Genomic DNA, 57,068 nt, shown 5'->3' with positions numbered 1-57,068 from the left:
TCAGGATCATCTGCTGGCCACCTTCCAACAAGGCGTTGAAGGTATGGAAAAACTCCTCCTGGGAGCGCTCCTTGCCAGCAAAGAATTGAATATCATCGATCAACAAGGCATCGACACTGCGATAAAAACGCTTGAAGTCATTGATGGCGTTGAGCTGAAGCGCCTTCACCATATCCGCCACGAAGCGCTCGGAGTGCAGATACACCACTCGGGCGTTTTCCCGCCTACCTGCCAAGGCATTGCCCACGGCATGCATCAAGTGGGTTTTACCCAGGCCTACACCCCCGTAGAGGAACAGCGGGTTATAGGCCCCACCCGGATTTTCGGATACCTGCCGAGAGGCCGCACGCGCCAACTGGTTCGATTTACCTTCCACGAATGTATCAAAGGTGAAGTTGGGATTCAGGCCGCTGCTGTGCTTCAGGCTACCTTCTACCTGTACCTGGCGCTCGTTGCCGCGTCGGCCAGCGCCCGGCTCTTCGCGCAACTGCTCGATCTCACGCTCATCGCCCACTTCACCGCGGGGCGGAGTATGGACGGCGGGAGCAGGTGCCTGGGCAGGCGATGCGGAGACGGGATTACCCAGCTCTCTAGGCTGTGGCGCAGCTGCCGAGGTGCGACGACTACCCACGGTAAGGCTGACCTTGGGAGGTTTGGAAGGGGCAAGCTCGCGCATCAGTTCACTGATTCGCTTGGCATATTTATCGCTCACCCAATCGCGCACGAAGCGGTTCGGCGCCAACAAGCGAAGCTCGTTGGACTCTCCTTCTTCTGCCTGCAGCGGACGTATCCAGGTATTGAACTGTTGCGAATTCAGTTCGTCCTGCAGGTAGTCCAGGCACTGTTGCCAAAGCGCGAGTGACACTCATCTCACCATCGATTGAAAACGGCCGACCATTGTAGCGCCCAACGAAACGGTTATCCACATGCACTCGGGGCTCTTTTTCCCCTGTGGACAAATGTCCATGAGGGCTTAGGAAAAGCAGCGGACGGCATGGGTACAAAACCGCATACTGCTTAGTTGTGCTGCGTTAATCACACATAAATCACAGCTTTTACGCCACTTTACAGCCAGTTACCCACAGATTTTTTATCATTTTAAGAGTTTGATAAAAATAGAGATAAATGAGTTATCCACAATTAGTATCCCCACTATTAATAACAACAGGTTTAAGTAAACCCATTAGTAATAGTAGTGTCATCGACGTTCGTCAGACTGACGGGGCATCGCGGGTCGCCATTGCCCTTTTCACGCTTTTCATGCAAGGAAAAATTGCACCGAGGCCAGGAAGTCTCTACAATTTCCGGTCTTGAATTGAAACTCCCCGGCTGGTTCCTCACTGGACCGGGTCATCTGGAATTCAATTTCCGTCCTAAACCACGTGGGAATAACGAGTTATGAAACGCACTTTTCAACCCAGCGTTCTCAAGCGCAAGCGCGCGCATGGCTTCCGTGCTCGTATGGCAACCAAGAACGGCCGTGCCGTCATCGCACGCCGCCGTGCCAAAGGCCGCAAGCGTCTGAGCGCCTGATCTCGGATTGCGTGTGTCGCCTCAAGGCTTTCCCCGGTGCTTGCGATTGCTGAACGCTGGGGATTTCAGTCACGTGTTCGAACAAGCCGACTTGAAAGTCCATGGCAAGGGCATGATGGCGCTAGCGCGCTTGAACAGCCTGGGACATCCCCGCATTGGTCTGATAGTCAGCAAGAAAAATGTGAAGCTTGCTGTGGATCGTAACCGCTTCAAGCGCCTGGTTAGAGAATCCGTTCGCCTTCGTCAGGATCGCTTGCCCGCTGTGGATATCGTGATCATGGCCAAGCGAGGCGTTCAGGAGATCGATAACGAGACGCTGACTCGCCAATTGCATGGCATGTGGAAACGGCTTCAGCGCGAGGCTCCGGCGGTATCGACATCTCCGCCATCACATGGCCTGACACGTGACACTTGACGACACACCTCGCCGCTCGACCTCGGCCTGCCGCTTGGCAGGCTTTCGTGTGTCATGGGCCGAGCAAATGACACTGCGCCATTAGCATGTTCACCACCCATCGGGCAGAACCCTCATGGACGTAAAACGACTTTTATTACTGATTCCACTGGCAGTGCTTGCCTACCTACTGGTTGTACAGTGGAATCAGGATTACGGGCAGACCAGCTACGACTCCACTCCCGAAATGACCCAGACAAGCAATGGGGCACCTGCGAGTGAAGGCGGCAGCGACGATCTTTCCGTTCCCAGTACTTCCGCACCTCAGGCCGCCATCGATGAAGGCATGAGCGACTCGCCAAGTTCGACCGCCAGTCGTGACTTCATCGCCGTCACTACCGATGTGCTGGACGTACGCATCGACCCCTTTGGTGGGGATATCGTGTATGCCGCTCTGCCACAGCACAAGCTGACGCTGGACTCTGAACGCAACTACGTGTTGCTGTCGGATAACGCCACGCGCAGCTACGTAGCACGCTCTGGCCTGCAGCTGGATGGCCAGTCAAGCCGCATCACGTTTACGCCTGAAAACACCGAATACCGCCTGGGCAACGACGAGCAAGAGCTCACCGTCGACCTGACGGCAGAGGTCAACGGCGTTGACGTGATCAAGCGTCTGACCTTCGAGCGCGGCAGCTATGCGGTCAATGTCAGCTATTACCTGGCCAACAACACTGATGAACCTGTCAGTGCCCGTTTCATTGGCCAACTGGCTCGCGATAACAGCCCGGACCCCTCCAGTGGCGTCGCCATGGGCATGAGCTCTTATCTGGGGGCTGCCTACTCGTCACCCGATACCCGCTACGAAAAAGTCGATTTCGATGATATCCAGCGCGGTCGGTTCGAGAACCGTGAGGCCCAGGGTGGCTGGGTAGCCATCATTCAGCACTATTTCGTCTCTGCCTGGGCACCTGCTCAGAATCAGCAGAACCTGTATTACGCGACCACCGACTCCAGCAACCGCAACGTTGCCGCCTTTGCAGGGCCGGTGACCAGCGTGGCCGCCGAAGGCGAAGCCACTCTGGGAGCTACCCTCTACATGGGGCCCAAGGTCCAGGAGTACCTGGAGCAGGTGGCACCAAATCTGCGTCTGACCGTGGACTATGGCTGGCTGTGGTTCATTGCCAACCCGCTGTTCTGGCTGCTCGACAAGATTCATGACGTAGTCGGCAACTGGGGCTGGTCCATCGTTCTGCTGACCGTGCTGGTCAAGCTCGCGCTATTCCCGCTTTCAGCCAAGGCCTACAAGTCCATGGCTCGGATGCGCAAGCTCGGGCCGGAGATGCAGCGTCTCAAAGAGCTTTATGGCGATGACCGCCAGAAAATGTCTCAAGAGATGATGAAGTTCTACCAGAAAGAGAAGATCAACCCGCTGGGTGGCTGCTTGCCGATCCTCATCCAGATGCCGGTCTTCATCGCGCTGTACTGGATGCTGCTGGAATCCGTTGAACTTCGCCATGCGCCGTTCATGCTGTGGATCCAGGATCTGTCGGTGAAAGATCCGTACTTCATTCTGCCCATCCTGATGGGTGTATCGATGTACGTTCAGCAGCTGCTCAACCCGACGCCTCCGGATCCCATGCAGGCCAAGATCATGAAGATGCTGCCCATTATCTTCACGTTCTTCTTCCTGTGGTTCCCGGCGGGTCTGGTCATCTACTGGGTGGTGAACAACATCATCTCGGTAGCCCAGCAGTACGTGATTACCCGCAATATCGAGAAAGACCCCAATGTGGGCAAAGGGATGCGCACCAAGTAGCCTCTCATCCCGTTCTTCACCAGACCCCCGCTAAAGCGGGGGTCTGGCGTTTCAGGCCTGCCCTTTTCTTCCGCTGCATACACGATACACTTTCTTTTTTGATCTCCAGGACGCGTTATGGCTGAACGACTCTATACCCAAGACACGATTACCGCCCTGGCCACCCCTCCGGGACGCGGCGGCGTTGGCATCATCCGCGTATCTGGCCCGGAAAGCCGCCATATCGCTCAGGCCATACTAGGGCAATGCCCTCCCCCGCGTCATGCCTATTACGGCCCCTTCAGTGGTGCTCAAGGCATTATCGATGAAGGGATTGCACTGCTGTTTGCCGGGCCTAACTCCTTTACCGGGGAGGACGTGCTGGAGCTGCAGGGACACGGCGGCCCCGTGATCATGGATATGCTGCTGGAGCGCTGCCTCGCCCTGGGGGCACGCCTGGCTCGGCCAGGCGAGTTCTCCGAACGCGCGTTCTTGAATGATAAGCTGGACCTGGCCCAGGCCGAGGCGATTGCCGATCTGATCGATGCCAGCTCACGCTCGGCTGCCGAAAATGCCCTGCGCTCGCTGCAAGGCGAGTTTTCACAGCGCGTTTCTGCACTGGTTCAGCAGTTGATCGAGCTGCGTGTCTATGTAGAGGCCGCCATCGACTTCCCCGAAGAAGAGATCGACTTTCTTGCCGATGGCCACGTGGCAACGCATCTTGAGCAGGTGCAGCAGGCACTGGTGCGTGTGCGCCAGGCCGCAGGCCAAGGCGCCTTGCTGCGTGAAGGCATGAGCGTGGTGATTGCAGGGCGCCCCAATGCGGGCAAGTCCAGCCTGCTCAATGCGCTGACCGAGCAGGATACGGCCATCGTCACGGACATTGCGGGCACTACCCGTGACGTGCTGCGCGAGCACATCCACCTAGACGGCATGCCACTGCATATTATCGATACGGCTGGCCTGCGCGATACGCCGGACGCGGTAGAAAAAATTGGCGTTGCCCGGGCCTGGGAAGAGATCGAGAAAGCCGACCGCGTACTGCTGCTGGTCGATGCCTCGCTTACTCAGGCAACGGACCCCATGACCATCTGGCCCGAATTCGTGGCCCGCCTGCCGGACCAGCAGCGATTGACCCTGGTACGCAACAAGATCGACAGCAGCGCCGAAGCGCCAGGGCTCGAAGCATCTGAGTTACCCACAGGCACTCCCATCGTCAGGCTCTCGGCCAAAACGGGGGCAGGTGTGGATAACTTGAAAGCCCATTTGAAAGAGGTGATGGGCTTTTCCGCCACTACCGAAGGTCGTTTCTCGGCACGCCGCCGCCATCTGGATGCCTTGGACCGTGCCATGGCCGCATTGGAAGCAGGGCGAGCTCAGCTGGAAGGCTACGGTGCAGGAGAGCTGCTGGCCGAAGATCTGCGCGATGCCCAGCAGGCACTGGGAGAGATTACCGGGGAGTTCAGCGCCGACGACCTGCTTGGAGAGATCTTTGGCAGCTTCTGTATCGGCAAGTAATTCGAGCAACATAATTAGGCCAGAGCGTCGACACCAACGCTGGGGCAGATACGCCGCCTAAGCCAAATCACGGTAGCCAAAAACACTTGACCACTACACACTGGAGACCAGTGTGATGAAGGTATTTAAAGTCTGATGCGGAGAGACAAGAATGATACATCCTCCTTTTATTAAGCGCATCGTCTTGCGCAACTACAAGAGCATCGGCTACAGCGATGTATGTTTGCGCCCGCTAACTTATCTGGTTGGGCACAATGGTGCAGGCAAAAGTAATTTCATGGATGCTCTGCATTTCGTACGCGACGCGCTGTTCAATTCGCTGGATAGTGCCTTGAATGAGCGCGGCGGCATCAACGAAGTGCGCCGACGTAGCGGTGGTCATCCCACACATTTCGCACTTCGTATCGAGTTTGTCATGCACGGTGGCCAAGCCGCTCACTATGGCTTCGTCATAGGAGCGTTGAAGAATGGCGGTTACGAGGTTCAAAGAGAAGAGTGTGTTATCGCAGGTATTGGCAAAGGCCCATTCTTCCGAATCGACAAAGGCAAATTACGTGACAGCAGCGAAGCGACCTTTCCGTCTGTCACTGCGGATAGGCTAGCATTGGTAGCCGCTTCAGGGCTAACGGCTTTCCGCCCGGTATTCGATGCCTTGACTGCGATGGGGTTCTATAACCTCAACCCCAAGCTGATGCGCGAATTACAGAAGCCGCAAGATGGCCGACTGTTGCGGCCGTCTGGGGAGAACATCGCCAGCGTGATCGGTCATTTGGAAAAAGTAGCACCTACCCAGATGGCGCTGATCCAGGAGTATTTGCACTCCGTGGCACCGATGGTGCATGGCGTGGAACGCAAGCCTATTGGGCCAATGGAAACATTGGAGTTTCGCCAGGATATGGCGGGCTCCAAGCACCCCTGGCGCTTCCTTGCTCAAAATATGTCCGATGGCACCTTGCGTGCCTTGGGTGTTCTGGCCGCGTTATTACAGGGTAATGTGGATTATTCACCAACTTTGATCGGCATTGAGGAACCTGAAACTGCACTTCATCCTGCAGCGAGCGCTGCGCTGCGTGAGGCGTTGGTGCGTGCGTCCAAAACTACGCAAATCCTGGTAACCAGCCACAGCCCGGACCTGCTGGATGACCGTAACATCGACGAAGATGCCGTGCTGGCCGTAGTATCAGAGGCAGGGGAAACCAAGGTTGCGCCGCTAGATGAAGGATCGCGCCAAATGATGCGGGATCACCTGTTCTCGGCAGGAGAACTGCTGCGCATGAACCAACTGGCACCTGATCGCATGAGCATAGATCAACAGAACAAGGCTGCCTCTGGTGACCTTTTCAGTGAGACAGAATCCTCATGATCCAAATAGCCAGCATTGTAGAAGGCCATGGCGAGGTGGCCGCACTACCTGTGCTACTGCGCCGCTTGAACGAGTGGCGCCCCGGACATTGCTATGCGCAGGCGCTACCGCCCATTCGCGTGCATCGAGACCGCTTCCTCAATCGAGAAGACGAGTTTCGCAAGCAACTGCTGTTAGCAGCCGCCAAGTGTGGTGAGCAGGGGTGGATTTTGGTGGTGCTGGACGCCGATGACGATTGTCCAGTCGAACTGGCGGCTGACATCTATCAGCGCGCAAGGCAGCATGTGCCGCACCGACGCTTGTCGGTAGTGTTGCCAAAGCGAGAATACGAAGCCTGGTTCATTGCCGCAGCACGATCGCTCGACGGGTGCAGGGGATTTCGTTGTCCAGATGAACTTCCAGCCGACGCAGAGACACCACGAGACGCAAAAGGCTGGTTACGCCAGAATATGGGAAGCCAAACCTATAGCGAAGTACTAGATCAGCCTGCTTTCACCGCTTACTTCGATCTGCAACAGGCACTTGATAACAGCCGATCATTCCGCAAGTTGTGCAAAGAGTGGCAAGCCAACGTCGTCGATATGAACGTGGATTGAAGCATGAAATTTCGTATCGCTGCCCCAGCTTAACTCGCCTAACCGGCTACCCGGCTCGAACTGACGACCAGTGGCACGCCAATATTGTCGAAAGTGACGAGCAAAGGAGCACATCCTTCCTACAATCGGATGTGCAACGCCGCTCGCAGTCATGTCCGATTTGGACAACTTGGCATGAGTCCCTTTGATACCTGTGGATCCCTACTCCGGGACCAACCAGGACGATCGGAAGCGGCTGTGAATACTTAGCTTTGGCGTTACCTGAGCCATGGCATTGATCAGACGCTCATCCAGCCCCCAGGGGGGGTTGATGACCAGCATGCCGCTTCCATACATGCCGCGGGCACCCGCTTCAGGGGCGCGCAGTAGCAATTCGCTTTGCCAGATCTTGCGAATTCCGCTGTCACGCAGGCCTGCCAGCAGCGTTTGATGATGTTCGGCAGGTAATAACGGATACCAGATCATCACCACGGCATGCCTGGCCTTCTCGAGCACGTAGGTCGTGCTCTCCACCACTTCGTGATACTCGACCTTGCGCTCGTAGCTGGGATCCATCAACACACACACCCTGGGGGTCGATGCCGGTACCTGGTGGCGCAGGCCTGCCAGCCCATCGCCGAAGATACGCGTCGCCCGTTTGGGCAGCGACTGGCTGGCGAGATGTTCGTGCTCACCGGGGTGCAATTCGAACAGGGTCAGCCGATCCTCCGAGCGCAGACGTTGTGCGACCCACCAAGGGGAACCCGGATAGCAGGAGAGCGTATTGGCATCTGGCTGAGCAGTGACCACGGCCTCGAGCCAGGCACTGAGAAGCGGATCGTCCAACTGCTGGCGATGTTGCCAAAGCGGTAAAACGCCCTCACGGTACTCCAGCAGCCGCTGTGTCTCTTCGGTAGCCAGTGGATAGAAGCCTCTGCCCGCATGGGTATCCACATATGTAATTGCTGATTTTTTACGTAACAGATGGTCAATGACGGCATAGAGCGTCAGATGCTTCTGAACATCGGCGAAGTTACCGGCATGGTAGGCGTGTTGGTATGACAGCATGAGGATGCCTATATAAACAGAACGCCCGCTATGGGAGCATAGCGGGCGTTCTAGAGCAATACAGGGTTTTTTTGCGGCTTATTGACCGTTGCCTGTCGGGGTCAGCGTGATTTCTACACGACGGTTTTGCGCCCGCCCCTGCTCGGAATCGTTGCTGGCAACGGGCCGGGTAGCACCGTAGCCCAAGGTGTTCAGGCGCATGGAGGAAACGCCATTCTGGCTCAGGTAACGCCCTACCGATTCGGCACGGCGCTCGGAAAGCCGCTGGTTATAATCCGCGTTACCTGTGCTATCGGTGTGGCCAGCAATATTGACGCGGGTATCCGTGTACTGGGTCAACACATTGGCCACTTCATTGAGTGCACTGCGTGCGTCGCTGGTCAGCTCAGCAGAGTCGAAACCGAAGGTGACGCTGCTGGGCATGTTCAGCACGATGTCATCGCCACGACGGTCGATCTCGATACGTGATCCCTGCAGGTTTTCACGCAGCTGCTGCTCCTGGCGGTCCATGTAGGCCCCCACCCCAGCACCGGCAGCGGCGCCAACGGCTGCGCCGATCAAGGCCCGATCACGACGGCTGGTACTTCCATCACCAGACAAGGCACCGGCAGCGGCACCAATGGCAGCCCCCACGCCCGTGCCTACGGCAGTGCTGGAGCGTTGTGTTTGGCCGCCATAAGGGTCGGTGGTGGCACAGCCCGCCACCAGAATAGCCGCCGCCAACGGGGTCAGTAGTCGGAACATACGCATCACTTACTCCTTTTTACGATTAGGTTCTGCCCTTGTGATCACTGTTCACTCATCGCTGATCAGTGCCAGCAATTCGTTCAAGAATAATAGACCTTGAGGAGAAGCACGCAGCTTTTCAGGCATTTCCACCAAAAGTCCTTTTTTGTGAGCACTTTGTAAACGGTCGAGTAACCGTTCCACAGGCTGCCCAGTATGCGCTTGCCACACCTGCAGGCTTACTCCTTCCGTCAACCGCAGCGCATTCATGGCAAATTCCAGCGGCAGCTCATCAACATCGATCAACTGCAGGCCTGCCACAAAACCACGTGGATCGTTGAGACGTCTTAAATAAGACTGAGGTTGGCGGGTTTTCCAACGGCGTTCGATTTGCCATTGGCCATTCCTATCGATATGCGTCAGCTTGCCATGGGCACCCGCTCCAATGCCCAGATAATCGCCAAAACGCCAATAATTCAGGTTGTGCTGGCTTTGTAAGCCGGGGCGCGCATAGGCTGATATTTCATAACGCTGTAGCCCTGCCTGTTCAAGGCGCTCATGCCCCGCCTCCTGAATGTCCCACAGCGCTTCCTCTTCCGGTAACGGAGGTGGGTGTGAAAAAAAAGCCGTATTGGGTTCCAGGGTCAGCTGGTACCAGGAGAGATGTTCCGGCGACAGTGCCAAGGCCTGGTCGATGTCTTCCATGGCCTGTTCGGGCGTTTGCTGGGGAAGCCCATGCATCAAGTCGATGTTGATATTCTCGAAGCCCGCCGACCGGGCCTGCCCCACGGCCGTCAATGCCTCTTGCCCGCTGTGGATACGCCCAAGCGCTTGCAGTTGAGCGGGCCTGAAACTTTGCACGCCCAGTGATAGCCGGTTGATACCCGCCTCACGGTAACCGACGAAACGCTGCTGCTCTGTCGTGCCTGGGTTGGCTTCCAGGGTGATCTCGATGGTTGGTGCAAACGCCAAACGCTGCTGAATACCCTGAAACAACCGCTGATAGAAGTCCGGCGAGAGCAGGCTAGGCGTCCCGCCGCCAATGAAGATCGTTTGCAGAGGGCGTTCGGCTGCCAGAGGAAGATCGTGCTCCAGATCAGCCAATAGCGCAGCCAGGTACGCCTCTTCAGGGAGCCCCTGGGCGCCTGGCTCGTGAGAGTTGAAATCGCAATAAGGGCACTTGCGGACACACCACGGGGTGTGGATGTAAAGCGACAGGGGCGGCAGTGCCTCAGCCATGCGCCACCTTCAGGATATCCACGAGATCGTGCAGCGCACGCCCGCGGTGGCTCAATCGGTTCTTGGACTCTGACGCCAGCTCAGCCACGCTCATGCCTTGATCCGGTAACCAGAACAGAGGATCGTAACCAAACCCACCATCCCCACGGGGATGCGCCAGAATTTCACCTTCCCAGCTGCGCTGTACGATGACGGGGACAGGGTCTTCGGCATGACGCAAATAGACCAGCACACACCAGTAGCGGCCACTACGCTGGCCTTCCGCACAGTCGGCAAGCGCCGCCAGCAGTTTCTGATTGTTGCGTTCGTCACTCTTGGGCTCACCGGCATAGCGCGCCGAATAGATACCCGGGGCTCCTTGCAGTGCATCTACTTCCAGTCCCGAATCGTCTGCCAAGGCAGGTAACCCGCTCACCCGGCTGGCTTCACGGGCTTTTAACAGCGCGTTCTCTACAAAGGTCAGCCCGGTTTCTTCCACGTCTTGCACGCCAAACTCTGCCTGTGCTCTTACATCGAGCCCAAGCGGGGCAAGCAACTGATTGAACTCTTTAAGTTTTCCTGCGTTTCCACTGGCCAGGACAAGCGTCGTACCCGTCGACATATCGAAACCTCCAAACAGGGAGCCTCAGTTTACGCTTATCGGAAACGCAGCTAAAGCACACGAAATGTAACTATCAGAATTTTAATCATCACAACGCAATGACCATAAAACTGGCTATTTTATATATAAAAATCAAATACTTATTCATAAATATCAAAACAGCATAAAAATATTCAAATTACTTTACTCACTGCTTTAGTAACAATTCTTTTCGAAAAGCATCTTATAGACAACAATCATAAGGTCACCTGCTGACGCTCTCCTTTGAATGAGGCTTTCCCCATGTCCCAGCAAAAGACCCAAGGCTTGGTGTACATCGTCAGCGTACCGCCCTTGCCTTGGGTCGAGGAGCGGGAACGGTTGCTGCCCTTGACGGTGCCTTCCAACGTATCGCCTTCGAAGGTAAATTCTGCTGGAACCGTGCCACGGGTTTCAGGGTGTTCGACGGTGTCGCCGTCCTGGGTAATGCGCCACTCGGCGGTGAATAGCGTGCCGTATAGACGTGAAGCGTGCCAAGCCGATGATCGTTTCATGTTAGCTACCTCGGTAACCACAAGAGCCGCTCGACGAGAGCGGCTCTTGTAGTGTAGCAGGCGCTTGGCTCGATAGTTACTTATCGTTACATAACGGCAAAGGCTTTTTCGGCCGCATCCAGCGTGAGCTGAATATCTTCGGGTGTATGGGCGCTGGACATGAAGCCCGCTTCGTAGGCAGACGGTGCAAGATAGACGCCATGGTCTAGCATCGCACCAAAGAAGCGGCGGAAAGCATCCGGGTTGCACGCCGTGGCCTGAGCGAAATTATCGACCCGCGATTGCGAGGTGAAGAAAACGCCGAACATTCCCCCCGCCGACTGGGTCAACATGGGTACCCGCGCGGCGTTGGCACGCTCCTGCAGGCCGTTACACAGGGTTTGCACACGCTGGGTAAGAGCATCATGGAAACCCGGCACCTGCAGCTTGGTGAGCAGCGCGACGCCTGCGGCCATGGCCAGCGGGTTACCCGACAAGGTGCCTGCCTGATACACCGGGCCAAGCGGCGAGATGTTCTGCATGATGTCACGCTTGCCGCCGAACGCCCCGACCGGCATGCCCCCGCCCACGACCTTGCCCAGGCAGGTGAGGTCAGGCGTGATGCCGTAATAGGCCTGGGCCCCGCCCAGGGCCACACGGAAGCCGGTCATCACCTCGTCGAAAATCAGCAAACTACCGTACTGGTCGCACACACGGCGCAGGGTTTCCAGGAAACCAGGCTGGGGTGGGATACAGTTCATGTTGCCCGCCACCGGCTCGACGATGATGCAGGCAATCTGCTCGCCGATCTCGGCAAAGCACGCTTCCACGCCTTCCGGGTCATTATAAGAGAGCGTGATGGTGTGCTCGGCAAGCGCGGCAGGCACACCGGGCGAGCTGGGCTCACCGTGGGTCAGCGCGCCAGAGCCCGCCTTGACCAGCAACGAATCAGAGTGGCCATGGTAGTTGCCTTCGAACTTGACGATCTTGTCTCTTCCCGTGGTGCCCCGCGCCAGCCGGATGGCCGACATGGTCGCCTCGGTACCGGAACTGGTCATGCGGACCATCTCCATGGACGGAATCATCTCGCAGATCAGGTCCGCCATGGTGGTCTCTACTGCCGTAGGCGTGCCAAAGGAGAGCCCATTATCCAGCCGGGCCCGTACGGCGGCGAGCACGTCCTGGTCGGCATGACCGGTAATCATCGGCCCCCAGGAACCGATATAGTCGATGTAACGATTGCCCTCGACGTCGAACAGGTAGGCCCCCTGGGCGCGCTCCATGAACACCGGGGGACGATGCAAGCCTTTGAAGGCGCGCACCGGCGAGTTCACGCCACCGGGAATATGGCGACTGGCCAGATCAAATAATTCTGCAGATGTGGTCATGGCATCCTCTATAGCAATAGCTGACGGACAATAAAAATCAAAAGCGTGCAGGGCGTGGTAGACGTTGAGGCAAACACTGCCCGCTGGGCGGCTGATAGCCGTGTGACAAACTCTCCCAGGTAAAGTGCTGTGCCTGTTCGCAAGCCGTAGGTAAGCGCTCACCTACCGCTAAACGAGCGGCCAGGGCGGAAGCCAGCGTACATCCGGACCCGTGAAACACTTCCGGCAGCCTGGGCCACTGCCACTGGCGAGTGGTATCGGGCGAATGCAGTGTGTTGACCACCTGCTGCCCGCTGCCGGGCAGAGGCTCATCCGTGGCGGTGACCAGTACCGCCTGGCACCCGCGCGATAACAACGAAACAGCGCGGGCCGTATCATCGAACGGTGCGTCGATCTCAGGCGTGAGCGCGATCAGTTCATGACGGTTGGGCGTCAGGATATCCACAAGGGGAAGCAGACGGTCACTATAAAGCTTCTGCAAACGGGGTGTGGATAACTCAGTGCCGCCGCCCGCTTTCAAGACGGGGTCTGCCACCACCGGTACACCCGGAAAACGCCGCACGATCTGCTCGGCCGCACGCAAGGTTGCTTCGTCCGCCAGCAAGCCTAGCTTGATGGCGGCAATCTGCATGTCAACCAGCGCTTCTGCCATTTGCCGCATGGCAGCTGCATCGGCAGGCAATACCGTGATGACATTATGGCAGTTCTGCACGGTCAGGGCGGTGGGAATGGTCACCGCCCAGCCGCCACACGCGGCGATGGCTTCGCTATCGGCGACCAATCCAGCGCCGCCGGTAGGATCATGGCCTGCCAATACCAGTACAACGGGAGGAAGTGGTTGGCGCATCAAAAGGGTTTCACTACCGCCAGAAGAATGATGGCGATCAGGGCCACGACAGGGGCCTCATTGAACCAGCGGAAGAACACGTGGCTCTTGGTGCAGCGATCCTGGGCCAACTGCTTCAAATAAATCAGACATACGTGGTGATAGGCCACCAGCAATACCACCAGCGTCAGCTTCACGTGCATCCAGCCCTGGGTGAACCAGGCAGGTACCAGATAAAGCAACCAGCCGCCAAACAGCAGCACGACGATCATGGAGGGCGTCATGATACCGCGATAAAGCTTGCGCTCCATGGTCTTGAAGTAGTCGATGGCCTGGACATCCCCCTTGTCGCGCGCCATCGCGTGGTACACGTATAGCCGTGGCAGATAGAACAGTGCAGCAAACCAGGTCACAACGGCCATCAGGTGAATGGCCTTTATCCACTCGTACATGGTCTCTCCTTAATAGGTGCGCTCATTGCGAAACAGTGGGGTCACGGGGGTCAGAATGACGTGTATCGGTATAGTGGTAATAGCGCTCGATGGCGCCGCGAGTAATGATACCTGAAATTCGCTGCTGCTTTGGCCGGTAGCCATGAATCACGTAGAGCGCATCCAGCGTATTGTCCTGCAGCTTGAGGAAGGCTTCCGACAGGGTGGCCTGCAAACCGATGGGGGCCATTTCAAGCCGCTGGCCGGGAATTTCCAGCAGGTCGATCAACTCCTCCTCTTGCGCGGCTCCCTCTTTCAAGGCTTCGTCATGCTCCAGCAACCAACGGGCCAGCTCTGCCGCTTTCAAGCCCAATACCGGCTTGTCGTCGCTGGATCGTTCGATCACCAGCCAGGTAGGGTTGGTCTCCAGCCGCTGGCGGGCCTGCTCGAGGGTGATCATGCGCTCGGTACGCACCAGAGAGCGCTCCATGACCGCCGGCACCGACACTCTGGAAAGTGCCTGCATCAACGGCTGCTGCAAGGGGTGCATGCCATACCGCACCGAACTGACGAAAAACCCTTCACAGCCCGTCAACTGTCGCGAGGTCAGGCAAGCCACCACCACCGCCAGCATGCCAGGCAACATCATGTGGGGGGTGTGGGTCAACTCCAGCAGTGCCATCAAGGCCGCCAGCGGAGCCTGCAGCAGAGCGCCCATCATGGCGGCCATCCCCAGCATGGCATAAATCCCGGGATCTGCCGCCTTGTCGGGCCATAGCCAGCCACCCAGCATGCCCGCCAGTGCGCCGGTGGCTGCACCCGATACCAGCACGGGGCCGATGATACCGATCGGCACCCCGCCCGCCACGGTCAGGGCCGTGATCAGCAGTTTGCCGATCATCAGCGCCAGCAATACGCTAACGGTCAGTTGGTTATTCAGCGCCGCGGCCAGGCTATCGTAGCCAATGCCCTGTATTTCAGGAAACCACCACGCCAGTGCTCCCGTGGCCACTCCAACGCTGCCCAGCCTCAGCCATAACGGCAGCCCTTGCAGGAAGGCATGGCGTGCCAGATGAATGAATACGCCAGCCATCAGGCCAATCACCAGTCCCGTCACCACTATCCAGGGCAAGTTCATCAGCGAGCCAAGCGCTACTTCAGGGATGCGGAAGGCTGGCTCGTTGCCATACGCCAGCTGGGCCACCAGCGCACCCATGGTAGACGCCAGAATCACCGGCATGAAGCTCATCAGGGTGTACTCCATCATGACCACTTCCATGGCAAAGATGACCCCCGCGATGGGCGTATTGAAAGAGGCAGAAATACCTGCCGCCGTTCCACAGGCCACCAGCACACGCAGGCTGTTGTGAGGCAGTCGCAGCCGCATCCCCAGGCCACTGGAAGCCGCCGCCCCCAGATGAATCGCCGGTCCTTCACGGCCAGCAGAGAGACCGCCCAACACCGATACCACCCCGACCCACCACTGGTTGAGCCAGTTACGCAGTGGAAAACGCCCCTGATGATAGGTCAGGCGCTCGATGACATGGCCGACGCCCAGCTTGCGTGCGGTGGCCTTCTGCCGATACAGCAGCACGCCGATGACGCTCACGGCCAGCAGGGGCAGCAGCGCTCTGACCCACGGGGGCAGCGCTTCGAAGCCCTCCGGGTTACCGTCCGGCATGTACAGCGCGGCTCCCGCCTCCAGCAGCAGCCTGAACCCCACCATGACGGCCCCGGTCATGACACCGGATACCAGCCCCAGCACACACAGTTGCGGCAAGGCATCCACATTGGCCAGCTGGCGACGAAAACCCTCTAAGGTTAAATCTGACCGCGAAAAACCTGCCACAACGCTCGTCCTTGGGTGGGTAGAGTGGGCCTATGACACGCAGTACTCTTCTGCGCCTGCTCTCTTGTGTATCATAGCTGGAGACACATCAACAGCCTCGCAAAACTTGCCAGGCTGCTAATTACCGCTGCCAGGACTGTGCAGAAGGCGCAAGGAGTGATCTGTGATAAACGTTGGCATTGTAGGCGGCACTGGCTACACCGGTGTTGAACTTCTGAGGCTGCTGGCCCAGCACCCCGAGGTAAATGTTCAAGCGATAACGTCGCGCTCGGAAGCAGGCGTCAAGGTCTGTGACATGTACCCCAACCTGCGAGGCCACTACGATACCCTGACCTTCAGTGAGCCAGATGCCAAGGCCCTGGGGGCCATGGACGCCGTCTTTTTTGCCACCCCCCATGGTGTGGCCCATGCGCTGGCAGGCGAGCTATTGGCCAACGGAACCCGCGTCATCGACCTGTCGGCCGACTTTCGCCTGCGCGATGCCGACGAGTGGAGCCGCTGGTACGACCAGCCCCACGGCGCCCCTGAACTGTTGGAAGAGGCGGTCTACGGCCTGCCGGAAATGCATCGTGAAAAGATCAAGACCGCACGTCTGATCGCGGTGCCCGGCTGCTACCCCACGGCGGTTCAACTGGGTTACCTGCCGCTACTGGAAGCGGGCCTGATCGACCCAAATCAGCTGATTGCCGACTGCAAGTCCGGAGTGACCGGCGCTGGGCGGGGTGCCAAGGTCGCCTCGCTGCTGGCCGAAGCCAGCGAATCCATGAAAGCCTACGGTGCAGGCGGCCATCGCCATCTGCCGGAAATTCGTCAGGGCCTGGGCGACATGCAGCCAGACACCGTGGGATTGACCTTCGTCCCCCACCTGACGCCCATGATCCGCGGTATCCACGCCACGCTCTACAGCACCCTCAGCACCGAGCCAGGCGACTTGCAGGCGCTGTTCGAAAAACGCTTTGCCAATGAGCCGTTCGTGGACGTCATGCCCGCCGGCAGCCACCCGGAAACCCGCAGCGTAAAAGGCAACAATACCTGCCGCATCGCCGTGCATCGTCCGGGCAACGGCAATACGGTGGTGGTACTTTCCGTCATCGACAACCTGGTCAAGGGTGCCTCCGGCCAGGCCATCCAGAACCTGAACCTGATGTTTGGCTTCGATGAGCAGATGGGCCTCAACGCCCCCGCTCTGATGCCTTGAGCCGCAGTAATTCCCGGCAATAGTTGACCATTTTGCTGGGAATTACCCATAATCCCCCCATGCCGTCTATTCGTTCCTAAAGCTCGCGGGAGGTACCCATGAGCGGTGCAGAAGCTTTTGTTCCAACCCCTTTAATGCTGTCCGACAGTGCACGCCAGCGCATCAAGGCACTCATGGCCGAAGAGCACAATCCAGCCCTCAAGCTGCGTGTCTATGTCACCGGTGGTGGCTGTTCCGGCTTTCAGTATGGTTTTGACTTTGCCGACAACGTGGCAGAGGACGACACCCTGATCGAATTCGGAGACGCCACGCTGGTGGTAGACCCCCTCTCCTACCAATACCTGGTCGGCTCTACCGTGGACTACGAAGAGGGCCTGGCAGGGGCGCGTTTTCGCGTGCAAAACCCCAATGCCACTACCACCTGCGGCTGTGGTGCCTCGTTCATGGTATGACCAGCGTTGGTCGCAACGACTTCCCCATGACTTGACGCCTTGGCGGTTTCTCGCCAAGGTAAAAAGGTCAATAACGGTTCATCGACCGGTTTATAAGAAGAAACACGCTATAAACGGTGACGGAAACCACATAAAACTCGGGGAAACTAATGAAACACTTTTTTACCACCTCCGCTATCGCCACTGCCGTTGCACTGGGCTTGGGCAGTACCACTGCGTTTGCTGATACACCCACGGTCAATGTGGTGACTGACCCAAGCTTTGTGCCTTTCGAGATGCTCGACCCCGAAACCGGTGAAATGATCGGCTTCGACATGGACATCATCAACGAAATCGCCGAACGGGCTGGCTTCGACATCAATCTCACCACCATGGAGTTCGCGGGCATCATTCCGGCCGTCCAGACCGGCAGCCAGGAAATTGCCATTGCCGGTGTGACCATCACCGAAGAGCGTGCGCAGATCGTCGACTTCTCTGATCCCTACTACGACTCGGGCCTGCAGATCATCGTGCGTGCCGACAACGATGACGTAGAGTCCATCGAAGACCTGGCCGGGCTCTCCATCGCCACGCGCATCGGCTCCACCAGCTACGACTTCCTGCAAGAGCAGCTGGGCGACGACGCCGATATCACTCCCTATCCAGGCAATAGCGACATGTACATGGCCCTGCTGGGGCGTAACGTCGATGCCGCGTTCTACGATGCCCCCAACGTTGCCTACTTCTCGCAAACACGCGGTGAAGGTCGCACCAAGGTCGTCGGCCCCCTGTACGAAGGCCAGCAGTACGGCATCGTTTTCCACAAGGGTAGCCAGTGGGTAGAACCCGCCAATGAAGCACTCGCGGCCATGCGTGAAGACGGCACCTACGACGAGATTTACCAGAAGTGGTTTGGTGAGTCCTCCGACGAAGAGTAAGCACTGTCTGAGGTAAGTGCATTATCTCGCGTTTACAGGGCCGGGCGGCCTAGCCCCCGGCCCTGAATCATTGTGTGGTGCTGTTCTGGAGACGTCACGTGGAAGTCACTTTTCAATTTGACTGGGCGGCCGCTTTCCGCTCGATTCCCTACTTGTTACCCGGTATTCCGTGGACACTGCTGATCTCGTTCGGCGGCCTGGCCATTGGCTTTTTCATCGGCATCTTCTTTGGCCTGCTGCGCATCAGCCGCACGCGCTGGCTACGCTGGCCAGCTATCCTGTATGTCGAAGTCTTTCGCGGTACGCCCATCCTGGTGCAGGTGCTGTTCATTTTCTACGGCCTGCCCCAACTGCTGGGTGGCCCCATCAATGCGCTGGTGGCCGGCATTGCCGCCATTGCCGTCAATTCAGGGGCCTATATCTCCGAAATCGTACGTGGAGGCGTGCAGTCGATCGAACGCGGGCAACGCGAAGCATCGCTGTCGCTGGGGCTCTCCCGAGCGCAGTCGTTTCGTTACGTCATCTGGCCTCAAGCCTTCCGCCGCATGATCCCCCCGCTGGGCAACCAGGGCATCATCAGCATCAAGGACACCTCGCTGTTTTCCGTCATTGGCGTGGGTGAGCTGGTGCGCCAAGGACAGATCTACATTGCCACCACCTTCACGGCGCTGGAAGTCTATTTCATGGTCGCCCTGATGTACCTGGCCATTACCTGGACCCTCTCTATCATCCTGCGCCAGTTGGAACGGCGCGGCGTCGTTGGCCAATAAGGAGCGCACAATGACTTCGACCTCATCGCCCATTGTGCAAATGCAGAAGCTCAACAAGCACTTTGGCAGCCTGCATGTGCTCAAGAACATCGATCTGGAAATCGTCCCTGGGGAAGTCGTCGTCGTAATCGGCGCCAGCGGCTCTGGTAAATCCACGCTGATCCGCTGCATCAACGGGCTGGAAGAGTTTCAGTCCGGCAGCCTCGATGTCGATGGCAATACGCTGCTGCCCGATGGCAAAAGCAGCAAGGCCCTGCAAACCATCCGCACCGAAGTCGGCATGGTGTTCCAGCAGTTCAACCTCTTCCCCCATCTGAGCGTCATCGACAACATTACCCTGGCCCCCATGAAAGTGCGTGGCTGGAGCCGTAAGGATGCCGAAGAGACGGCTCAGCGGCTGTTGGAACGCGTCGGCATTGCCGATCAGGCACAGAAGTACCCCAGCCAGCTCTCTGGAGGGCAGCAGCAGCGGGTCGCCCTGGCCCGCGCGCTGGCCATGGAACCCCGGCTCATGCTCTTCGACGAGCCCACCTCGGCGCTAGACCCGGAGATGATCGGTGAAGTGCTGGACGCCATGCGTGAGCTGGCCAAGGAAGGCATGACCATGGTCATCGTGACCCATGAAATGGGCTTTGCGCGGGAAGTAGCCGACCGCGTCATCTTCATTCACAAAGGGGAAATCACCGAGCAAGGGCCACCGGAACAGCTGTTCGATGCACCTCAGCATGAACGCACCCAGTCCTTCTTGGCGCGCGTATTGAAGCACTAGCAGCCCATCAGGGTACCTCCGCGACCGGCCTGTCCTTGCGACAGGCCTTTTTTTTGCCTGTGGATAATATTTTTTTCTCGGCTGCCACTATCGGGCTAACACCCGCGCCATGGGCATCTTTCAACGCATATGATGGTCACCAGATCACTTGTTCACAGGTGCGGTAACAAGCGCGGTAGCCAGCGGTGGATAAGCCGTCGTTAACCTGGGCTGTGGGTAAGTAAGCTTTTCATCCACAGCTCTGTCACCGCTTCTACGCAGGCACTCCGCCGGTTCGCCACTGCTTGGTCAACAATACAAATCCATGATATATATGGGAAAAAACCATTTATCAACAGATTTTGTCCACACCATTAGTTACTACATTTACAGAACTTCTCTTATATATTTTTATTTTGTTATTAATCTATAAACTCGCTGATAGCAGGGGTGTGGAAAAACCTGACGGTTACCCACAGGAGGTTTATACTGGCGGGCTTATTCAAACAGCGGTGATCCGCTGACCACATCATCCGTGCCTTGGGCACAAGACGAGGTGTCTCTTGAACTACCCCGACCGCTTTGACGTGATTGTCATCGGCGGTGGCCATGCGGGAACCGAAGCCGCACTGGCCTCTGCTCGCATGGGCTGTCAAACCCTATTGCTGACACACAACATCGAGACGCTGGGCCAAATGTCCTGCAATCCCGCCATTGGTGGGATCGGCAAGAGCCATCTGGTCAAGGAGATCGATGCGTTGGGTGGTGCCATGGGGCTAGCCACGGATTTGGGCGGCATCCAGTTTCGAGTACTCAACGCACGTAAGGGGCCTGCCGTACGCGCGACCCGCGCCCAGGCAGACAGGATCCGCTACAAGGCCGCCATTCGCGGCATGCTGGAAAACCAGCCGAACCTGACGATTTTTCAGCAGGCGGCTGGCGACCTCATTGTGGATAACGACACCGTACGCGGTGTAGTGACCGAGACAGGCATTCGTTTTCATGCCGAGTCGGTAGTGCTGAGCACGGGCACGTTCCTTGGCGGGGTTATCCACATCGGGTTGGATCAAAGCCGTGGTGGCCGCGCAGGCGACCCGCCTTCCAATGCGCTGGCCGAGCGGTTGCGGGCACTGCCTTTTCACGTCGACAGGTTGAAGACCGGTACCCCTCCGCGTATCGATGCCAAATCCGTCGACTTTTCACAGCTGGAAGAGCAGCCAGGCGACACGCCCACGCCGATCATGTCCTACCTGGGGCATAGGGGCATGCATCCTCAGCAAGTGAGCTGCCATATTGCGCACACCAACGAGCGCACCCACGAGATCATCCTGAACAACCTCGATCGTTCCCCCATGTACTCTGGGGTCATCGAAGGCATCGGCCCCCGCTACTGCCCGTCGATCGAAGACAAGGTGCATCGCTTCGCCGACAAATCGAGCCATCAGGTGTTCATCGAACCGGAAGGTCTGGATACCCACGAGCTCTACCCCAACGGGATCTCCACCTCACTGCCCTTCGATGTGCAGCTGCAGGTCGTGCGCTCCATCAAAGGGTTGGAAAACGCCCATATCACGCGCCCGGGTTATGCCATCGAGTATGACTTCTTCGACCCGCGGGATTTGAAGCACTCGCTGGAAACCAAATTTATCCACAACCTGTTTTTTGCCGGGCAGATCAACGGTACCACTGGCTACGAAGAAGCGGGGGCCCAAGGGTTGCTGGCGGGGCTTAACGCGGCACGGCGAGCCAAGCAGCTGGAGGCGTGGTACCCACGTCGTGACGAGGCGTATCTAGGCGTTCTGGTGGATGACCTGATCACCATGGGCACCAAGGAACCCTATCGCATGTTCACGTCGCGCGCCGAGTATCGGCTGCTGCTGCGTGAAGACAATGCCGACCTCCGCCTGACCGAGCAGGGCCGCCAGCTGGGGTTGGTCGATGACACCCGCTGGGCGGCTTTCAGCCAGAAACGTGATGCCATCGAGCGTGAAGCCACGCGCTTGTCCAGCGCCTGGGTACATCCCAACAGCCCGGCTGCCGCCCGCATCGCCGAGAAAACCGGCAAGCCGCTGTCGCGGGAGTACTGCCTGAGCGATTTGCTGAAGCGCCCTGAACTGACCTACGCCGATATTACCGACCTGCCGGGCATGGAAAGCGGCGGCGTGGAGGATGAAGCTGTCGCCGAACAGGTGCAGATTCAGGCCAAGTATCAGGGGTACATCGATCGTCAGCAGGACGAAATCGACAAGCTCAAGCGCCACGAAGCCACTGCGCTCCCCGCTGAGCTGGATTATCACAACGTGGAGGGGCTCTCCCACGAGATTCGCCAGAAGCTCAGCGCCGCGCGGCCGGAAACCCTTGCCCAGGCTGCCCGTATCTCGGGAGTGACGCCTGCTGCCGTCTCGATACTGCTGATTCACCTGAAAAAGCGCCGCCTGATCAGCCATACCGAGGTCGCCAACGGATGAGTTTCTTGCCGCCGCTGATTGAAAGTCTGCCCGCTAGCGTGGCCCCCAGACTGGAGCAAGGGCTGGCCCAACTGGATATCGCCATTACGCCCACCCAGCGTGAGCAGCTGCTGGGGCTGCTGGCGCTATTGCACAAGTGGAACCGGGCTTATAACCTCACCGCCGTACGCGACGTCGATGAAATGGTGTCTCGCCACGTGCTGGACAGCGCGGCGGTGGCGCCCTACGTACGGGGGCCCCGACTTCTGGACGTAGGCGCCGGGCCAGGCTTGCCTGGGCTGGTGCTGGCGATTTTGAAGCCCGAGCTTCAGGTGACGCTGCTGGACAGCAACGGCAAGAAGGTTCGCTTCCAACGGCAGGCCGTCATGGAGCTGGCGCTGAGCAATGTGACGCCCACTCAGGCAAGGGTCGAACAGTTTGCGGGCCAGCACTTCGATCAGGTGATCTCGCGGGCCTTCGCCAGCCTGGTGGACTTCGTGACCTTGACGCGCCCGCTACCGACCGCCGACGGCCAGTGGCTGGCCATGAAGGGCCCCGGTGCCGATGACGAGCTGCGCGACCTGCCAGCAGGTGTTGAACTGAACGCTCGGCACCTGTTGAATGTACCCTTCGAGACGGCCGAGCGGCAGCTGTTGATCCTGACCCCAAAAGGAGTTGAGTAGTGAGCCAGACCATTGCCCTGACCAACCAAAAAGGCGGCGTGGGCAAGACCACTTCAGCCGTCAATCTGGCCGCCAGCCTGGCCGCCCTGGACCGGCGCGTACTGTTGGTCGACCTTGACCCCCAGGGGCATGCCAGCATGGGCAGTGGGATCGACAAGTACGATCTGGAAAAGAGCGTGCTGGACGTGCTGCTGGGGGAAACCTCGGCCAGCGACGCCATCGTGCGCGGTTTGTCGGTTCGTTACGATGTCTTGCCGGGCAATGGCGATTTGACGGCAGCGGAAGTCGAGCTGCTGGACGCCGAGCAGCGGCAGAGTCGCCTTTCTCAGGCGCTGGCCAGCGTGGCCGACGAATACGATGTGGTGCTGATCGACTGCCCGCCGTCGCTGAACATGCTCACGGTGAATGCGCTTACTGCAGCCCACGGCGTACTGATCCCGCTGCAGTGTGAATTTTACGCTCTGGAAGGACTCTCGGCGCTGCTGGATACCGTGGAACAGATCAAGCAGAGCGTGAATCCTGAGCTTGCCGTCTCCGGTATCCTGCGCACCATGTACGACAAGCGCACCAGCCTCACGCGGGAAGTGGACAAGCAGCTACGCGACTTTTTCGGCGATGCGCTGCTGAAAACCACCATTCCGCGCAACGTGAAAGTGGCAGAAGCGCCAAGCCATGGCCTGCCCGTGACCCAGTACGCCCGTTTTTCGCGGGGCAGCCAGGCCTACCGCGTGCTGGCCAAAGAGATGATTCGACGGTTGTCACTGTAACGCCTGTCGTTACGGCGGCTGTCGCTGTAAGGTTCGAAGTACGTAACGTTCAACGAGGGAAAGCGAATGACGCGTAAACGCGCGCTAGGACGTGGCCTGGATGCCCTGATTGGTGCGGGCGCCCGTCGTCGTGACAGTTTGGATCTGACCAACAGCGCCTCGCAAGGCACAGAGGCGCTGCTGCCGGAAGGCTCCGCCGCCGAGGTAACGCAGGACGATGCCCATGCCGAACGCCTGGAGCGGCTGCCGCTGGGGCAGCTGACGCGGGGCAAGTACCAGCCTCGCCGCGACATTCAGCCTGAGGCACTGGAGGAGCTGGCCGACTCCATTCGTGCCCAGGGGGTCATGCAGCCGATCGTCGTTCGCCCGATTGGCCCGGACCGCTATGAAATCATTGCCGGTGAACGGCGCTGGCGCGCTGCCCAACTGGCCGAGCTGGATGTCATTCCGGCGGTCATTCGCCATGTCAGCGACGACGTGGCGCTGGCGCTGGCGCTGATCGAGAACATTCAGCGTGAAAACCTCAATGCCATCGAAGAAGCGCTGGCGTTAAAACGCTTGGCAGAAGAGTTCGAGCTTACCCAGCAGCAGGTGGCCGATGCCGTGGGCAAATCCCGCACGCAGGTGGCCAACCTGCTGCGCTTGTTGGCCCTGGACCCGGAAGTGCAGACCCTGCTGGAGCGTGGCGATCTGGATATGGGGCATGCTCGTGCCCTGCTGTCGTTGAACAGCGCTCAGCAACGCCAGGTGGCCCATGAAGTGGTCAACAAGGACCTGACGGTGAGAGACACCGAGGCGCTGGTCAAGAAGGTGCACGACACTCAGCAGTCACCGGTAGCATCGGCCAAAAAAGTGGCCAAGACCGCCGATGTGGCGCGCCTCGAAACGCACCTGGGCGAGCTACTGGGCGCGCCTGTCTCCATCGACCACGGTCAAAAGGGCAAAGGCAAAGTCACCATACGTTATACAAGCCTTGAAGAGCTGGATGGCATTCTTGCGCACATAAAGTAGCAGGCTAATGAAATATGCGGCCTTTTTTTAACCCTTTGGTCGCAAGTAAACGCCAAAACGTACGAAATCCGTGCAACTTCGGTTGAAGGTGTGATAGCGCTTCCCTATAATCCGCCGTGTTTGTCGAAAGCTTGCTTGGACGAACCGGCGTACTCGGTATCCTATTGAGCAGCAGCCCAGCCTGCACGGAGTCGTGGTCAAAGTGAAAAGTGCAGCGCCTGTCCGTCGGCGTCTATTGGATTTTCGGCGGCTGTTTCTTGCTCAGCTGGTGGTGATCTTGCTGGTGGCCATGTTGGCAAGCGTCATGGTCGGCATCGAGGCAGCAGGGTCTGCCTTGTCGGGGGGGCTGATTAGCCTTCTACCGACCATCTATTTTGTGTGGCGTGGTCAAAGGCAGCAGCGTAACCGCCAACCACAGCGTAATGTGCTCAACTTGTACCAGGCTGCAGCAGGCAAGTTTGGTTTGACGGTGGCGTTATTCGCCATAGTGCTGACGATAGCGCCCCCTTCAAACCCAGCTTTTTTCTTTGTCGCCTATGTGGTGGCCCAACTGATGCACTGGCTAGCCCCCTGGCTCGTGCGTGAGCGGTCAACCCCTTAAACTTGAGGAAGCAGTATGGCAGCGGATAACGAAATATCGGCCATCTATTACATACAGCACCACCTCCAGAACCTGACGTTCGGAAAGCACCCGGAAAATGGTTGGTCGCTTGCGTCCACCTCTGCCGAAGCGACCGAAATGGGTTTTTGGGCCATTCACCTGGACACGATGGGTTGGTCCATCGGCATGGGTGCTCTGTTCCTGTGGCTGTTCCATAAAGCGGGCAAGGCAGCGACCACCGGTGTTCCGGGCGGTCTGCAGAATGCCGTTGAAATGGTCATCGAGTTCATCGATAACCTGACTCGCTCTACCTTCCACGGCAACAACAAGAACATCGGCCCGATCGCCTTGACGCTGTTCATGTGGATTCTGCTGATGAACAGCCTCAAGCTGATCCCGCTGGACTACTTCCCGGAGCTGTTCGGCAAGCTGGGCGTGGGCTACATGAAAATCGTTCCCACCACTGACATCAACGCCACGCTGGGTATGGCCATCGGTGTCTTCCTGATGATCATCTACTACAGCTGCAAGGTGAAAGGTGTTGCTGGGTTCGGCAAGGAGCTGGCGCTGACGCCGTTCAATACCTGGCTGTTGGCACCGTTCAACCTGATTCTCGAAATCGTCGGCCTGCTGGTCAAACCGATCAGCCTTGGTTTCCGTCTGTTCGGCGCCATGTTTGCCGGTGAAGTTATCTTTATCCTGATTGCCCTGCTACCGTTCTGGGCGATCTGGATGCTGGATGTGCCGTGGGCCATCTTCCATATTCTGGTGGTTTCGCTGCAGGCCTTCATCTTTACGACGCTGTCTATCGTCTATTTGAGCGCCGCGCACGAGCATCACTGAACCCGAGCAACGCTTTGCATTAAACCCTTAACCTAAACCCTTGAAATTAACGCACTATCAGGAGCTTCATCATGGAAATCGTCTACATTGCTGCCGCCATCATCATCAGTGTTAGCGCCCTGACCACTGGCTTTGGTTTCGCCATGCTGGGTGGCAAGCTGCTGGACAACACCGCTCGTCAGCCTGAGCTGAGCGACCAGCTGCAAACTCGTACCTTCATCATGGCCGGTCTGCTTGACGCCGTACCGATGATCGGTGTTGGTATCGCGATGTACCTGATCTTCGTTGTTGCCGGTTAATGCAGCTTGACCGAGCGGGCAACCGCTCGGTTTTGTTTCACTCCGGTCGCCACGAATTTGTCAGAGGTACATCCCTGTGAATATCAACATGACGCTTATCGGGCAAACGATCGCCTTCGCGATCTTTGTCTGGTTTTGCATAAAGTATGTGTGGCCTCCGATCAGCAACGCGCTTCACGAGCGTCAGAAAAAGATTGCTGATGGCTTGGACGCAGCCAGCCGTGCGACGCGTGACCTTGAGCTCGCTCAAGAGCGTGCCGAGCAGACGCTGCGTGAAAGCAAGGAGCAGGCATCTCAAATCCTCGAGCAAGCGAACAAGCGCTCTGCGCAGATGATCGAAGAAGCACGTGAACAAGCACGTGCCGAAGGCGAGCGTCTGGTGGCCAGTGCTCGGGCTGAAATTGAGCAAGAAATCAATCGCGCGAAAGACGAGTTGCGTGCGCAGGTTTCTCACCTTGCGATCATAGGCGCCGAGCGTGTTCTTGAAGCCTCTGTTGACGAGAAAGCGCACCGCGACTTGCTTGATAAGCTTGCCGCTGAACTGTAAGGAGGTGATCCATGGCGGAACAAACGACCGTCGCTCGTCCTTACGCCAAAGCGGCGTTTGAATACGCGCGCGATCATCAGGCACTGGATACCTGGTCTCAGTCACTGGCAATGGCAGGTCTCATTGTCAAGGATCATCAGGTCGCCAACCTGTTAGGTAGTCCCAAACTGGGTAGCGAACAGAAAGTGGCGTTGCTGGCTGACATGCTGGGCGACGGTGCCGATGACGCTTTCCAGCGGTTTCTCACCACCCTGGCCGACCAGCGTCGGTTGATGGCGTTGAGTGCAATCGCTGAACAGTTTGAACACCTTCGCGCAGAACATGAAAAGCGTATCGACGTCACTGTGGTTTCAGCCTACAAGCTGGATAGCAAGCAGCAGACCAAGCTGGCAAACGCGCTCAAGAAACGTCTGAATCGCGAAATCTCCATTACTACTCAGGTCGACAAGTCGCTCATCGGCGGTGTCATCCTGCGTGCCGGCGATACCGTCATTGACGGTTCGGTGCGTGGTCGATTGAACCGTCTTTCCGAAGCGCTGACCGCTTGAGTCTGAGGGACATGGCATGCAGCAACTGAATCCTTCCGAGATCAGCGACATCATCAAGCAGCGAATTGAGAAGCTTGACGTCGCATCCGAAGCCCGTAATCAGGGCACCATCGTCAGCGTTTCCGACGGTATCGTGAAAATTCACGGCCTCGAAGACGCGATGTTCGGTGAAATGATTGAATTCCCCAACAGCATCTTCGGCATGGTACTCAACTTGGAGCGTGACTCCGTGGGTGCCGTTGTCCTGGGTGACTACCTGCAGCTTGAAGAAGGCATGACCGCTCAGTGTACCGGTCGTATTCTTGAAGTTCCGGTAGGCCCCGAGCTGGTGGGTCGCGTTGTCGACGCGCTGGGTAACCCCATCGACGGCAAGGGCGACATCAATGCCAAGCTGACCGACGCGGTAGAAAAGGTAGCGCCTGGCGTTATCACCCGTCAGTCCGTTGACGAGCCCATCCAGACGGGTCTGAAGTCCATCGACGCCATGGTGCCGATCGGTCGTGGTCAGCGTGAGCTGATCATCGGCGACCGTCAGATCGGTAAATCCGCCATTGCCATCGATGCGATCATCAACCAGAAAGGCAAGGGCGTGACCTGTGTCTACGTGGCCATCGGTCAGAAGCAGTCGACCATTGCCAACGTGGTGCGCAAGCTCGAAGAGCACGGCGCGATGGAGCACACCATCGTGGTGGCGGCTGGCGCTGCCGACCCGGCACCCATGCAGTTCCTGGCGGCCTACTCCGGCTGCACCATGGGCGAGTACTTCCGTGACCGTGGCGAAGACGCACTGATCGTGTATGACGATCTCTCCAAGCAGGCCGTTGCCTACCGTCAGGTATCGCTGCTGCTGCGTCGTCCGCCGGGTCGTGAAGCTTACCCGGGTGACGTGTTCTATCTCCACTCCCGCCTGCTGGAGCGCGCTGCGCGCGTCAACGTCGACTACGTCGAGAAGTTCACCAATGGCGAAGTGAAAGGCAAGACCGGTTCCTTGACCGCGCTGCCGATCATCGAAACCCAGGGCGGTGACGTATCGGCCTTCGTTCCGACCAACGTTATCTCCATCACCGATGGTCAGATCTTCCTGGAAACCAACCTGTTCAACTCCGGTATCCGTCCGGCGATCAACGCAGGCTTATCGGTTTCTCGTGTTGGTGGTGCCGCACAGACCAAGATCATCAAGAAGCTGGGTGGTGGTGTGCGTCTGGCGCTGGCTCAGTACCGCGAACTGGCGGCGTTCTCGCAGTTTGCCTCTGACCTGGATGAAGCCACGCGTAAGCAGCTCGAACACGGTCAGCGTGTCACCGAGCTGATGAAGCAGAAGCAGTATTCGCCGATGTCCGTGGCGGAAATGGCGCTGTCTCTGTACGCAGCCAACGAAGGTCACCTGGATGACGTGGGCGTCGAGAAAGTGCTGGACTTCGAACGTGCCCTGCACGACTACATGAAGTCCGAGCACGGCGAGCTGCTCGACAAGATCAACCAGACCGGCGACTACAACGGCGAGATTCAGGACGGTTTGAAGTCGGGTCTCGAGAAGTTCAAGGCGACTCAGAGCTGGTAATGTCTGGCCCGCCTGCGGGCGGGCTTGCATGCTTTCTGAGAGCCACGAACGAAGGGTAGATCGCTATGGCAGCTGCAAAAGAGATACGCACCCAGATCGGGAGCATCAAAAATACGCAGAAGATCACCAGCGCCATGGAAATGGTGGCTGCATCGAAAATGCGTAAAGCGCAAGATCTGATGAAGTCCAGTCAGCCCTACGCCAAGCAGATCCGTAATGTGGTAGCCCATATTGCGGATGCAGACGTAGAGCAGGAAGACAAGCACCGCTACATGGTCGAGCGCCCTGTCAACCGCGTGGGTTATATCGTGGTGTCGACAGACCGCGGCCTGTGTGGCGGCTTGAACGTCAACCTGTTCAAGGCCGTTCTGAAAGATGCGATGGCCTGGAAACAGCAAGGCGCTGAGCTGGACTTCTGTGCCCTTGGCTCCAAGGCCGGTGCCTTCTTCCGCAATTATGGTGGCAATCTGGTTGCTGCCAAGAGCGGATTAGGTGAAGCACCGACCGTCGAGGGTCTGATCGGTAGTGTGAAGGTCATGCTGGAAGCGTACGATGAAGGTCGGCTGGATCGCCTGTACGTGGTGTACAACGAGTTCGTGAACACCATGACGCAGCGCCCGGTCGTGCATCAGATCCTTCCGCTGTCCCCTGACATGGGCAGCGAAGAGAAGCATGACGAAGAAAACGCCCGTCCCGGAAGCTGGGACTACCTGTATGAACCGGATGCCAAGGCGTTGCTGGACAGCCTGTTGGTTCGATTCATCGAATCGCAGGTGTATCAGGCGGTAGTCGAAAACGGTGCGTGCGAACAGGCCGCCCGTATGATCGCTATGAAGAGTGCCACTGATAACGCGGGCAACCTGATTGACGATCTGGAGATGGTTTACAACAAGGCCCGTCAGGCCGCCATCACCCAGGAAATTTCCGAGATCGTCGGCGGCGCTTCTGCCGTTTAACGCCGAGGGAGTGGTCTGACTGACAGGTCATTCCCGGCAGACAGGTTTCATTTGCAGGTTTTTGAGAGGAACCAAGATGAGCGGACGTATCGTACAAATCATCGGCGCGGTGATTGACGTAGAGTTTCCGCGGGACTCTGTGCCCAAGGTCTACGACGCGCTGAAGGTCTCCAATGTTGAGACCATCCTCGAAGTCCAGCAGCAGCTGGGCGACGGCGTAGTACGCGCCATTGCCATGGGCTCCACCGAGGGTCTGAAGCGTGGCCTGGACGTGGTCAACACAGGTGCCGCGATTTCCGTACCGGTGGGTAAGGAAACGCTGGGCCGCATCATGAACGTGCTCGGTGAGCCGATCGATGAAGCGGGCCCGATTGGCGAGCAAGAGCGCATGCCGATCCACCGTAAAGCCCCCAGCTATGCCGACCAGGCAGCTTCCAACGAGCTGCTCGAGACCGGCATCAAGGTCATCGACCTGGTATGCCCCTTCGCGAAAGGCGGTAAGGTTGGTCTGTTCGGCGGCGCGGGTGTCGGTAAAACCGTCAACATGATGGAGCTTATCCGCAACATCGCCACCGAACACAGCGGCTACTCCGTATTCGCCGGTGTGGGTGAGCGTACTCGTGAGGGTAACGACTTCTATCATGAAATGACCGAATCCAACGTTATCGACAAGGTAGCGCTGGTCTATGGTCAGATGAACGAGCCGCCCGGCAACCGTCTGCGCGTAGCGCTGACCGGCCTGACCATCGCTGAGAAATTCCGTGATGAAGGCCGTGACGTTCTGCTGTTCGTCGACAACATCTATCGTTACACCCTGGCCGGTACCGAAGTATCTGCACTGCTGGGCCGTATGCCTTCAGCGGTAGGTTACCAGCCGACGCTGGCGGAAGAGATGGGCGTTCTTCAGGAGCGTATCACTTCCACCAAGACAGGCTCTATCACGTCGGTGCAGGCCGTTTACGTTCCTGCGGATGACTTGACTGACCCGTCTCCGGCGACCACCTTCTCCCACCTTGACGCTACCGTGGTACTGGCGCGTTCCATCGCTGAGCTGGGTATCTACCCCGCCATCGATCCGCTGGACTCCACGTCACGTCAGCTGGACCCGCTGGTCGTTGGTGAAGAGCATTACGAAGTGGCGCGTGGCGTGCAGAACGTTCTGCAGCGTTACAAGGAGCTGAAGGACATCATCGCGATCCTGGGTATGGACGAGCTGTCTGACGAAGACAAGCTGGCCGTATCTCGTGCGCGTAAGATCCAGCGCTTCCTGTCTCAGCCGTTCTTCGTGGCTGAGGTATTCACAGGCTCACCCGGCAAGTATGTTTCTCTGAAAGACACCATCCGTGGCTTCCAGGGCATTCTGGCTGGCGAGTATGACGATCTGCCGGAACAGGCCTTCTACATGGTCGGCTCCATCGACGAAGCTGTCGACAAAGCCAACCAGATGAAGAAGTAATCCCGTCCATTAGGGGGATTCGCTATGGCGAATAGCTTCACTTGCAATATCGTCAGCGCAGAAGCATCCATCTTCTCAGGCAAGGTCGAGCAGGTGGTGGCTTCCGGGATCATGGGTGACCTCGGCATCTTGCCGGGGCACGCCCCGCTGCTGACCGAGCTTCAGCCGGGCCCGATCCGCGTGATCCACGATGGCGGCAAGGAAGAAAACTTCTTTGTCTCTGGCGGCTTCATGGAAGTCCAGCCAGATGTCGTGACGATCCTGGCAGATGCCGCTGCTCGTGCCGGTGACCTCGACGAGGCCGCCGCCGAGGAAGCGCGTCAGCAGGCGCTGAAAGCCTTTAACGACAAGTCAGCAGAGCTGGATTATACCCGTGCTGCTGCTGAACTTGCCGAAGCCGTTGCTCAGTTGCGAACGATCCAGCAGCTGCGCAAGAAGGCGGGTAAAGGCTAGTTACACGCACTGTGTACCCAAACGCCCCTTAAACCCGACCAGGGTTTAAGGGGCGTTTTTTTTGTCTGTTAGTATGGTGGTCAGTCGTCCCGGATTTGAATGGCATCAGGAGAGAGCGATGGCGCTGAACGAAGAAGCCTTACAGGAATTGAAAACCGAACTGCTCGATGAGCTGGTCAAGGAAGAGCCCAGCAAGGCGCAATTGGCAGAACGCCTCGCTGAAATTCGCTCGGCCGATATTGGCGAAGTGCTGGAAGAGCTGATCGAAGAGGATGAAGAGCTACGTGCGGCCCTGACGGTGCTGGACATACTCTCCACCGAGCGAGCCGCCAACGTGCTGGGCTATCTGCCAGGCGAGAGTCAGCTCGAAGTCGTCGGTGAGCTGAGCGACACCCAAGTGCTCAAGCTGCTTGAGGAGATGGGGTCGGACGAGCGAGTGGATCTGTTCAACCTGCTCGATGAAGACCGCCGCGAAGCGTTGCTGCGTCGCATGGCGCACCAGGAGCGGGAAGATCTCAAGCGTCTGGCAAGCTACGAAGAAGGCACGGCCGGCGCCATCATGACCTCTGACTATGTGGCGATAGCCAGTGGCATGACGGTGTCACAGGCGATGATGCGGGTGCGACAGACAGCGCCGGATGCGGAAACGGTCTACCAGCTCTACATCCTCGACAAGGAAGGCGAGTTGGTGGGAACCATGTCTCTACGGCAGCTGATGGTCGCCCGTCCAGGAGCCGTGGTCGATGACATCATGATCAAGGATGTCATCAGCACCCACGTAGACGAAGAGCAGGAAGAAGTGGCGCGTATCGTGGCGCGTTATGACCTGCTGGCGCTGCCGGTGCTCGATCAGGATGGACGCATGGTGGGGATCGTGACCCACGATGATGCCATGGACGTGGCCGAATCCGAGGCCACCGAAGATATCCACAAAGGGATGTCGATTGGCCAACTGGAAGACGGTGTCAGCCGGGTGCCCTTGGCCAGTCTTTACCGCAAGCGGGTGACCTGGCTGGTACTGCTGGTGTTTGCCAACCTGTTTTCGGGGGCTGGTATTGCGTACTTCGAAGATACCATTGCCGCTCAGGTCGCTCTGGTATTCTTCCTGCCGCTGTTGATTGGCAGTGGCGGTAATGCGGGCGCCCAGGCGGCCACGTTGATGGTGCGGGGTATGGCCACCGGGGACGTAGGGGTCAAGGACTGGAGCAAGATGCTGGGCAGGGAGCTGCTGGTGGCCGGTGCGCTGGGGCTGACCATGGCGTTGGCCGTCGCGCCCATCGGGGTCATGCGTGGCGGTGAGGAAGTCGCCATGGTGGTCGCGTTGAGCATGGTCACCATCGTGCTGTTCGGTAGCATGATGGGCATGTGTCTGCCGTTCGTACTGGAACGCTTCAAGGTCGACCCGGCCACAGCCTCGGCACCGCTGGTGACGACCCTGATCGATGCCTCGGGGGTATTGATCTACTTCACCATCGCCACCGCCATTCTGACCAACGTCTAGCGCATGGCGCTGCTGGCCGCGCGGGTGATGAACATCACTTCCACGTGGCCCAGCCACTCGATGTCGCTGGCCAGCGCCTTGAGTTGGCTGGCCAGGCACTGGGGCGGCTGGTGGACCGCGTCACCGATGATCAGCGTGACCGATACCTTGTCGTCCAGGTAGTGAAGCTGTAGATCGTTCAACGTGCGCCATACCGGGTGCATGTACCAGCGCTCATCGAGAGCGGCTTCCACTTCTGGGCGCAAGGGCAGGCCGGGCAGGCGGCTCGGGTCGCCCTCACCGGCATCGTCTTCCGGGTCCACGTGGAAGATGACGTCGGTCAGTAGCGGAAACTCGTGGCGCAGGCGGCGACTCACCTCATTGCCGATTTCATGAGCTTCGGAAACGGTGATACGCGGACCCACCACCACGTGCAGGTCCACCATCACCCAGCCTGCCGATTGGCGCGTACGCAGGTCATGCACGCTATCCACGCCGGGCACGCTGCAGGCCACATCATGCATCTGCTGCTGCACGTCTTCGGGCAAGGCGGTATCCACCAGTTCTCTGGCGGACTCCCACAGCAGGTCGATGCCGACCTTACCTACCAGTAACCCCACGATGATCGCGGCCACAGCGTCCAGCCACCCCATCCCATACTGGGCACCCACCAGCGCTACCAGCACCACGGCCGTGGAAAGAGCATCGCTGCGGGAGTGCCAGGCATTGGCTTCCAGCAGCTTGGACTTGACCCGTTTGGCGACCCGCATGGTGTAGCGGAAGATCCACTCCTTGCTGATCAGGGCCAGCACCGTCACCGCGATGGCAAAAGCGCCGGGCGCGCCTACTTCGGTACCGCTCAACAGACGGTCGATGCTCGACCAGGCGATACCGCCTGCCACGAAGATCAGCACACTGCCCAGCAGTAGCGTGGTCAGCGTCTCGATACGGCCATGGCCATAATGGTGGTCGTTATCCGGTTCCTGACGGCCATAATGAATGGCGGCCAGAACAAAGCCATCGGTGACAAGGTCAGACAGGGAGTGAATGCCATCGGCAATCAAGGCTGCCGAGCCAACCAGAAACCCCACCACCACCTTGACGACACTCAGCAGCCCATCCAGCCAGGCACCAATGTACGTGACGCGCTTGGCTTCCTGGCTATGATGGATGTGTGATGAATCGTCTGGAGTGGCCGTCAGTTGCTCTATCTTCATGGCTTGCGTTACCCGATGGCGTACACGCTATATAAAGGCCTCATTGTAGCGTACTGAGGTGAGAGGCTCACCTGATTGACTGCATTGTCTATACAGGAAGCCCCAAAATAGCCGTTGCCAGTGCAAAGTAGATCAGTACGCCTGACGCATCGGCAATCGAGGTCACCAGCGGTGCCGAGGCGGTCGCCGGATCTAGCTTGAAGCGCTGCAGAATGAACGGCAGAATCATCCCTATCAGACTACCTACCGTGACGATCAGCACCATTGATAGCGCGACGACCAGTGCTATTTCGCTGCCCGCGCGGAAAATACCCACCACGGACACCGCCAGTGCCATGGTCAGACCCAGCGCCAAGGCGACGCCGACTTCACGACCCAGCAGCTTGGCCCAATCGCGGGTACGTACATCGCCGGTGGCCATGCCGCGTACCATCAGGGTGGCCGCCTGAGAGCCTGCGTTGCCACCGCTATCCACCAGCAGTGGCAGGAAGAACACCAGCGCAATGTAGGCTTCGATGGTTTCTTCGAAATAGGCGATACCGGCACCCGAGAAGATATTGGCGAATACCAGCAATACCAGCCACACCACACGCTTGCGGTAGAGCTCGAACAGGCTGACCGAGCGCAGGCTGCCCTCCAGCTTGCCCACCGACACCCCCTTGTGCATGTCTTCGGTGGCTTCTTCCGCGGCCACGTCCATGGCGTCGTCGTAGGTCACGATGCCCACCAAGCGGTCACCACCATTGATCACGGGAAGCGCCAGCAAGTCGTAATGGGCAATCAGCCGGCTGACTTCTTCCTGCGGCGTTTCCACGGAGGCAAACACCACTTCCGAGACCATTAGTTCTTCCACGCATTGGTGGGGGGCCGCAAGAATCAGCTGGCGTAGCGATACGGTGCCCTGCAAACGGCCTTCTTTATCGACGCAATACACCTGGTAGATGGTTTCGGCGTCAGGCGCGCTGGCGCGTAGCAGGCTCAAGGCTTCCGCCACGTCGATGGTGACCGGCACGGAAACATACTCGGAGGTCATGACGGCCCCTGCCGTGCCTTCGGCATAGCTGGCCAGCTTGGTTAAGTCATCGCGCTCTTTTTGCGATAGTTGGCGCAGGATGGCAGGCTGCCTGCCTGGCGCCACCAGGTGGAACAGGTCAGCGCGCTCGTCTGCATCCATCGTGGCAGCCAGTTTTGCGAGTTCTTCATCGGTCATTTTTTCACCGATGTCCCGCTGTTGCTCCGTTTCCAGGTAGCCGAACGTAGGGCCACGCTGCGCTTCGGGAAGCTGCATGAGCAACGCCAACACCGTATAGGCGGGCTCGTAACGGGCAAAATCGGCAATATCGGCAGGCTGCATTTCCGCGACGATATGAGAAATCGCGGTGTGATCGTTGCGCTGCATGGCGCTTCTTAGTGAAGCGGCTAGTACGGCATAGCTCATTGTTCGCCTCCGGCAATGGCGGAATCAAGGCGAGACAACCCGATGTGAAGGCAGCGTTCATGACGACGCACCGACACGCATATAATCCACGCGCACAAGGTTTTCTGGCCATAGTGGCCTGACATGAGTCAGGGACACACGGTCGACAAAGTACTTGCGTGCATAGTGAACGACTAATGTGGCGAGTTGACGACAACGACTCGCGCAAGGCGCGAAAGAGCTATGAAGAGAGGCGGGGGTATAGAGGGCCAAGCCACGACGGCCTGGAGAGCAGAAAGCTTACCGGCGGGTCGTGTGCACTAGCGAGCCAAACTTCATGGCTGCTTCACGCATACATAATCGACTACTGGGATCTTCCATGGGCTGCTCTCGAAACCTCTTTTATGGGAAAGATAAGGAGTTGTATTGCATTCATGGGCCACAGGTAGGGCGCTTGAACACGGCGCCATGCTAGGAGGCGTTTTCATGATTGTCAATCACAGAATATTTGCAGGCGGACATCATGGAATCGCACGTGTATCCTTGTGGCTTTTCAGAACGCCTCTCAACTGACGCTAGGATGAATCTATGGATTGGCTACAGGTCGTGATTTTGGCAGTGGTTCAGGGAATAACCGAGTTCCTGCCGATTTCCAGTTCCGCACATCTTATTCTCGTGCCCGTATTTACGCCTTGGGAAGATCAGGGGTTGGCATTCGATGTGGCACTCCATCTGGGTAGCTTGAGTGCCGTCATCCTCTACTTTCGTCATGAAATCATACGCATGGTCGTCAGCGGTGTGGCCGCGCTACGGGGCAAAGGCGTCGATGAGGATGCCAGGCTAGGGTTCTGGGTCGCATTGGCCACTTTGCCGGTGTGTATTATCGGCTTTTTGGGTCGTGATCTGATTGCCGATCACATGCGCTCGACCCTGATCATCGGGCTGAGCCTGGTCGCTTTTGGTTTACTGCTGGGCTATGCCGACTGGAAAAAGCGCGGCACCCGCAGCGAGTACAGCATGAATCTGAAGGATGTGCTGATCATTGGTTTTGCGCAGGCACTGGCGCTAATTCCGGGTACATCCCGTTCCGGTATCACCATCACGGCAGCCCTGTTGGTAGGCATGAGCCGGGAGGGCGCTGCGCGCTTCTCGTTTCTGCTGTCGATCCCCGTGATTGTGCTGGCCGGAGGTCTGGAGGCCGTTGGCTTGCTCAGTGATCCCCAGGCCATCGACTGGCCCGCCATGATCGTGGGTACGCTTCTCTCTGGTATTAGTGCCTATCTCTGTATTCACTATTTTCTGGTCGTCATCAAGAAGTTGGGCATGCAGCCATTCGTGATTTACCGCGTGGTATTCGGTCTCTGGCTGCTGTGGTTCTTCCACTTCTAATCTCGTGCAAACTTCAAGGAAAATGCGATGAACATCGGCTATCGTCCCTTTTTAGCTGGCCTTGGTTTACTCACCCTGCTGCCCCTGATGGCAGGCTGTTCGGAGAGTGATCGCCCTCTGGAACCCCCCACCCGGTTTGAAGGCGGGGTGTTTGGCTCTTTCTATCAGGTAACGGTGATGGACCCGCTGACCCAAGGGCAAGCACAGGCGCTGGAAGAGGGGTTTTTGGCCGAACTCGAAAGCGTGGACCGCTCCATGTCGACTTACCGAGATGATGCCGAGTTGGTGACCTTCAATCATGCGCCGCTGAATGAGTGGCAGCCGCTGTCCAATGAGCTGATCGAAGTCTTGGCCGTCAGTCAGGCCGTTGCGGCAGACAGCGATGGTGCCTTCGATGTGACGGTGGGTGGCCTGGTGAACTTGTGGAGTTTCGGGCCAGAAGCAAGGCCAGAAGAAGTACCCAGTGACGAGGCCCTGGCCGAGCGCCTCTCTACCGTCGGGCATGACGCTTTGGAAGTGGATACCCAGCAGATGCAGGCGCGGCGCACGCGGGATGTGTTTGTCGACCTCTCTGGCGTGGCGAAAGGCCATGCCGTCGATCGAGTAGGCGCGTATCTTGACCAGCAGGGGATCGAGCACTACCTGGTGAATCTTGGGGGAGACATGATCGCCCGTGGTTACCGGGAGCCAGACGAGGAGCGTGCCTGGCGGATCGGTATCGAAGTACCGGAAGACGGTGAGCAAGCGGCTCAGCATATTGTGCCGCTCAGCAACCTGTCGGTAGCGACCTCCGGCGACTACCGCAATTACTTCGAAGTCGATGGGCAGCGCTACTCGCATACCATCGACCCTCGCGATGGCCAACCGATTACCCATGACCTGGTATCGGTGTCGGTGTTCCATCCCTCCAATGCCTGGGCGGATGCCTGGGCCACGGCACTGCTGGTGGTTGGTACGGAAGAGGGCATGGCGCTGGCCCTGGAACACGACTTGAACGTACTGCTGCTGGTGCGCGACGGCGACCGCTGGCGCAGCATCGCCAGCCCAGCATTCAAGGACTATTTTGGTGATACGCTGCTGGAAGAGCTGGGCATCGATGCCTGGACACCGGCAGCGGCCCAATAACGGTAGGTACTGAACATGCATGATCTCGACATCGTCATTCTGGCGGCCGGTAAAGGTACGCGGATGCGCTCTCCCTTGCCGAAAGTGCTGCATACCCTGGCAGGCAAACCCATGGTGCAGCACGTGCTGGAGACTGCTCAGGCGCTGAATCCGGCACGGACCCACGTGGTGATCGGTCACGGCGCTGACCAACTGCGTGACGCGCTGGCAGAGCATGACGTGCTGTTTGCGCTGCAGGAAGAGCAAAAGGGGACGGGGCATGCCGTGGCGCAGGCCCAGGCCCGCCTGGGCAATGGCGTCGTGCTGGTGCTTTACGGCGATGTGCCGCTGATTCGCCGTGACACGCTGGCGAGTCTGCTTGCCCAGGTGGATGAGCAGCATATGGGGCTGTTGACGGTCACGCTGGACGATCCCAGCGGTTACGGGCGCATCGTGCGTGATAGTGACGGGCAGGCCGTGGCGATTGTCGAGCAAAAGGATGCCAACGACGAGCAACTGGCCATCACCGAGTGCAATACCGGCATCATGGCCATGACCAGCGCTCAACTGAAGCGCTGGCTGCCCCAGCTCTCGGCAGAGAATGCCCAGGGTGAGTACTATCTGACCGACGTCATTGCCATGGCTGCTAGCGAAGGTATCAAGGTGGCTACGGCGCAGCCCCATGATGCTACCGAGGTGGAAGGGGTCAACAACCGTGCCCAGATGGCCCGTCTGGAGCGTGCCCACCAGCAGCAGACGGCGGAAGCGTTGATGGCTCAGGGCGTTGCCCTGGCAGACCCGGCGAGAATCGATGTACGCGGCACGCTTACCTGTGGCCACGATGTGTTCATCGACGTGGGCTGCGTCTTCGAAGGGAACGTGGAGCTGGGCGAAGGCGTGCGCGTCGGACCTTACTGCGTAATCAAGAACAGTACCCTCGGTGCTGAAAGCGTCATCGATAGCCACAGCGTCATCGACTCCACGGTGGCCGCTGGCCATAATCAGATTGGCCCTTATGCACGTTTGCGTCCTGGCACGCGTCTGGCGGTCAAGGCGAAAGTGGGCAACTTCGTGGAGACCAAGAACGCCGAGGTTGGCGAAGGCAGCAAGATCAATCATCTGAGCTACGTGGGCGATGCCACCCTGGGGCGCGAGGTGAACGTTGGGGCAGGCACCATTACCTGCAACTACGATGGCGTCAACAAGCATCGCACGCAGATTGGCGACCATGCCTTCATTGGCTCCAACAGCGCGCTGGTTGCCCCTGTTTCGATTGGTCAGGGGGCCACCGTGGGGGCGGGCTCCACCATCGCCAAGGACGTGGCGGAGCACGCCCTGGCAGTGACCCGCAGCCGCCAGTTGGAAAAGGCCGACTGGCCGCGCCCCACCAAAAAAGCAAACTAAACACCGGTGATACAGGCGCTTGGCGCCTTCAGGAGAGTGGAGTATGTGCGGTATCGTCGCAGCCGTGGCACAGCGCAATGTGCAGGGGATATTGCTGGAAGGGCTCAAACGCCTGGAGTATCGCGGTTATGATTCGGCAGGCATGACGGTACTCAGCAGCGGAGCGCTGACCCGCCACCGGGCCCTGGGCAAGGTAGCGGCCCTGGAAGAGCGCCTGGCCAACGAGGCACTGCCGGGTCATTGCGGTATCGCCCATACCCGCTGGGCCACCCACGGCAAGCCCTCCGAGGCCAACGCTCACCCCCACCACAGCCGCGACAGTGTTGCTGTAGTACATAACGGCATCATCGAGAATTACGAGCAGATCAAGGAGACGCTGCAGGGCAGCGGCTACACCTTCACTTCCGACACCGATACCGAAGTGATCGCTCACTTGCTGGCCGACAAACTCACCACTGGCAAGACACTGTTCGAAGCGACCCAGGAGATCGTCAGTGGGCTTGGGGGAGCTTATGCGCTGGGCGTGATGAGTACGCACGAACCCAACGTGGTGGTGGGCGCCCGTCAGGGCAGCCCGCTGGTGGTGGGCGTGGGTATCGATGAGGCCTTCCTGGCCTCCGACCCGCTGGCGCTGCTGCAGGTCACCGACCGCTTCATCTACCTGGAAGAGGGCGATCTGGTCGAGCTGCGCGAACACGGTGCCATCCGTATCGTCGACCGACAGGGGAACGTTGTCGAGCGCCCGGTGCATACCTTCGAGCATGGCGATGGCGCCGCCAGCAAGGGAGAGTATCGCCACTACATGCTCAAGGAAATCTTCGAGCAGCCCAAGGTCATCGAGGCAGCGCTGGAAGGGCGCATGAGTGCCAGCAGCGTTCTGGTCGAGAGCTTCGGGCCAGACGCCCAGGCGCTGTTTCAGAAAACCCGCCAGGTGCATATCATCGCCTGTGGCACCAGCTACCATGCGGGCCTGGTGGCCCGCTACTGGCTGGAGCGCTATGCTGGCGTGCCGGTGCAGGTCGAAGTGGCCTCCGAGTATCGTTACCGCCACCCGGTGGTGCCGGAAGGCACACTATTCGTCACCCTCTCTCAGTCTGGGGAAACCGCCGATACGCTGGCAGCGCTGCGGTTTGCCAAAACCCTTGGCTATGTCGGTACGTTGGCGATCTGCAACGTGCCCGGCAGTTCGCTGGTGCGCGAGTCGGATATGTCGCTGATGACCCGTGCAGGCCCTGAAATCGGCGTGGCCTCCACCAAAGCGTTTACGACGCAATTGATCGCACTGCTGCTGCTGACGCTCTCCGTCAGTAAAGCGAAGGGGCGGCCTGAACAGCCAGCGATTCTGGCTGCCCTGCAGGAACTACCGGCGCTTTGCCAGCAGGTATTGGGCCTCGATGCGCAGATCGAAGCGCTTTCCCAGGCGTTTGCCGAAAAGCACCATGCGCTGTTTTTGGGGCGTGGTGCTCACTACCCGATTGCCCTGGAAGGTGCCCTGAAGCTCAAGGAAATCTCCTACATCCACGCGGAAGCCTATCCGGCTGGCGAGCTGAAGCACGGCCCGCTGGCGCTGGTGGATAGTGAAATGCCGGTGATTTCGGTGGCCCCGAACGATGACCTGCTGGAGAAGCTGAAGTCCAACCTGCAAGAAGTGCGCGCTCGCGGCGGCCAGCTGTTCGTATTCGCTGATCGCAAGGTAGGCATTAGCGCTCAGGACGACATCCGCGTGCTGGAATTACCGGAGGTACATGAGGCACTGGCGCCGCTGCTATATACCCTGCCGCTACAGCTGCTGAGCTACCACGTGGCCGTATTGAAAGGCACCGATGTGGACCAGCCACGTAACCTGGCGAAAAGCGTGACGGTGGAATAAACCCGGAACACAAATAATTGCAAAGGTCGGCATAAAAGCGCTTTACAGGATGCGGCGAATAGCCGCATCTTATGCGCGATCGCTGCGTTGCAGCACATAGTTAGTGTGCTTATCATCGTGGCGGTACTCTCTTATCCTGCCAGGACCACACTGCCATGAAACCACCAGACGCCCTTGTAGCACGGCACGCCTCCCGCCGCGCTGCTCGGTTGTTGACCGCCCTCTGCTTGACCCTCTTTCCTTCCTTTGTGTTTGCTGCTGCCGGCCCGCTAGACCTGACCACCTCGATGGCCGGTATTGCCGCCGTTATCATTTTCATTCTTGCTTATGCACTGGTCATGAGCGAAGAAATTATCCACATGCGCAAGTCCAAGCCGGTGTTGGTGGCGGCGGGACTGATCTGGGCCATGGTGGCTTGGGTGTACGTGCAGGCCGGCATGCCTCATGAAGCAGAAGAAGCCTTCAAGGAGACGCTGCTGGAGTACACCGAGCTGCTGCTGTTCCTGCTGGTGGCGATGACCTACATCAACGCCATGGAAGAGCGGCGTATCTTCGATTCGCTGCGCGCCTGGCTGGTGCGCAAGGGGTTCAGCTACCGAACCCTGTTCTGGATTACCGGCTGTCTTGCGTTTGCCATCTCCGCGATTGCCAACAACATGACCACGGCCATGCTGATGTGTGCCGTCGTCTTGAAAGTGGCTGAGGGAGACAACAAGTTCATCAGCCTGTGCTGTGTCAACGTGGTGGTTGCTTCCAACGCAGGGGGCGCCTTCAGCCCGTTTGGCGACATTACCACGCTGATGGTATGGCAAGCCGGGCAAGTGCCGTTCGAAGGCTTCTTCGTGCTGCTGCTGCCCGCCATCGTCAATTTCATGGTGCCTGCGCTGATCATGAACTTCTTCCTCGTCAACCGTCAGCCCGCTGCCTTGACCGAGAACGTCTGGATGAAGCGCGGCGCGAAGCGCATCATCTTGCTGTTCCTGATCACCGTGGCCATCTCGGTACTGTGCCATTCGATCCTGTATCTCCCCCCTGCCATGGGCATGATGTTTGGCCTGGGCCTGCTGCAGTTCTTTGGCTACTACCTGCGTCGCAGCCTGCCTCGCTCCCTGGAGCGCAAGCGCGAGCGCTACTCTCGCCGTGGCGATTGGCAAAAGCTGGAGCAACTGGGCAGCGTGGTGCCGTTCGATATCTTCAGCCGGATTGCGCGCTCCGAGTGGGACACGCTGCTGTTCTTCTACGGAGTCGTCATGTGTGTCGGTGGCCTGGGCTTCATGGGCTATCTCAGCCTGCTGTCTGAAACGCTGTATGGCGGTTGGAACCCGGTCTGGGCCAACGTGGTGCTGGGCCTGATTTCCGCCGTAGTGGATAACATCCCCGTGATGTTTGCCGTGCTCTCCATGGCGCCAGACATGAGCGAAGGCAACTGGCTGTTGATTACCCTGACGGCGGGGGTGGGCGGTAGCCTGCTTTCCATGGGGTCTGCCGCTGGGGTGGCGCTGATGGGGCAGGCACGGGGCATTTACACCTTTGCCGTGCACTTGCGTTGGGTACCCGCCATCTTACTGGGCTATGCGGCCAGTATTGCGGCGCACCTGATGATCAACGCCAGCTTGTTTTGAAAACCGATCGTTTGCCCAGCGCTGGCCGCTGGGCAGGCAAATAAAAACGCCCCTTATCAAAAAGATAAGGGGCGTTTTTATTGGTAAGCGAGTGGAAACTTATAAGTCGTGGCCGGTGACCACTTGGCAAATGTCGGCGAAGCTGCGGGCCATGGGCACGACCGTGGCATCCGCTTTCCCTTTGGCCTGCTTGCCCATGACGGCTTGAATGTCCGTGGCCGATACGATTCCTCGCACGCTGAGTTCATGATTGGCCGTCTGCTCGGTAATCAGCAGGTGTTGCTCGGCAAACGTTTCCATGGACCGCACCAGATCCTCGATAGTGAGCGCTTTCAGCTGCTCTATTGGCATGGCGCTGAGTTTTTCCCAGGGCGTCATGATCATGTCGGCGGTGACGTCGGAGCGTTCCAGGTTGCGCTGCTGCATGGCGATATTGATGCGCCGTGAGCCAATTACTTCCTTGGCCGACAGCACGCCGACGCAGTGATTCTGCTTGTCCATCACGAACAGCAGGCGAACACCGCCGTGGCGCATCTTCTGATGGGCTTCATCGATGGGGGTATCGCCAGCGACAGATTGCGGCACCACCTTGGTGAAATCGGTCAGAACCGACAGCGCTGGGCTATCCGGCGTCAACGTCTTGGCGGCCGGGGTAGTCAGCAGCGGGGTAGTGCCAAATTGGATAAGGGCTTTGTGAGATTTCAGCAGTGAATTCATCGGGGGTACCTCCGTGGGGTGAATAACAGGTCATTGACTGATTGCCTGCTCTGTACCTTCACAGTTGCACGGAATTCTTATCGAAATCTTAACAGCCAGAATCTGTTACATTTTTTCTCATTCTTTTGCCTGGCGCTGGGTCAACGCATCTCTCGCCAACGTGGCGCGTACCCGCAGGCCTCCACTGGGTGCCTCCTCCAGTAACAGGGTGCCTCCATGGCGTTTCACGATGCGTTCGACGATCGATAAGCCCAGCCCAGCGCCCGCCCCAGGCCCTGCACGCTGAAAGCGCTCCACGACTCGGCTGCGCTCGCTGGGCGGAATCCCCTTGCCCTGGTCATCGACCATTAGCGTGATGTGGTGATGGGACGCGCTCAGGTGCACCGTCACAGCCCCACTGGGTGGCGAGTGTTGAAGGGCGTTGCCCACCAGGTTCTGTACCAGGGTCTCGATGGCCCCGGGCTCCTCTTCCATGAGCCAGCTCTGCTGCTCTTCGACTTCCATATGCAGCTGCTGGCGGCGCTCCGTGGCCAGCGGCAGGAGTTTCGCCAGAGTCTCCTGGGTCTCTTGCCGCACGTCGGCATGGCGGATTTCGGGTAGCGGCTCCTCTTCGGGGTCCAGCCTTGCCAGGGTCAATAGTTGGGCCACCAGCCGCGTCGAACGGGCCACGCCGCTGCGCAAATGGTGCAGCGACTCTTCACGATCCGCGCGGTTATCGGCGGCCAGCGCGTTTTGAGCGTGCAGATCGAGAATCGCCAGCGGCGTACGCAGCTCGTGGGTGGCATCGGCAATGAAGCGCTTTTCGCGAATACGCATCTGCTGTAAACGCGCCAGCAAGCGGTTGAGTGCCCCAGCAATGGTATCCAGCTCCTGAGGAAGGGGCTGCAATGACAGCGGCTGGAGGTTGTTAGGGTCGCGGCTGCGTATCTGTTCCGCCATGCGTGACAGCGGTGCCAGCCCCCAGCCAATCGACCACCACAGCAGCAGGGTCAGCAGAGGCAGGCCGATCAGGTCGGGTAGTAGCGTGCGCAGCGCCACTTCTCGGGTCAGTGCCGCGCGTACATCCTGGCGTTCGCTGACGATGACTCGCTTGTTGGCATCTGCCAGCGAAAGCACGTAGACCCGCCAGGTCTGCTCCTCCAGGGTGGCGGTCGAATACCCGACCGGCTGGCTCACCAGCGGGGTCGCCGGGGCGTTATCGGAACGCAGCAGCAGCTGGTTGCCTTCCCACAGCTGAAACGCCAGCTGGTGGGTATAGCCATCGCTCAGATCTGGTGGCTCTGTGGCGCCGGGCTGCAGCAAGGCGCTCTCCAGGCTTCTCAGCAGCAGCGTGCGGTCCTGGGCAGGCAAGGGAGCTTGTAGCAGGCCCTCCAGCAAACGGGCGTTTTGCGCCAGGCTGCGGTCGTGCAACTCTTCGATTTCCTGTGCCGCAAAGCGATAGCTGATGAAACCGATGATGAACATGCTCACGCCGAATACCAGCAGCACGAGCCCCAGCGTGCGGCGACGAATGGAGCGCATCAGCTCTCCTTGCCCGTTTTTTCCATCACATAGCCAATGCCCCGCACGGTGCGGATGGCATCCGGAAACAGCTTGCGCCGCAGGTGATGGATATGGACCTCGATGGCATTGCTTTCCACGTCCTCTTCCCAGCCGTACACCAGCCGGGCCAACGTATCACGGGTGAAGACGCGCCCCGGGTGGCTCATGAACTCCTGCAGCAGCGCCAGCTCGCGACGCGACAGGGGAATGGTCTGCTGCTGGTAGTGCACGGTGAGGGTTTGAGGGTTCAAGCTGATCCCCCGGCAGGAGAGCAGGCCGTTGGGCTGGCCCTGGCTGCGGCGTAACAAGGCCCGCAGGCGCGCTTTCAGCTCATCCACTTCGAAGGGTTTGGTCAAGTAGTCGTCGGCACCCGCGTCCAGCCCGGCAATGCGGCTCTCGACGGCGTCGCGGGCCGTCAGCACCAGAATGGGCACCTGATGTCCCTGGCGGCGCAGGGTTTGCAGCAGCTCAATGCCGTCCATGGTGGGCAGGCCCAGGTCCAGAATCACGGCATCGAACGGTTCGTTTTGCAGTGCGACCAGGGCCGTGTCACCATCGGTCAGATGATCGACCGTGTAATGCTCGGGCTTTAGCGCCATGCGAATGCCCGATGCCAGGCTAGGGTCATCTTCCACCAATAAAATTCGCATACTGACGGGCCACTCCTCTTGTTGTGTTGCGCCTGCTGGCGACAAGGCTATCTGGCATGTTCTCGACCCACCCGGCAACGTCGATCATGGTCTGCCCGGCGCATCAACGGCGCGAGGCGCTGCTGCAGTTGGCTGCTGTCCACTATCCTGCCCAGCAGGCTGCGCTACAGCAGGCGCTGGTCAAGGCCAGCACACGGCCCGAGGGGTGGTCGGGCCTATGGGTGGCCTGCCAGGCAGGGCGAGTCTGCGCTGCCGCCTGGGTAGAGTGCCAGGAAAACCACATCGCGCAGCTATGGTTGCCCAAGCAGAATAACCAATTTGTCGAGCCCCTGCTAAGTCAACTGCACCGCTGGGTGGCGACCCAAGGGCTGGTGCTGTGTCACGTTGCCCTGGATGAGACCATGGCGAGCTGGGAAGCGCCATTGCTGAACCTGGGCATGCAGCGGTTGGCCACCCTCGATCACCTGGTTTGGCCCTGTCGGCCGGTTTCTCACGTGCGGGGGCTGCCACCGCTACGGCCGTTTGATGAGCTGACGCCCGCTCAGCAGCAGGCACTGGTCGAGCTGGTGGGGGAGGGCTCGCTGGATTGCCCTGCCTTGCGCGATGTATTGCCTGCGCAGGCTCTGCTGGAAGGCTTTTATCACCAGGCATCGAGCGCTTCCGAACACTGGTATTACCTGCAGGGGGAGCAGGGCCGCCATGCGGGCCTGCTGCTGCTGGATGCCAGCCCAGGCCGCGAGCACTGGAGCGTTCAGTTGATGGGGCTGGTGCCTGGCTGGCGCGGCCAGGGGCAAGGCAAGGCACTGGTGCAGCAAGCGCAGGCCATGGTGGCCGAGGCGGGCGCAAGCCAGCTGGCGCTGACGGTAGACCGCAACAACCTGCCCGCGCAGCGAGCCTATCGGCAGGCGGGGATGCTGCCTGCGGGTGAGCATCAACTGCTGGGCTGGTGTGTCTTGCCCGCCACCGAGTTGAATTGCCGCGCTTAGTAGCATTTTCCTACCCTTTGTGTTCTCGGTATACTAACTCCAAGAGGCATGTCTTGGCGTTTCGGCGGCAGTGAGCGTTGGTGCGCTGGGGTTCAGTGCTACGTCATCAAGCGTCAGGTTCCTGAGCACGGTTCCTAAGCACGATTCTTAAGCACAACGTTTTATATAAAACTCAAAGAGGTGGTGAGAGTGAAATCTAAGCTGATCATGAGCGGGCTGGCGGCCCTCGGCGTCATGGCAGGCACATCGGGTGCTTATGCTCTGGACGACGCCGCACGTGACGCAATGGCTGAGCGCCTGGCACCAGTAGGCCAGCTCTGCCTCCAAGGCCAAGACTGTGGTACCGCATCGGCACCGGCAGCGGCTAGCGGTGGTGGTGGTGACGAGGTCGACGGCGCGGGCATTTACAACCGCGTTTGCATGGCGTGTCACGAGACGGGCGCTGCCGGTGCACCGGTACGTGGTGATGAAGGCGCCTGGGCCGAGCGTACCGAGCAGGGCTTTGCCACGCTGCTCGAGCACTCGATCAACGGCATTGGCGCGATGCCTGCCCGCGGCGGCAACCCCAACCTCTCAGATGCCGAAATGGAAGCCGCCACCGCCTACCTGCTGGAACCGGTGATGGACGTGCCTGAGCTGGGCGGTGGTGAAGAAGCGGCTGCCGAAGACGAAGGTGCCAGCGAGGACGTCGCCGCGGCTGAAGAAGCCACCAGCGAAGATGAAGCCGTGGCCAGCACAGAAGAAGCCGCCAATGGCGGTAGCGATCTGGATGGCGCCGCGCTTTACTCCAGCGCAGGCTGTGTTGCTTGTCACGCCGCTGGTGTGGCCGGTGCACCGGTGCTGGGCGATGCGGATGCCTGGGCAGCGCGAATCGACAAAGGAATGGATGAGCTCTACGCCAGCGTGTTCAACGGCCTGGGCGTGATGCCGCCGCGCGGTGGCAGCAGCGCTTCCGATGAAGAGATCATGGCCATCGTCGACTACATGGTCGCCGAAGCCGAGTAATCCTTCGTTAGCGGATGATCCAAACTATCCACAGGCGGGTTCTTCCTACCCCCTGTGGATATTTTTTGCCTTGAAAAGCCACCTCCCGATCAAACGCCCTCGGCTCACTAAGGAGCCTTCAGTGCAATAAAGAGCCCTCAGCCGAGTAAAGAACGCAGCCCCGCAATGGCATCCTTGCCCCGAGCCTGCTTCTTGTCGGGGTCTTCCTTGTCGGCGCGGCCCTCCCACTCCAGGTCGTCGGCGGGCAGCTCGTCCAGAAAGCGGCTAGGCTGGCAGTCCATCAGTTCGCCATATGCCTTGCGCTGGCGCGCCAGGGTCAGGGTCAGCGTCCGCCGGGCGCGGGTAATGCCCACGTAGGCCAGACGGCGCTCCTCCTCCACGGTGCCCATCTCGATGGCGTTACGGTGGGGCAGCAGATCCTCTTCCCAGCCCATCAGATAAACGTGGGGAAACTCCAGCCCCTTGGAGGCGTGCATGGTGAGCAGCTGCACGCGATCCGAGTCATCCTCTTCGGCCTGCTGCTCCAGGATGTCGCGCAACACCAGTCGCGAGATAGCGGCCTCGACGCTGTCGGTTTCCGTCTCGGTGCTGGCGGTACTCTCTTCCGGGTCGCGGTTCAGCGACTTTTCCAGCTGGTCGATCAAAATCCATACGTTGGCCATGCGGCGCTCGGCAATGGTCGGGGCGCTGGCGTTCTGGTACAGCCACGCCTCGTAATCCATATCTCTCAGCATGTCGCGTATCGCGGCAATGGCATCGCCCTGGTCCATCCGTTTGCGCACGCCATCGATGAAGTGCGTAAAGCGCGACAGCCGCTCCACGGCGCGGGTGGGCAGCATTTGCTCCAGGCCCAGCTCGTGGCAGGCGGAAAACAGCGAAATGGAGCGCTCGGTGGCGTAGTTGGCGAGCTTTTCCAGCGTACCGGGGCCAATTTCACGCCGAGGCACGTTGACGATGCGCAAAAAGGCGTTGTCATCGGCGGGGTTGATCAAAAGCCGCAGGTACGCCATGGCGTCCTTGATCTCGTTACGCGAGAAAAACGACGTGCCGCCGGAGAGCTTGTACGGAATCTGGTAGTGCTGCAGCTTCAGCTCCAGCAGCCGCGCCTGAAAGTTGCCTCGGTAAAGCACCGCAAAATCGCGCCACTCGGCTTTTTCCTTGATGCGCCGAGTGAGCATCTCGCTGGCCACTCGCTCGGCTTCCGCCTCCTCATGGCGGTTCACCACCACGCGAATCGGCGCACCGTCACCCATCTCCGACCACAGGGTTTTGTCGTAGACGTGGGGGTTGTTGGCAATCAGCGTGTTGGCGGCGCGCAGTATCGTGCCGGTAGAGCGGTAGTTCTGCTCCAGCTTGATGACCTTCAAGCGCGGGAAATCCTCCCCCAGGGTGACCAGATTTTCCGGCCGAGCGCCCCGCCAGGCGTAAATCGACTGGTCGTCGTCGCCGACCACGGTAAAGGTGGCGCGTTCGGCCATCAGCAGCTTCACCAGCAGGTACTGGGAAACGTTGGTGTCCTGGTACTCATCCACCAGCATGTAGTGGATTTTGCGCCGCCAGCGGGCCAGTGCTTCCGGGTCACGCTGCAAGAGCACCACGGGCAGCAGAATCAGGTCGTCGAAATCCACCGCGTTGTAGGCTTTCAGGTGGCGAACGTAGGCTTCGTACACCCGTGCCGCGAAATGCTCGTCGTCATCGGCAGCAAACGAAAGCGCATCCCCGGGCAGCACCAGGTCGTTCTTCCACTGGGAAATCTTCGCCTGAACGGCGTTGATCTGCTCGGCGTCCACCTGAGCGTCCTTGTTCATCAAGTCCCGCAGCAACGCCTTGGCGTCTTCCGGGTCGAACAGCGAAAACCCCGGCTTGTAGCCTAACGTCTTCAGCTCGCCGCGAATGATGTTGAGCCCCAAGTTGTGGAAGGTCGAGACCGTCAGCCCGTGGCCCTCCTTGCCCTTCAGCATCTGGCCCACCCGCTCTTTCATCTCTCGGGCGGCCTTGTTGGTAAAGGTCACCGCGGCGATCCGGCGGGCGCTCATGCCGCACTCTTGCACCAGGTAGGCAATCTTGGTGGTGATCACGCTGGTCTTGCCCGACCCCGCGCCCGCCAGCACCAGGCAGGGGCCGTCGATGTAGCGCACCGCTTCCTGCTGGCGTGGATTGAGCCCTTTGATACGTTCAAGAATCGTCTTTGGCGGTTGGGGCATCATGGCGAAGGGTGACCTCTACAAGTGTTTCCGAGTGATTTCCATTACAATCAGCCGCGCTGACAACGGCACCATAGACCAATCATGGCAGGTAGTGATGTTTGAAGTAGCGCTCTTCGAGCCACGTATGGCTCCCAATACGGGCAATATTATGCGCCTGGTGGCGAACAACGGATGCCGCCTGCATCTCATCGAACCGCTGGGCTTCGATCTCGAAGAGAAAAAGCTGCGGCGTGCGGGGCTCGATTACCGTGACCTGGCCAACGTCACCCGTCACGCTGATTTCGCGGCGTTCTACACGGCCATGCAGGGGCGCACTCTCTGGGCGATTACCACCAAAGGCACCCGCGCCTACAGCGATGCCGACTTCAAGCCGGGGGATGTGCTGTTGTTCGGCTCGGAAACCGCCGGGCTCTCCCCCGAGGTGCACGCCATGCTGCCCGCAGAGCAAAAACTGCGCATTCCCATGCAGCCCAACAACCGCAGCCTGAACCTCTCCAACGCCGTGGCGGTGGTCAGTTACGAAGCGTGGCGCCAACAAGACTACGCTGGCGCACTGCCCGTGGGCGACGCAACCTAACCGGCAATACCGTAGCGGTCGCGGTACGCACGCACGGCCTCGGCGTGGCTGCTGAGGTCGCTACCTGACTGCTCTTCCAGGTATGTGAGCACTTGCTCAAGCGACACGATGCTGACCACCGGCATGCCATACTGGGACTGCACTTCCTGGATGGCGCTCTGCTCGCCCTGGCCACGCTCCTGGCGGTCCAGAGCAATGATCACGCCCCCCGCCCGAGCGCCGCTCTGCTCGATCAGGGTCATGACTTCGCGGATGGCCGTGCCCGCCGTGATCACGTCATCGATGATCAAGATATCGCCCGCCAGCTCAGCCCCCACGATGTTACCGCCTTCACCATGGGTCTTGGCTTCTTTGCGATTGAAGGCGTAGGGCATGTCACGGTCGTGGTGGTCGGCCAGGGCCGCCGCGGTGACCGCCGCCAGGGGAATGCCCTTGTAGGCAGGGCCGAACAGCACATCGGCCTGCAGGCCGCTATCGACAATCGCCTGGGCATAGAAACGCCCCAGCTTGGCCAGCGCTCGGCCCGTCTGGAACAGGCCCGCGTTGAAAAAGTAAGGGCTTACTCGCCCCGACTTCAGCGTGAACTCGCCAAACTTGAGCACGCCCTGCTCAATAGCGAAGGCAATGAAATCGCGTTGGTAGGGTTGTAGAGTGGTGGCCACGGCGGTGTTCTCTTGTCGGTAGGTGTGGTCGATAGGAATGTAAGTCAAACGCAACAATAAAACGGGGCTAAATAGCAAGAATTGGTTTGTCTATTTACCCAAACGTCTAAACGTCGGGTATCATACAGCAGCGACGCAAAAGGGACGATTTATGAAAATTGCCAGCATCAATGTCAATGGTATTCGTGATGCCGTCGACCGTGGCTTCCTGGACTGGCTGGCTCAGCAGGATGCCGACGTGGTCTGCGTGCAGAACATCAAGGCAAAAAGTTTTGAACTGGGTGATCATATTCTCTATCCGGAAGGCTACGAAGGCTATTTCCTGGATGCCGAGGAGGATGGTTTCGCCGGTGTGGCGCTCTATTGCCGCAAAATCCCCAAGGCCATCATGTACGGCTTGGGGTTTCCTCAGTGCGATCACGAAGGGCGCTTTCTGCAGGCGGACTATGACCGTTTCAGCATTGCCACTTTCCTGATGCCCGACGGAAGTGACCAGAAAGCCAAGCAGGCGTTCATGGAGCAGTACCAGGAGTACCTGACGAAGATGTCGCGCAAGCGCCGCGAATACATCATCTGCGGTACCTGGCACATTGCCCACAAAACCGTCGACCTGGCCAACTGGTCGGACAATCAGCTCACCTCCGGCTTCCGCCCGGAAGAGCGTGCCTGGATGGACCAGGTGCTGGGCCCAACCGGTTTCATCGACACCTTCCGCGAGATCAATCGCGATGCTGGCGAATACACCTGGTGGCCCAAGCTGGACCAGGAAGTACCCCGGGACCGCCAGGAAGGCTGGCGGATCGACTACCAGCTGGTCGGTCCCAACTTCCGGCGCCATGTGGTAGACGCGTGGATTGATTACGATGCGACCTTCTCCGAGTTCGCACCGCTGATCGTTGAGTATGATTTAGCGCTCTAAGCGTTAGCTACTTCCCGCGTCGCATCGGCAACAGGCCAGCTTACCGCTGGCCTGTTGCGTTTCAGGCCCGCCTAGCCGCGAATGCCCAGCGCTTCACGCTGCTTCTCGCGCAGCTCTTCACCGGCTTTCTCGGCCAGGTCCAGCATGGCGTTCAGTTCCTGGCGGTTAAACGCGCCCGCTTCAGCGGTGCCCTGCACTTCGATCAGCTCGGCGTTTTCGGTCATCACCACGTTCAGGTCGGTATCGGCCTTGCTGTCTTCCGGGTAGTCCAGGTCCAGCACCGGCACGCCCTTGTAAATACCCACGGAAATGGCGCTGACCAGCTGCTTGAAGGGGTCGCCCTTGATTTTCTTTTCCCGCTGCAGGTAGCGAATGGCGTCCACCAGCGCCACGCAGCCACCGGTAATCGCCGCCGTGCGCGTGCCGCCATCGGCCTGGATTACATCGCAATCCACGGTAATGGTGAACTCACCCAGCTTCTTCAAATTCACCGCCGCGCGCAGGCTACGGCCAATCAGCCGCTGAATCTCCAGCGTGCGACCACCCTGCTTGCCCTGGGTGGCTTCGCGGTTGCTGCGGGAGTGCGTGGCGCGGGGCAGCATGCCGTACTCCGCCGTAATCCAGCCCTGATTTTTGCCACGCAGCCAGCGCGGTACGCCCGCTTCCACGCTGGCGTTGCACAGCACCTTGGTCTCGCCAAACTCCACCAGCACAGAGCCTTCGGCATGGCGCGTGAAGTCGCGGGTCAAACGAATCTCACGCAGCTGGTTGGCCTCGCGACCGCTGGGGCGAACTACATCAGGACGCATAGCACCTCACATCATCATTACGTTGAAAAGGCCTACCATTGTACACGTCAACGCCACCCGGCATGGGGCTATTCAGGCCAGCCCCATTCAAGGCACCCCGCCCCGACAAGATCAGGTAGACTGACCAAAACGCGACCCACAGGAGCCCCCATGGCCAGCCCCCGCCACGTTCACAGCATGACCGCCTTCGCCCGCGCCGAGCAGGCCGCCCCTTTTGGCACCCTGCAGGTCGAGATACGTTCGGTGAACCAGCGCTACCTGGAGCCGCATTTTCGTTTGCACGAAAGCCTGCGTGACCTGGAGCCGCTGCTGCGCGAAGCGCTGCGTACCCGCCTGGCGCGTGGCAAGGTGGAGTGCAGCGTGCGTTTCGAGAGCGCCGACACCGCCCAGGCACCGGCGGTGAACATCGCGCGCCTGCAAGAGATTGCCGACGCCCTGGCGGCCATTCAGCAGCAGGTGCCCAGCGCCGTACCGCCCACCACTCTGGCGCTGCTCAACCAGCCCGGCGTGATGGAAACCCAGCACTTGGACCAGGACGCCATCAAGGCCGCCGCCAAAGCGCTGTTCGACCAGGCGCTGAATGAACTGATCGACGCCCGCGCCCGAGAAGGCGAAAAGCTGGCCGAGATGATCACCACCCGCCTGGACGCCGTCAGTGAGCAAGTGGCCACCGTACGCAGCCTGCTGCCGCAAATTCTGGAACGCCAGCGGGCCCAACTGCTGGAGCGCCTGGAAAGCGCCAAGACCGAACTCGACCCCCAGCGCCTGGAAGCCGAGCTGGTACTGGTGGCCCAAAAAGCCGACGTGGACGAAGAGCTCGACCGCCTCACCGCACATATCGACGAAGTGCGCCACCAGCTCGCCCAAAAAGGCCCCAAAGGCCGCCGCCTGGACTTCCTGATGCAGGAGCTCAACCGCGAAGCGAATACGCTGTCATCGAAATCCGTGGTGGCAGAGACCACCCGCTGCGCGGTAGAGCTGAAGGTGCTGATCGAGCAGATGCGGGAGCAGATACAGAATATTGAGTGATGCCTATGGTCGTTTTTTTAATTCTATAAGATACTGTTTTATATATTTTTTAATAAAATTCTTGTCCATGCTCGTCCACCGAAATCCCGCTTAATCCACCGCCAAGTGGGTAGTAAAGTGGGTAGTAAAATGCCATGCTATCCACCAGTTGGGCGTATTTCTGAGGTTTTACTACCCAATATTAATATAAGTGTCTGAAATATAAATAAATATATGGTTTTAGGCGTGGCGGAGGGGGAGGAAAGAGCGATGGGGAGTTTTACTGCCAAGAAAATTCAATCATTGATCAGAGAAGCCAAGCCTGGGCGCTACGGTGATGGCAACGGTTTGTACTTGATGATTCCGAAGTCAGGAGCGGCCTATTGGATGTGCCGCTACACCTTCGCAGGTAAGCGTCGCGGTATGACACTGGGTAAATGCTCTGAACTCTCCTTGCTCGAAGCTCGTGAGCAAGTGGTTGAGACTCAGAAAGCCATTCGTAGCGGTACAGACCCTCTTGTAGAGCGCGTACGTGAAGAAAAAATAACCATTAGCACGGTGCAGGATCTGTTTGACGATTGGTATCAGGAGCTCGATAAGCGACTCAAGCATCCCAACATCCCTAAACGCGTCTTTGAAAAGGATATTGCTCCTGCCATCGGTTCGCTAACGCTGGCTAGCGTTACCCCTATGGATGTGCGTACCATTATCCCGCCTTATTCACGAGGGCGCTGATTGAGCGGTCTGAAGGTACTGGCTGTTGGCATTGCTCATCAGGATTCGCCTTTTCAGCGCGAGTGGCTGTTGAGTAATGCCTGAACGCAGCCCTTTTCCTACTTACTTATAGCTCTTTGGAATCAATGGTGGCCGTCCAAGCAGCCGTGATCGCCGACCGCCGCTCCGGTCGCTCGCTTTCTGATGCTGTGGTGGTCTCGCAGGAGCGTCAGCTCAGTGCGGTCAGCTTCGGTAGCCCCTTCAGCAGCGTCGGCCACCACTTGTCGGCGGCGGCACCCAGATGAACGGTGATTCGCCGAGCGTGCAGCCTCAGCGTGGCGGCGACCTTGAGCACCTGCTCGCGCATCCGACTCAGACTCCAGCCTTGTCGGGTTTGCCGCTCCAGGAGGCAGCGCAGGCCATGCAGGACCTGGTAGGCGTAGAGGCTGAGCAGCAGGCTCACCTCGTTGCGCGCCATCACGTTCTGAACGGTGGAGGCGCCGCGATCGGTCGACGAGAGGTGCACGTCGAGCGCCGACTTCACTTCGCCCATGTGCGCCTCGGCGCTGCCGCGCTTGCGATAGAGTGCCAGGACCTTCTCTGGCGGCCAGTCGAACTTGCTGAGGTTGGTGACCAGGAAGAAGGCATGCAGCAGCAGGTCATCGGGGCGTTCCTGCACCACCAGCACTACGCGCCGCGGTGCCGACCAGGAGCCGGCTTGGTACTCCAGATCGTGGCACCACTCGCGAGGCTGCTCGGGTGGCCGGCCGGGTGGCCGCTTCAGGAGCGGTGCTGCCAGCTTCTGTAGACCGGTGTGACTGCGCAACCGGCCCAGGTATTCGATCTCCCGATCCTCCAGGGCCTCCAGCGTCGCGTTATCGGTAAAACCGGCGTCGATGCGCACACGAACCTGTGCCCCGGTGCTCTCGTTGAGTCGTCGTACCAGATGCGGGATCCAGGTGTCGGCGTTCTCTGCCGGGCCGGCGTTGCCCTCGCGCAGCAGGCCGCCCACCATGTCGCCGGTCTCCGCCAACGATGCGACCAGCGGCGAGTAGATGCGGGCCCCGTAAAGGCCATGATAGGCCGACCCGCCCTGATGGCCATGCACCTCGATCGGCAGGCCATCGATGTCCAGCGTCAGCTGTTTGGGGCGCTCGCCGTTCTTCAGCGAGGTCAGGCGCCAGACCACCAGTCGCAGCAGGCCTTCGTGCACGGCATCGATGTTGTCGTCTCGGCCGAGGCAGGTCAGCAGCCGCGACAGCGTGGCTTGAGACGGCCTGTCCTGCGCCAATGGCGTCGTCCCGCGTGCATCGCTGCAGGCCAACTGCCAAAGCGGGTCACGGCGCAGCGTGTCGGTATCGCTGAGATCGATCCAGCCCATCGCACGCTGCAGCACCAGGGTACGCAACTGGCTGGCCAGCGAATGAAGGATGCGCAGCGGGTGGCGTCGATCGACCAGATTGTCTTCCAGCGCCTCAATCACGCCGCTGTTGTCGAGGGCCTCACGCAACAGCAGAGCGCCGCTGTCGCTGGTGGTGCGCTGGCCGCTCAGCTCAACACGGACAGAGCCGTTGCATGAGGGCGTCCAGGTGGATAGGCTTTCACCCATGGCGAGTGGTCCTCTTGAATCGTGTTCTGGCAGGAATATCCTGATTCTACAAGAGAAAACCACTCGCCATCTTCGTTTTCAG

At 59.1% G+C, this 57,068-nt stretch carries 55 protein-coding genes (1 of these 55 only partly in view); 36 read left to right on the top strand and 19 right to left on the bottom strand.

Annotated elements, in window-relative coordinates:
• Nucleotides 1–865, bottom strand: the 5' portion of a protein-coding gene (dnaA, locus tag HSS18214_RS0112375) for a chromosomal replication initiator protein DnaA (RefSeq protein WP_016915608.1). The gene continues 605 nt to the left of window position 1, outside the view; the window shows 865 of its 1,470 coding nt (coding positions 1–865); its start codon is at nt 863–865; its stop codon lies beyond the left edge, outside the window.
• 533 nt (nt 866–1,398) lie between these two features.
• On the opposite strand from dnaA, the gene rpmH reads away from it, so the two are divergent.
• The 6 genes from rpmH (at nt 1,399) to HSS18214_RS0112345 (ending at nt 7,202) form a co-directional block, all read left to right on the top strand.
• Entirely contained in the window at nt 1,399–1,533 is a 135-nt protein-coding gene (rpmH, locus tag HSS18214_RS0112370; RefSeq protein WP_009723348.1) for a 50S ribosomal protein L34, read from the top strand.
• A 13-nt stretch (nt 1,534–1,546) separates the two neighbouring features.
• Nucleotides 1,547–1,948: a ribonuclease P protein component gene (rnpA, locus tag HSS18214_RS18870; protein ID WP_139790135.1), complete on the top strand. Its 402-nt coding sequence runs from the start codon at nt 1,547–1,549 to the stop codon at nt 1,946–1,948.
• A gap of 115 nt (nt 1,949–2,063) precedes the next feature.
• Nucleotides 2,064–3,746 (top strand): membrane protein insertase YidC, encoded by a 1,683-nt coding sequence (gene yidC / locus HSS18214_RS0112360; protein ID WP_016915606.1) that lies wholly within the window; start codon nt 2,064–2,066, stop codon nt 3,744–3,746.
• Between the two features lie 117 nt (nt 3,747–3,863).
• Nucleotides 3,864–5,243, top strand: coding sequence for a tRNA uridine-5-carboxymethylaminomethyl(34) synthesis GTPase MnmE (gene mnmE, locus HSS18214_RS0112355; protein WP_016915605.1), 1,380 nt, complete (start codon nt 3,864–3,866; stop codon nt 5,241–5,243).
• 151 nt (nt 5,244–5,394) lie between these two features.
• The gene (locus tag HSS18214_RS0112350) at nt 5,395–6,606 is read left to right on the top strand and encodes an AAA family ATPase (RefSeq protein ID WP_016915604.1); all 1,212 of its coding nucleotides are present in this window, start codon (nt 5,395–5,397) and stop codon (nt 6,604–6,606) included.
• Nucleotides 6,603–7,202: a DUF4276 family protein gene (locus HSS18214_RS0112345; protein WP_016915603.1), complete on the top strand. Its 600-nt coding sequence runs from the start codon at nt 6,603–6,605 to the stop codon at nt 7,200–7,202. The genes HSS18214_RS0112350 and HSS18214_RS0112345 overlap by 4 nt, the downstream gene beginning before the upstream one ends.
• Before the next feature lie 201 nt (nt 7,203–7,403).
• Here HSS18214_RS0112345 and HSS18214_RS0112340 read toward each other — a convergent pair whose 3' ends face one another.
• The 9 genes from HSS18214_RS0112340 to HSS18214_RS0112300 form a co-directional block, all read right to left on the bottom strand.
• The gene (locus HSS18214_RS0112340) at nt 7,404–8,249 is read right to left on the bottom strand and encodes a 23S rRNA (adenine(2030)-N(6))-methyltransferase RlmJ (protein ID WP_016915602.1); all 846 of its coding nucleotides are present in this window, start codon (nt 8,247–8,249) and stop codon (nt 7,404–7,406) included.
• A gap of 78 nt (nt 8,250–8,327) precedes the next feature.
• Entirely contained in the window at nt 8,328–8,999 is a 672-nt protein-coding gene (locus HSS18214_RS0112335) for a YiaD family glycine zipper/OmpA-like lipoprotein (protein ID WP_016915601.1), read from the bottom strand.
• 45 nt (nt 9,000–9,044) lie between these two features.
• Nucleotides 9,045–10,214 (bottom strand): radical SAM family heme chaperone HemW, encoded by a 1,170-nt coding sequence (gene hemW, locus HSS18214_RS0112330; RefSeq protein WP_016915600.1) that lies wholly within the window; start codon nt 10,212–10,214, stop codon nt 9,045–9,047.
• Nucleotides 10,207–10,815, bottom strand: coding sequence for an RdgB/HAM1 family non-canonical purine NTP pyrophosphatase (gene rdgB / locus HSS18214_RS0112325; protein WP_026001914.1), 609 nt, complete (start codon nt 10,813–10,815; stop codon nt 10,207–10,209). Before rdgB ends, hemW begins: the two co-directional genes overlap by 8 nt.
• 236 nt (nt 10,816–11,051) lie before the next feature.
• A complete protein-coding gene (locus HSS18214_RS18230; RefSeq protein WP_016915598.1) occupies nt 11,052–11,348 on the bottom strand; it encodes a hypothetical protein in 297 nt (98 codons plus the stop codon).
• An 86-nt stretch (nt 11,349–11,434) separates the two neighbouring features.
• Nucleotides 11,435–12,715, bottom strand: coding sequence for a glutamate-1-semialdehyde 2,1-aminomutase (gene hemL, locus HSS18214_RS0112315; RefSeq protein WP_016915597.1), 1,281 nt, complete (start codon nt 12,713–12,715; stop codon nt 11,435–11,437).
• A 37-nt stretch (nt 12,716–12,752) separates the two neighbouring features.
• Nucleotides 12,753–13,562: a bifunctional hydroxymethylpyrimidine kinase/phosphomethylpyrimidine kinase gene (thiD, locus tag HSS18214_RS0112310; RefSeq protein ID WP_016915596.1), complete on the bottom strand. Its 810-nt coding sequence runs from the start codon at nt 13,560–13,562 to the stop codon at nt 12,753–12,755.
• A complete protein-coding gene (hemJ, locus tag HSS18214_RS0112305; RefSeq protein WP_016915595.1) occupies nt 13,562–13,993 on the bottom strand; it encodes a protoporphyrinogen oxidase HemJ in 432 nt (143 codons plus the stop codon). Before hemJ ends, thiD begins: the two co-directional genes overlap by 1 nt.
• Before the next feature lie 22 nt (nt 13,994–14,015).
• Nucleotides 14,016–15,821, bottom strand: coding sequence for a chloride channel protein (locus HSS18214_RS0112300; RefSeq protein ID WP_016915594.1), 1,806 nt, complete (start codon nt 15,819–15,821; stop codon nt 14,016–14,018).
• A gap of 163 nt (nt 15,822–15,984) precedes the next feature.
• On the opposite strand from HSS18214_RS0112300, the gene argC reads away from it, so the two are divergent.
• From argC to mgtE (HSS18214_RS0112205), 19 genes are all read left to right on the top strand, one after another.
• Nucleotides 15,985–17,019 carry an N-acetyl-gamma-glutamyl-phosphate reductase gene (gene argC, locus HSS18214_RS0112295; RefSeq protein ID WP_016915593.1) on the top strand — a complete coding sequence of 345 codons (1,035 nt, stop codon included), beginning with the start codon at nt 15,985–15,987 and terminating at the stop codon, nt 17,017–17,019.
• Nucleotides 17,020–17,117: 98 nt separating this feature from the next.
• Nucleotides 17,118–17,471 carry an iron-sulfur cluster insertion protein ErpA gene (erpA, locus tag HSS18214_RS0112290; RefSeq protein WP_026001913.1) on the top strand — a complete coding sequence of 118 codons (354 nt, stop codon included), beginning with the start codon at nt 17,118–17,120 and terminating at the stop codon, nt 17,469–17,471.
• A 149-nt stretch (nt 17,472–17,620) separates the two neighbouring features.
• Nucleotides 17,621–18,388: a transporter substrate-binding domain-containing protein gene (locus tag HSS18214_RS0112285; protein ID WP_016915591.1), complete on the top strand. Its 768-nt coding sequence runs from the start codon at nt 17,621–17,623 to the stop codon at nt 18,386–18,388.
• 98 nt (nt 18,389–18,486) lie between these two features.
• Nucleotides 18,487–19,158 carry an amino acid ABC transporter permease gene (locus tag HSS18214_RS0112280; protein ID WP_016915590.1) on the top strand — a complete coding sequence of 224 codons (672 nt, stop codon included), beginning with the start codon at nt 18,487–18,489 and terminating at the stop codon, nt 19,156–19,158.
• Between the two features lie 10 nt (nt 19,159–19,168).
• Nucleotides 19,169–19,927 (top strand): amino acid ABC transporter ATP-binding protein, encoded by a 759-nt coding sequence (locus tag HSS18214_RS0112275; RefSeq protein ID WP_016915589.1) that lies wholly within the window; start codon nt 19,169–19,171, stop codon nt 19,925–19,927.
• Between the two features lie 542 nt (nt 19,928–20,469).
• Complete coding sequence (gene mnmG, locus HSS18214_RS0112270) at nt 20,470–22,374, top strand: tRNA uridine-5-carboxymethylaminomethyl(34) synthesis enzyme MnmG (protein WP_016915588.1); 1,905 nt, start codon at nt 20,470–20,472, stop codon at nt 22,372–22,374.
• Nucleotides 22,371–23,036, top strand: a complete 666-nt coding sequence (gene rsmG / locus HSS18214_RS0112265) for a 16S rRNA (guanine(527)-N(7))-methyltransferase RsmG (protein ID WP_016915587.1) — start codon at nt 22,371–22,373, stop codon at nt 23,034–23,036. Before mnmG ends, rsmG begins: the two co-directional genes overlap by 4 nt.
• On the top strand, nt 23,036–23,803 hold the full coding sequence (locus HSS18214_RS0112260) for a ParA family protein (protein WP_016915586.1): 768 nt from the start codon (nt 23,036–23,038) through the stop codon (nt 23,801–23,803). The genes rsmG and HSS18214_RS0112260 overlap by 1 nt, the downstream gene beginning before the upstream one ends.
• Before the next feature lie 66 nt (nt 23,804–23,869).
• On the top strand, nt 23,870–24,814 hold the full coding sequence (locus HSS18214_RS0112255; RefSeq protein ID WP_016915585.1) for a ParB/RepB/Spo0J family partition protein: 945 nt from the start codon (nt 23,870–23,872) through the stop codon (nt 24,812–24,814).
• A 202-nt stretch (nt 24,815–25,016) separates the two neighbouring features.
• Complete coding sequence (locus HSS18214_RS0112250) at nt 25,017–25,415, top strand: ATP synthase subunit I (RefSeq protein WP_100731149.1); 399 nt, start codon at nt 25,017–25,019, stop codon at nt 25,413–25,415.
• A gap of 15 nt (nt 25,416–25,430) precedes the next feature.
• Nucleotides 25,431–26,258, top strand: a complete 828-nt coding sequence (atpB, locus tag HSS18214_RS0112245; protein ID WP_016915583.1) for a F0F1 ATP synthase subunit A — start codon at nt 25,431–25,433, stop codon at nt 26,256–26,258.
• Nucleotides 26,259–26,329: 71 nt separating this feature from the next.
• Complete coding sequence (gene atpE / locus HSS18214_RS0112240) at nt 26,330–26,557, top strand: F0F1 ATP synthase subunit C (protein ID WP_016915582.1); 228 nt, start codon at nt 26,330–26,332, stop codon at nt 26,555–26,557.
• Nucleotides 26,558–26,633: 76 nt separating this feature from the next.
• Nucleotides 26,634–27,104, top strand: coding sequence for a F0F1 ATP synthase subunit B (locus tag HSS18214_RS0112235; RefSeq protein WP_016915581.1), 471 nt, complete (start codon nt 26,634–26,636; stop codon nt 27,102–27,104).
• Between the two features lie 11 nt (nt 27,105–27,115).
• Nucleotides 27,116–27,652, top strand: a complete 537-nt coding sequence (locus HSS18214_RS0112230) for a F0F1 ATP synthase subunit delta (RefSeq protein WP_016915580.1) — start codon at nt 27,116–27,118, stop codon at nt 27,650–27,652.
• Between the two features lie 16 nt (nt 27,653–27,668).
• Complete coding sequence (atpA, locus tag HSS18214_RS0112225) at nt 27,669–29,213, top strand: F0F1 ATP synthase subunit alpha (protein ID WP_016915579.1); 1,545 nt, start codon at nt 27,669–27,671, stop codon at nt 29,211–29,213.
• A gap of 65 nt (nt 29,214–29,278) precedes the next feature.
• A complete protein-coding gene (atpG, locus tag HSS18214_RS0112220; RefSeq protein ID WP_016915578.1) occupies nt 29,279–30,169 on the top strand; it encodes a F0F1 ATP synthase subunit gamma in 891 nt (296 codons plus the stop codon).
• A 76-nt stretch (nt 30,170–30,245) separates the two neighbouring features.
• Entirely contained in the window at nt 30,246–31,625 is a 1,380-nt protein-coding gene (gene atpD / locus HSS18214_RS0112215) for a F0F1 ATP synthase subunit beta (protein ID WP_016915577.1), read from the top strand.
• Between the two features lie 24 nt (nt 31,626–31,649).
• The gene (locus HSS18214_RS0112210) at nt 31,650–32,078 is read left to right on the top strand and encodes a F0F1 ATP synthase subunit epsilon (RefSeq protein ID WP_016915576.1); all 429 of its coding nucleotides are present in this window, start codon (nt 31,650–31,652) and stop codon (nt 32,076–32,078) included.
• A 118-nt stretch (nt 32,079–32,196) separates the two neighbouring features.
• Entirely contained in the window at nt 32,197–33,579 is a 1,383-nt protein-coding gene (gene mgtE, locus HSS18214_RS0112205) for a magnesium transporter (protein WP_016915575.1), read from the top strand.
• Here the strand turns inward: mgtE (HSS18214_RS0112205) and HSS18214_RS0112200 are convergent.
• Both HSS18214_RS0112200 and mgtE (HSS18214_RS0112195) read right to left on the bottom strand, forming a co-directional pair.
• Nucleotides 33,576–34,775, bottom strand: a complete 1,200-nt coding sequence (locus HSS18214_RS0112200; protein ID WP_016915574.1) for a cation diffusion facilitator family transporter — start codon at nt 34,773–34,775, stop codon at nt 33,576–33,578. The genes mgtE (HSS18214_RS0112205) and HSS18214_RS0112200 overlap by 4 nt on opposite strands.
• A gap of 88 nt (nt 34,776–34,863) precedes the next feature.
• Nucleotides 34,864–36,213, bottom strand: coding sequence for a magnesium transporter (gene mgtE / locus HSS18214_RS0112195; RefSeq protein WP_026001911.1), 1,350 nt, complete (start codon nt 36,211–36,213; stop codon nt 34,864–34,866).
• A gap of 567 nt (nt 36,214–36,780) precedes the next feature.
• Between mgtE (HSS18214_RS0112195) and HSS18214_RS0112190 the strand changes: the two genes are divergently transcribed.
• The 5 genes from HSS18214_RS0112190 (at nt 36,781) to nhaD (ending at nt 43,581) form a co-directional block, all read left to right on the top strand.
• Nucleotides 36,781–37,581, top strand: coding sequence for an undecaprenyl-diphosphate phosphatase (locus HSS18214_RS0112190; RefSeq protein WP_016915572.1), 801 nt, complete (start codon nt 36,781–36,783; stop codon nt 37,579–37,581).
• 27 nt (nt 37,582–37,608) lie between these two features.
• Nucleotides 37,609–38,706 (top strand): FAD:protein FMN transferase, encoded by a 1,098-nt coding sequence (locus HSS18214_RS0112185; protein WP_016915571.1) that lies wholly within the window; start codon nt 37,609–37,611, stop codon nt 38,704–38,706.
• A gap of 15 nt (nt 38,707–38,721) precedes the next feature.
• Nucleotides 38,722–40,089: a bifunctional UDP-N-acetylglucosamine diphosphorylase/glucosamine-1-phosphate N-acetyltransferase GlmU gene (gene glmU, locus HSS18214_RS0112180; protein WP_016915570.1), complete on the top strand. Its 1,368-nt coding sequence runs from the start codon at nt 38,722–38,724 to the stop codon at nt 40,087–40,089.
• A gap of 43 nt (nt 40,090–40,132) precedes the next feature.
• Nucleotides 40,133–41,959, top strand: coding sequence for a glutamine--fructose-6-phosphate transaminase (isomerizing) (glmS, locus tag HSS18214_RS0112175; RefSeq protein WP_016915569.1), 1,827 nt, complete (start codon nt 40,133–40,135; stop codon nt 41,957–41,959).
• Nucleotides 41,960–42,114: 155 nt separating this feature from the next.
• Nucleotides 42,115–43,581, top strand: a complete 1,467-nt coding sequence (nhaD, locus tag HSS18214_RS0112170) for a sodium:proton antiporter NhaD (protein ID WP_016915568.1) — start codon at nt 42,115–42,117, stop codon at nt 43,579–43,581.
• 99 nt (nt 43,582–43,680) lie between these two features.
• Here the strand turns inward: nhaD and HSS18214_RS0112165 are convergent, their stop codons facing one another.
• From HSS18214_RS0112165 to HSS18214_RS0112155, 3 genes are all read right to left on the bottom strand, one after another.
• Nucleotides 43,681–44,298, bottom strand: a complete 618-nt coding sequence (locus HSS18214_RS0112165) for a CBS domain-containing protein (protein WP_016915567.1) — start codon at nt 44,296–44,298, stop codon at nt 43,681–43,683.
• 117 nt (nt 44,299–44,415) lie between these two features.
• A complete protein-coding gene (locus HSS18214_RS18225; protein WP_016915566.1) occupies nt 44,416–45,819 on the bottom strand; it encodes an ATP-binding protein in 1,404 nt (467 codons plus the stop codon).
• Nucleotides 45,819–46,490: a response regulator transcription factor gene (locus HSS18214_RS0112155; protein ID WP_016915565.1), complete on the bottom strand. Its 672-nt coding sequence runs from the start codon at nt 46,488–46,490 to the stop codon at nt 45,819–45,821. The genes HSS18214_RS18225 and HSS18214_RS0112155 overlap by 1 nt, the downstream gene beginning before the upstream one ends.
• 56 nt (nt 46,491–46,546) lie before the next feature.
• On the opposite strand from HSS18214_RS0112155, the gene HSS18214_RS18220 reads away from it, so the two are divergent.
• Together HSS18214_RS18220 and HSS18214_RS0112145 are read left to right on the top strand one after the other, a co-directional pair.
• Complete coding sequence (locus HSS18214_RS18220) at nt 46,547–47,476, top strand: GNAT family N-acetyltransferase (protein ID WP_016915564.1); 930 nt, start codon at nt 46,547–46,549, stop codon at nt 47,474–47,476.
• A gap of 189 nt (nt 47,477–47,665) precedes the next feature.
• Nucleotides 47,666–48,481 (top strand): c-type cytochrome, encoded by an 816-nt coding sequence (locus HSS18214_RS0112145; RefSeq protein WP_016915563.1) that lies wholly within the window; start codon nt 47,666–47,668, stop codon nt 48,479–48,481.
• A 137-nt stretch (nt 48,482–48,618) separates the two neighbouring features.
• On the opposite strand, the gene rep is transcribed toward HSS18214_RS0112145, so the two are convergent.
• Nucleotides 48,619–50,688, bottom strand: coding sequence for a DNA helicase Rep (gene rep, locus HSS18214_RS0112140; RefSeq protein ID WP_016915562.1), 2,070 nt, complete (start codon nt 50,686–50,688; stop codon nt 48,619–48,621).
• A gap of 94 nt (nt 50,689–50,782) precedes the next feature.
• Between rep and HSS18214_RS0112135 the strand changes: the two genes are divergently transcribed.
• Complete coding sequence (locus HSS18214_RS0112135; protein WP_016915561.1) at nt 50,783–51,265, top strand: tRNA (cytidine(34)-2'-O)-methyltransferase; 483 nt, start codon at nt 50,783–50,785, stop codon at nt 51,263–51,265.
• On the opposite strand, the gene pyrE is transcribed toward HSS18214_RS0112135, so the two are convergent.
• Nucleotides 51,262–51,927: an orotate phosphoribosyltransferase gene (gene pyrE, locus HSS18214_RS0112130; RefSeq protein WP_016915560.1), complete on the bottom strand. Its 666-nt coding sequence runs from the start codon at nt 51,925–51,927 to the stop codon at nt 51,262–51,264. The two genes, HSS18214_RS0112135 and pyrE, sit on opposite strands and share 4 nt — an antisense overlap.
• Before the next feature lie 151 nt (nt 51,928–52,078).
• Here pyrE and HSS18214_RS0112125 point away from each other — a divergent pair, with 151 nt between their 5' ends.
• On the top strand, nt 52,079–52,846 hold the full coding sequence (locus HSS18214_RS0112125; RefSeq protein ID WP_016915559.1) for an exodeoxyribonuclease III: 768 nt from the start codon (nt 52,079–52,081) through the stop codon (nt 52,844–52,846).
• A 71-nt stretch (nt 52,847–52,917) separates the two neighbouring features.
• On the opposite strand, the gene rph is transcribed toward HSS18214_RS0112125, so the two are convergent.
• On the bottom strand, nt 52,918–53,655 hold the full coding sequence (gene rph, locus HSS18214_RS0112120; RefSeq protein WP_016915558.1) for a ribonuclease PH: 738 nt from the start codon (nt 53,653–53,655) through the stop codon (nt 52,918–52,920).
• A 150-nt stretch (nt 53,656–53,805) separates the two neighbouring features.
• Between rph and HSS18214_RS0112115 the strand changes: the two genes are divergently transcribed.
• Together HSS18214_RS0112115 and HSS18214_RS0112110 are read left to right on the top strand one after the other, a co-directional pair.
• A complete protein-coding gene (locus tag HSS18214_RS0112115) occupies nt 53,806–54,684 on the top strand; it encodes a YicC/YloC family endoribonuclease (RefSeq protein ID WP_016915557.1) in 879 nt (292 codons plus the stop codon).
• Between the two features lie 249 nt (nt 54,685–54,933).
• Nucleotides 54,934–55,398 carry an integrase arm-type DNA-binding domain-containing protein gene (locus HSS18214_RS0112110; protein WP_016915556.1) on the top strand — a complete coding sequence of 155 codons (465 nt, stop codon included), beginning with the start codon at nt 54,934–54,936 and terminating at the stop codon, nt 55,396–55,398.
• Between the two features lie 208 nt (nt 55,399–55,606).
• On the opposite strand, the gene HSS18214_RS0112100 is transcribed toward HSS18214_RS0112110, so the two are convergent.
• Nucleotides 55,607–57,025, bottom strand: coding sequence for an IS1380-like element ISPsp9 family transposase (locus tag HSS18214_RS0112100; RefSeq protein WP_083844143.1), 1,419 nt, complete (start codon nt 57,023–57,025; stop codon nt 55,607–55,609).
• Between the last annotated feature and the right edge of the window lie 43 nt (nt 57,026–57,068).

It is taken from the genome of Vreelandella stevensii S18214, assembly GCF_000275725.1.
Lineage (GTDB): Bacteria > Pseudomonadota > Gammaproteobacteria > Pseudomonadales > Halomonadaceae > Vreelandella > Vreelandella stevensii.
Note: the sequence above shows the minus strand (reverse complement) of the source record. Positions and strands in the feature narration are given on the sequence as shown.

Excerpts from the sequence above, each read along its gene's own strand:
- atpE (WP_016915582.1), top strand. The coding sequence starts at position 26,330 with ATGGAAATCGTCTACATTGCTGCCGCCATCATCATCAGTGTTAGCGCC.
- hemJ (WP_016915595.1), bottom strand. The coding sequence starts at position 13,993 with ATGTACGAGTGGATAAAGGCCATTCACCTGATGGCCGTTGTGACCTGG.
- rdgB (WP_026001914.1), bottom strand. The coding sequence starts at position 10,815 with ATGTCGACGGGTACGACGCTTGTCCTGGCCAGTGGAAACGCAGGAAAA.
- HSS18214_RS18220 (WP_016915564.1), top strand. The coding sequence starts at position 46,547 with ATGTTCTCGACCCACCCGGCAACGTCGATCATGGTCTGCCCGGCGCAT.
- rpmH (WP_009723348.1), top strand. The coding sequence starts at position 1,399 with ATGAAACGCACTTTTCAACCCAGCGTTCTCAAGCGCAAGCGCGCGCAT.
- atpB (WP_016915583.1), top strand. The coding sequence starts at position 25,431 with ATGGCAGCGGATAACGAAATATCGGCCATCTATTACATACAGCACCAC.
- glmU (WP_016915570.1), top strand. The coding sequence starts at position 38,722 with ATGCATGATCTCGACATCGTCATTCTGGCGGCCGGTAAAGGTACGCGG.
- mgtE (WP_026001911.1), bottom strand. The coding sequence starts at position 36,213 with ATGAGCTATGCCGTACTAGCCGCTTCACTAAGAAGCGCCATGCAGCGC.
- HSS18214_RS0112255 (WP_016915585.1), top strand. The coding sequence starts at position 23,870 with ATGACGCGTAAACGCGCGCTAGGACGTGGCCTGGATGCCCTGATTGGT.
- erpA (WP_026001913.1), top strand. The coding sequence starts at position 17,118 with ATGAGCGGTGCAGAAGCTTTTGTTCCAACCCCTTTAATGCTGTCCGAC.
- nhaD (WP_016915568.1), top strand. The coding sequence starts at position 42,115 with ATGAAACCACCAGACGCCCTTGTAGCACGGCACGCCTCCCGCCGCGCT.
- HSS18214_RS0112340 (WP_016915602.1), bottom strand. The coding sequence starts at position 8,249 with ATGCTGTCATACCAACACGCCTACCATGCCGGTAACTTCGCCGATGTT.
- glmS (WP_016915569.1), top strand. The coding sequence starts at position 40,133 with ATGTGCGGTATCGTCGCAGCCGTGGCACAGCGCAATGTGCAGGGGATA.
- HSS18214_RS0112285 (WP_016915591.1), top strand. The coding sequence starts at position 17,621 with ATGAAACACTTTTTTACCACCTCCGCTATCGCCACTGCCGTTGCACTG.
- rsmG (WP_016915587.1), top strand. The coding sequence starts at position 22,371 with ATGAGTTTCTTGCCGCCGCTGATTGAAAGTCTGCCCGCTAGCGTGGCC.
- HSS18214_RS0112115 (WP_016915557.1), top strand. The coding sequence starts at position 53,806 with ATGGCCAGCCCCCGCCACGTTCACAGCATGACCGCCTTCGCCCGCGCC.
- HSS18214_RS0112335 (WP_016915601.1), bottom strand. The coding sequence starts at position 8,999 with ATGCGTATGTTCCGACTACTGACCCCGTTGGCGGCGGCTATTCTGGTG.
- HSS18214_RS0112165 (WP_016915567.1), bottom strand. The coding sequence starts at position 44,298 with ATGAATTCACTGCTGAAATCTCACAAAGCCCTTATCCAATTTGGCACT.
- hemW (WP_016915600.1), bottom strand. The coding sequence starts at position 10,214 with ATGGCTGAGGCACTGCCGCCCCTGTCGCTTTACATCCACACCCCGTGG.
- HSS18214_RS0112190 (WP_016915572.1), top strand. The coding sequence starts at position 36,781 with ATGGATTGGCTACAGGTCGTGATTTTGGCAGTGGTTCAGGGAATAACC.
- mnmE (WP_016915605.1), top strand. The coding sequence starts at position 3,864 with ATGGCTGAACGACTCTATACCCAAGACACGATTACCGCCCTGGCCACC.
- rep (WP_016915562.1), bottom strand. The coding sequence starts at position 50,688 with ATGATGCCCCAACCGCCAAAGACGATTCTTGAACGTATCAAAGGGCTC.
- HSS18214_RS0112210 (WP_016915576.1), top strand. The coding sequence starts at position 31,650 with ATGGCGAATAGCTTCACTTGCAATATCGTCAGCGCAGAAGCATCCATC.
- atpD (WP_016915577.1), top strand. The coding sequence starts at position 30,246 with ATGAGCGGACGTATCGTACAAATCATCGGCGCGGTGATTGACGTAGAG.
- HSS18214_RS0112185 (WP_016915571.1), top strand. The coding sequence starts at position 37,609 with ATGAACATCGGCTATCGTCCCTTTTTAGCTGGCCTTGGTTTACTCACC.
- mgtE (WP_016915575.1), top strand. The coding sequence starts at position 32,197 with ATGGCGCTGAACGAAGAAGCCTTACAGGAATTGAAAACCGAACTGCTC.
- HSS18214_RS0112345 (WP_016915603.1), top strand. The coding sequence starts at position 6,603 with ATGATCCAAATAGCCAGCATTGTAGAAGGCCATGGCGAGGTGGCCGCA.
- HSS18214_RS0112110 (WP_016915556.1), top strand. The coding sequence starts at position 54,934 with ATGGGGAGTTTTACTGCCAAGAAAATTCAATCATTGATCAGAGAAGCC.
- HSS18214_RS0112200 (WP_016915574.1), bottom strand. The coding sequence starts at position 34,775 with ATGAAGATAGAGCAACTGACGGCCACTCCAGACGATTCATCACACATC.
- rph (WP_016915558.1), bottom strand. The coding sequence starts at position 53,655 with ATGCGTCCTGATGTAGTTCGCCCCAGCGGTCGCGAGGCCAACCAGCTG.
- HSS18214_RS0112350 (WP_016915604.1), top strand. The coding sequence starts at position 5,395 with ATGATACATCCTCCTTTTATTAAGCGCATCGTCTTGCGCAACTACAAG.
- hemL (WP_016915597.1), bottom strand. The coding sequence starts at position 12,715 with ATGACCACATCTGCAGAATTATTTGATCTGGCCAGTCGCCATATTCCC.
- HSS18214_RS0112275 (WP_016915589.1), top strand. The coding sequence starts at position 19,169 with ATGACTTCGACCTCATCGCCCATTGTGCAAATGCAGAAGCTCAACAAG.
- HSS18214_RS18230 (WP_016915598.1), bottom strand. The coding sequence starts at position 11,348 with ATGAAACGATCATCGGCTTGGCACGCTTCACGTCTATACGGCACGCTA.
- atpG (WP_016915578.1), top strand. The coding sequence starts at position 29,279 with ATGGCAGCTGCAAAAGAGATACGCACCCAGATCGGGAGCATCAAAAAT.
- HSS18214_RS18225 (WP_016915566.1), bottom strand. The coding sequence starts at position 45,819 with ATGCGCTCCATTCGTCGCCGCACGCTGGGGCTCGTGCTGCTGGTATTC.
- HSS18214_RS0112230 (WP_016915580.1), top strand. The coding sequence starts at position 27,116 with ATGGCGGAACAAACGACCGTCGCTCGTCCTTACGCCAAAGCGGCGTTT.
- HSS18214_RS0112155 (WP_016915565.1), bottom strand. The coding sequence starts at position 46,490 with ATGCGAATTTTATTGGTGGAAGATGACCCTAGCCTGGCATCGGGCATT.
- HSS18214_RS0112125 (WP_016915559.1), top strand. The coding sequence starts at position 52,079 with ATGAAAATTGCCAGCATCAATGTCAATGGTATTCGTGATGCCGTCGAC.
- yidC (WP_016915606.1), top strand. The coding sequence starts at position 2,064 with ATGGACGTAAAACGACTTTTATTACTGATTCCACTGGCAGTGCTTGCC.
- atpA (WP_016915579.1), top strand. The coding sequence starts at position 27,669 with ATGCAGCAACTGAATCCTTCCGAGATCAGCGACATCATCAAGCAGCGA.
- thiD (WP_016915596.1), bottom strand. The coding sequence starts at position 13,562 with ATGCGCCAACCACTTCCTCCCGTTGTACTGGTATTGGCAGGCCATGAT.
- HSS18214_RS0112135 (WP_016915561.1), top strand. The coding sequence starts at position 50,783 with ATGTTTGAAGTAGCGCTCTTCGAGCCACGTATGGCTCCCAATACGGGC.